Raw genomic sequence first — 57,671 nt, forward strand, 5'->3', positions numbered from 1 at the left:
GGAGGGCATGCCCGGCATGATGGGCGGCCGGGGCATGGGGACCCCGGCGAACCAGCCTCGCGCCCGGGTGAAGCGCGATCTGGGCGGCCAGAATCAGAAGAAGGATGGCAAGGAGGAGGTCGACCCCGAGAAGGTCACCATCTTCGACCCCTACTACAACATCGTCGAGCTGCAGGTCTACGTCCAGGCCCGCTTCTACTATCCGCCCGCCCCGGAGGCCCCCGCCGAATCGCTCAGCCCGGGTGAGGAAGTGGCCAGCGACCCGATGACCGACGCCCCGGCCGAGGACGCTGCCCCGGCCGACCAGCCGCTCGACCCAGCGGACACCGACCCGGCGGCCGCCGACCCGGCAATGCCCCTCGACGACACCGACCCCGCCGAGCCGATCGGGGACGAGCCCACGGCCCCCGAGGCCCCGGTGCTGGAGACTCCCGCCGACCCCTCGGAGGCCGCCGACGCCCCCGATCCGGACGCGGCCGAGGACGACCCGGCCCCTCCGGCCGACGAGCCGGCCCCCGTGCCGGTCGATCCCGAGCCGTCGCGCTTCTGACCCCCTCCCCGACGGCTTGCGGCCGACGACCCCTCGTCTCGGGACGGCCGCAATGGCCGGGCCTGCAGGTCAGACAACCTGCACCCGCCCTCCGCCCCGAGGCTCGCCCCCCGCTCTCATCCCGATCGCGGGGGTTGCAAGCCATCCTCGGAACCGTGCCTCGAACACCTGACCCCAATCGCCCGTACCCGAGTCCGATCGGAATCCGAAGGAGGATGCCCAATGGCCAACCCGACGGTGGACAAACTCAAGACGCTCGCGCTGCGGTTCGCCGACAAGGTGGCCGTGGCCATCACTGCCGTGCTCTGCCTGGTCTTCGTCTTCCTCGCCGTGAGCAAGGAGACGATCGACACGACCCCCGACCGCGTCAGCGAGATCGCCAATCAGGCGCAGCAAAACATCAACCGCCAGCAAGAAGAAAAGGCCATCGTCTCGAAGATCGAAGAGGACGGCATGGTCCTCCAGGACTTCGGGACCCAGGTCGCCAAGCGGGAAACGACCAAGGTCGACGTCCGTCAGTTCGCACTGGCCCGGGCCTTCGTCAAGGCCGAGCCGGGCGCGGGCCTGATCCGAGACGCCGTGAACGATGAACTGCTCGCCCCTTACGAGCTGATCGCCACCGCCGGCCGGGGGGGGATGCCCTTCGCCGTCCGGGACGAGTCCGGGAACCTCGTCCCCCCCGACCCGAACGAGAAGAAATCGTCCATGTCCGGCATGGCCGCCATGTACGGCATGGGCGAGGGGATGATGCCCGGCATGGGCAGCGGCGGCATGGGGGGCGGCACGGCCAAGAAGAACGTCCGAGAGGAACAACTGGCCCAGCGCCAGGAGAACGTGAGCACCAAGAAATCCCAGGCCGCGATCGCCGGCGCCGCCGGCCTGCCCATCCCCGAGGAGGAGGAATCGACGGAGTCGACCGCCCCGGTCGACTTCAAGACCGAGGTCCGCGGCCAGCGCTGGGTGGCCGTCGTCGGGCTGCTCAACAACAAGCAATTCCGCGAGCGGTACGCCAAGGCCCTGAAGATCCCGGTCGAGAGCCCCGAGTCGCACCCCGACTACAAGCGGATCGAACTGAGCCGCCAATCGTACGACCCGGTCGCGGGCGACTGGTCGTCGTGGACGACGGTCGACCCCACTACCCTGGAACAGATCGTCGCCGACGTCGCCTTCGAGGAAGACCCGACCGTCGAGCTGACCCCCGATCCGGTGCGACTCGACCCGATCGTCTCCTTCCTGCCCTACCTGTCGGCCGGCTACTGGGCCGGCGTCCACCACGCCCAGCTCATCCCCCCCGACAAGCTCCGCGAGCTGCTCGCCGAGAAGGAGGAGAAGGACGACGTCCCGATGGGGATGATGGGCATGATGGGCATGATGCCCGGCATGATGGGTAGCGGATCCGGCGAAATGACCCAGGAGGGGATGATGGGCATGATGGGCCCCGGCATGATGATGGGCGGCCGCTCCGACATGGGCATGATGGGCGGCGAGTACGGCATGATGGGCGGCATGGGCATGATGGGCATGGGCCGACCCACCGCCGCCGGGCCGGAGCACATGACCGAGGAAGACATCATCATGGTCCGGGGGCTCGACTACACGGTCGAATCCGGCACGACCTATCGCTACCGCGTCCGGGTCGTCGTGGCCAACCCCAACTTCAACCGGGAGGATGTCGCCCCCGGGGTCGACACCGAGGCCCGCGAGATCAGCGGCCCCTGGAGCGACCCGACCTCGGTGGTCCGCGTCCCGGCCGATGTCTCGATCTTCGCGCTGAACCCCGCCCGGGGCGGCTACAGCGAGGACACGGTCGTCTTCGACGTCGCCGCCTGGGACACGAACACCGGCTCGCTGGTCGTCTCGACCTTCCCGACCGCGCCGGGCCAGTTCGTCGGCCGCCCCGCCCAGCGCGAGGTGGCCGTCGAGGGTGAGGACCGGCCGCAGAACAAGGTGATCAACCTGCAAAGCCGCCAGCTCGTGCTCGACACGATGGGCGGCCAGACGCCGGTGCAGAACCTGGGGCTGCCCAGCACGTTCGAGCTGCCCGCGGTGGTGGCCGTGCTCCGCCCGGACGGGACGATCGCCCTGCACAACCAGTCGTCCGATGCCACCGACGAGCAGCTCCAGTTCATGCGGGAGTCGTATCGGCTCTCGATCTCGAACGAGCTGAACAAGAAGAGCCGCGGCAACGACATCGGCATGATGTACGGCGGCATGATGGGCAGCTTCTGACCCGACACGACACGAAGCACGCTTCCAGGCCCCTCGATACCCGGCAGAGGGGGCCGATTCGGCCTTCCTCTGCCGCGGAAATACGACGGCTCGCCCTCGTGCGAATCACCCCTTCGGGGTGGAGGCACGGGGGCGAGCCGTTTCTCATTCCGGGGGGGCGCCCGGGCAGCCGTCATCCGCGCGAGTAGCGGTGTCAGACCTCGACGACCAGGCGTTCCCACCCGGAGGACGGCGCCAGGTCCGAGCAGGTCTCCGGGTCGATGGCGGCGGCGGCAATCCGCAGGCTGGCCTCGAGCCGCGGCCCCGGCCTGGCGAAGTAGGAGGAACCGTCGGCGAGCGTCACCATCCCCTGGCGGACCGCGGGCAACGACCGCCAGCCGTCGAGCCGGGCGAGGGGTGACACCTCTTGCCGAACCCGTTCCAGCTCGAATCCACACGGGGCGATCAGGAGGACCTCGGGCTGGGCCGCCATGATCGCGTCCCAGCTCGTCCGCCTTGAGGCTTCGCCGTTCTGGGCGAGCAGTTCTCGGCCGCCGGCCAGCTCGATCAGCTCCGGGTTCCAGTGGCCCGAGGTGAAGGGGGGATCGGTCCACTCGACCATGATCGTCCCCGGCCGGGGCCGACCGGCACGCCGCCGGGCGATCTCCCGGGCCGTCGACTCGAAGCGGCCGATCAGATTCTCGGCCTCGACCTCCGCGTCGAGCAGGCGGCCGACGCGCCGGAAGACCTCGAACACGCCGCTCAGATCGGTCGGATTGACGCTCTCGACCCGAGGCTGGTTGGGTAAGGTCGCGGCCACCTTCCGCACGGTCGCCTCGTTGACGGCACACACGTCGCACTGGGTCTGGGTCAGGATCAGGTCGGGCTGGAGCGATTCGAGCAGGTCGCGGTCCAGCTCGTACAGGCTGCCGCCCTGCTCGGCGACCATCGCGTCGATCTGGGCACTGGTGCCGGCCGGGTCGATCTTGCTGCGGGTCAGGTGGGGCAGCCGGGCGATGGGGGGCGGGTAATCGCACTCATGCGTCACGCCGACCAGCCAATCCCCGCGGCCGAGGTCGCAGACGAGTTCCGAGAGCGACGGCAAGAGGCTGGCAATCCGCATCGAGTGTTCCTTTCGCCCGGTTGGACCGACCGCACGAGGCATGCGCTCAGGCCGGCGGCCGGATGTCCGTCTTCGGCCCGACGGCCACGAGGGTCATGGGGAGGAGCGGGAATTCGTCCAGGACGCGCCGAATCTCCTGCAAGGTCACCGCGGAATACGAGAGGATCTCCTGCTCGATCGGCTGATACGTCCGGCGATAGGTCCAGTCGTAGCCGAGCGGCATCAGGCGGCCCATGGGGCGTTCCGATCGCAGTACGAGCCGCGAGAGGATCTTGTTCTTCGCGCGATCCAGTTCCTCGGCGGTCGCCCCTTCGGCCGCGAACGACCGGTAGACCGAGGCGACCCGTTCCAGGTTCTCCTGGGCCGAGGGGGGGTCGCAACTCAGCAGCGAATAATAGGCGCCGGCCCCCTGGTAATCCTGGAAGCTCAGGTCGGCCCCGTCGGCGTGGCCGGGGTCGATCAGCTCCCAGTAGAGCCGCGACCCGGAGTGGTCGCCCAGGATCGTCGCGATCAGCGAGGCGACGTAGCGATCGGGGCTCTCCAGGGCGGGGGCGTCGCCCACGGCGATGACGGTCTCCTGATGGTCGTCCTTGCGGAGCAGTCCCCTGGGCTGGCCGACCCCCCGGTGCGGCGGCAAGGCCCGATCGGCCGGGGGTCCCTCCCAGGAGCTGCACAGCGAGCTTGCCAGGTCGAGGACGTGCGGCCACTCGACGTTCCCGGCCACCGCCAGGACCACGTTCGGCGGGCCGTAACGCCCGGCGAAGTAGCCTCGCATCTGATCGACGGTCAGGGCCCCGATCGTGTCGACCGTCCCCAGGACGCTCTTGCCGAGCGGGTGACGGTCGAAGTGGGCCGCCTTGGCGGCCTCGTAGGCGACCATCATCGGGTTGTCGTCGTACATCTTGATTTCTTCGATGATGACCTGCTTCTCGGTCTCGAAGTCCTCGGCGTCGAGCCTCGGCCGCATGATGTCGGCCAGCACGTCGAGCGCCTGGGGCAGATACTCGGGGAGGCAGGAGACGTGGTAGATCGTGTCTTCCTCGGAGGTCTGCGCGTTGTGCCGGGCGCCGATCCGGTCGAAGTCGCGGTTCACGGCCAGGGCGTCGCGGCGGGCGGTCCCCTTGAAGACCATGTGCTCCAGGAAGTGCGAGACGCCGGCCAGCTCGGGCGATTCGTCTCGGCTCCCGGCCCGGACGAAGAACCCGGCCGCCGCGGATCGGGCCAGTTCGTTCCGCTCCAGGATGACTTGCAGGCCGTTGGGAAGCGTCTCGTGGTAAAACGTCACGGTAAACTCCGAGAGAGTGACAGGAAGCCACCGATCCGGGACCACTGCCGACTTTTGGGAAATGTCCAAGGGGCCGGGAACCCTTCCCGGCCGATCGGGACTCTCGCGAGCCGGGTCGGCTCGCGCCGCGATGGTTCGAAACGTTCTTGCGCACGACGGACGCGGCCGGCTCAGGGCAGGGTCAGCGGATCCGGCCCGAGGGTGAGGACGGTCATCGCGTCCAGCTCCATCCGGGCGGCAAAGGCGCTGACGTCGGCCGGGGTCAGGGCGTCGAGGGCGGCGGAGACCTCGTCGAGCGGGCGGACCCGGCCCAGGTGGAACCAGTCGGCCGCGAGGGACGCGGACCGGCTCATGCTCGACTCCTGCTGCATGATCAGGGCGCTCTTCAGGCCCGCCCGCATCATCTCCAGCTCCTCGGCCTCGACCCCCTCGCTCGCCAGGCGTCGCAGCTCGTCGAGCGTGACGTCGAGCGTCTGCTGGGCACGTTCCGGGGCGGTCCCGGCGTAGCAGATCACCGCGGCGCGGTCCTTGTGGGCCTCGTACGAGGCGAAGACCGAGTAGCAGAGGCCGCGCTTCTCGCGGACCTCGGTGAAGAGCCGGGCCGAGGTGTAGCCGCCGAGGATCGCCGCGGCCGCCCGGGCCCGGTAATAGTCGGGATGGGCGACCGCCACGGTCGGGAAGGCCAGGGCGATCTGGGTCTGCTGCGTTTCCTGGGAAATGTGGTCGCGATGGGGACCGGCCGGGCGTTCCTCGACCTCGATCTCGGCCCCCGGCTCCCAGTCGGCGAAGAGGCGGGCGACCTCGTCGCGGAGCCGGTCCCAATCGAACGCCCCCGCCACGCCGAGGATGGCGCGGTCTGGGCGGTAGGTCCGGCGATAGTGGGCACGCAGATCCTCGGGGGTCGCGGCGGTGATCCCCTCAAGCGTGCCGATGGCCGATCGGCCCCAGGGATCGGCGAAGTGTCGCCGGCGGAGTTCGGTGATCGTCTTCGACCCCGGGTCGTCTTCCAGGCTGCGGAGCGACTGGTAGCAGAGGGCCCGGATCGATTCGACTTCCTCGTCCTCGAAGCGGGGGCGGCGGAGCACGTCGGCGAAGATGTCGAGGGCGGGCAAGAGGTTGCGCCCGAGCGCCGCGGCGGAGACGCTGGCGTGCAGGGTCTGCGCGCCGACGGCGTGGGAGACCCCCAGCTCATCGAGCGCGCCGAGCAGTTCCCGGCTGTCGCGGTCGCCGGCCCCGCGGGTGACCCACTCGCCGAGCATCGCCGCCACGCCGGGCCGATCGGCCGGCTCGAAGGCCGCCCCCGCGGGGATCAGCATGCTGAACGCCGCCGACTGGACGTGCGGCATCGGCTCGGCGAGCAGGATGAGTCCGTTGGGGAACTGGTGCTGATGCAACTCGGGGGTCATCGCGATTCCTCGGACAAGGAGGCACAGGAAGCAAGAGGCGGCGGGGAAGGACAGGGACCAAGGGCCCACCGGCGGGGGGCACGGTCCTCGTCTGCGACCCGATCGCGCCCCGGGACGGCGGTGATGGCGAGGGTGGGCCATCGTCCGATCGGGCGTCGCGGATCGGCCTCACGTGAGACCGGTCGGGGCAGCAAGGTCCCTGGAGCGAGATCAGCCATCGACGGCCTTGTACAGCGTCTTCACCCGGCAAAAGCCGAGCCCGCGATAGAGCCGGACGGCATGGCGATTCTCGGCCGTGACTTCGAGGAACGCCCGCGGGACCCCTTGCTCTCGGAACCCCATCAGCGCCCGGCAGACGAGCCGGGCCCCCAGCCCCCGGCCCCTCCAGGCGGGCAGGACGCCGACGTTCTGGATCGCGCCGAAGCCTTCCCGGTCGATCACCCCCTGGATCGTGGCCACGTAGCCGGCCGGCGCCGCGATGAGCCAGGTCGCCGCGGGCAGGAACCCCGGCTTGCGTCGAATCTCCCTCATCAGTCGACGGCATCCGGGGAGGTTGCTGAGGCACGGGAACACATGGGCGTCGATCTCGTCTCGGAAGCAAAGATACTTCACCTGGGCGTGGGCTTCCAGCAGCGACTCGTCCCAGGGTTTCCATTCGTAAGGCGCGGGCAACGAGGGTGGGGTGATCCCCGCCAGGTCGATCTCCATGCGATACCGTTTGTAGTAAGTAATCAAACGCCATCACCCTCGACTTCCATCGCCCAGGTGCTCGCGAATCGCGGGCCGAGCCGGGCGAGAAGGTGACCTTCGGGGCTCTGGTGATTCGGGCAGGTGATGGCCATGGGGCGCGGGCCGATCCGACCTCGGAGACCAACGAGCATTCGCGAGTTATTCTAGTCCCGATGTCGGAAGGGGGTCAACGCGAGGCGTCGAGGGGGTCGGGCGATCCGATCGCCCGCCTCCGGGCCTGCGTGCCGATCAACGACGAGGAGTCACGCCGCGATGCAACCGCCAAAGATGACGTTCCCCGCCCTGCTCGCCCTGGTGATCGCGGGGGGGCCGGGGGCCCGGCCGGGCGAGGCGCAGGACTCGGCCTCGCTGACGCGATGGCTCGGCCCGGCCTCGCTCGTCTCGAACCCGGGCCCGGGAGAGACCCTGTACCTGATCCGGGCGTCGGTCGCGTGGTCCGAGTCGGCCCCGAGGCAACGATCCCGATACGAGGTCGAGGTCAGGCTGCCCGACGGCGGGGTCGAGCGGCGCCCCTTGCGGCCTTCGGAAGGGCCGGGGGCGTCGGTCGTCACGGTCCAGGTCCCCGCCAGGGCGGTCCGCAATCGCCTGCCGCAGGCGGTCCGGATCGAGGCGACACTGGTCGACGCGGCCAGCGGAACCCCCTTCGGCCGTTCACTTTCCGGCACGATCGACCAGTTCCCGACGACCGGCTCGCCCGATCGCATCCCGCCGATGGGTTCGTTTCGACGGGGCCGGGCGCTCGACCCGATCGCCGCGGGGGCGCAGTCCCTGCCCGACCCAGGGCCGGACGGCTGGCGGTTCGTCCGGATCGCCTCGACACCGGAATCCCCTGGCCTGTTCCTGGCCACGAGCGAGGCCACGAACCGCCAGGTCGCGGCGCAATTGCCCGATCACGACCCCAACGCCGGCCGGTCCGATGAGTTCCTGCTCGACGCCCCCGACCAGCCGGCGGTGAACCTGACCCCCCGGCGAGCGGAAGCGTACCTCGATGCCCTGGGCACGGGCGACCCGTCCGGCATCCCCTACCGATTGCCGACGCTCGACGAGTGGCAGCGGGCCGCCCGGGCCGGCCGATCGACCCGGTTCTGGTGGGGGGACGAGGCCGAGCGTCCCGAGGGAGCCAACCTCCTCGGCCCCGAACCCGGTGAGGCCACCGACACGACCGTCGCCGCCACCGATCCTGGCTACGAAACGAACCCATGGGGCCTCTCACACACGTTCGGGAACGTCGAGGAGTGGGTCAGAACGAATCCGGACGACGGCGCAGGATTCGCCCGAGTCGGCGGGCACTTCCGGTCTGAGCCGGACGAGGCGGCCGCCCCGACGAGGGTCGACGACCCCGACGACCTCGGCCCGGACCCGTTCGTGGGCCTTCGGCCCGCCTTCGACCTCGACGCGGAAACCGGCGCGGCCTTGATCCGGACGGCCCTGGCGGGGGATCCGGGGCTGGCCGACGTGGTCGTGTCGTTCGACCCCGACCGGGCGCAGGCGACGCTCTCGGGCCTGGTGCCCGAGTCGGACGACCGTCGGCGGGCGGTCGAGCGGCTGGATCGGTTCTGGTGGCTGGCGGCGGTCGAGGACGCGATGGTCACCCCCACCATCCCCGAGGGCCAGCTCGTCCGGATCGGGGCGCCGGCCGGGCCTGCGCGACGGACCTCGGTCCTGGGGCGGACGATCCTGGAGATCCCGGTGGCGGTGCGCTGGGTCGGCCCGCAGCCGGTCGCCGGCTCCGACTGGTGGGTGAACGTCTACGGCCCCCGAGGCGAACACTTCGCGCACCAGCTCGACCGGGACTCCGTGGGCCGATCACCGGTCCGCGTCTCGATCCCGGCCTCGCTGCTCGACGCGAGCCGATCCGCCCGGGTCGCCCTGAGCCTGGCTCGCCCCGAGACCTCTCCCGAGGGTCGGGGGATCGTCAGCGACGTCGCGACCCTGTCCGTCCTCCCCTGAGGCCGGGGCCGCGTGCCCGGGGGCGGGCGGCCCCGGACCGGGCGGCAAGCCATCACGGAACTCGGGGGGATCGACCCGCTTTTTGACGCGAGATCGCGGGGATCGGCCCGCGGTTTCGAGCCAGATTGGGCTGTCAGGGGTGGCCCGGGGGGGCATCGCCCGGGTGTCGGGGATGACGACGGGGGGCCCGATTTCGGGGCCGGCCGACCATTTTTCCGGAATGAACTGAAGATTCCGGGCGATTGTCACGATCCCTACAGTCAGAACACCGCCGAAACCTGCGTGCCCGGTTCGCATTCGTCGCGTCGATGCGGGGTACGCAGACAAAGGGAACGTCGCCGAGGGGCAAGGGCCTCGAGGAGCCGGGACCGGCGTCGGTGGGTGATCGGTCCGGGGAGGAGGTCGAGGTTGAGGCGAGGGCGAGGCATGGCGAGAAGCGGCTTGGTTGTCGCGTCGTCGGGGTTGACCGGGCGGGTGCTTTTCGGTAGCACACCGGCTCGTCAGTCCCTGTCTCGGCCATCGCCGGTCGTACCACACCTCGGCAAGACCCATCGCAGCCGGATCGGAGCAGGGTGCAGCCGCCGGGTCCTTCCCGGTCGGGCCGTCCTCGAGAGCGAGGCGGCCCGGTCATGGGACTTCGGCGGTCTTCAAAGCCCCGCGTCGGAGGCCACGCTAAGGACCGCCGCCAGGGAAGTCGGCGGTCGTCTCCGCCCGCGGCGAAAGGAGGTCGCGTTGGGAAGGCTCAGAACTCTCACGATCCTGATGATGAGCATCGGGGCCTGGTCGGCCGCCACGGAAGGGGCCTATCAGGGGGGCGCGCCATCGGCCGCCCCGGTCAATCGTCCACCGGCTCCGGTGCCGCCGGTCCAGTACCTGCGGGCGGGAGCAGACCTGTTCAACCAGGGCAAGTATGACACCGCGGCCCAGTATCTGAAGGCCGCCCACGATTATCGCGACGGGCTCTCGGAGTCCGAACGCAGCCGGCTCGACGAGTACCTCCAGGCCATGGATTCGCTCGTGACCAAGCCGGCCCCGGCCTCGGCACCGGCGGCCTCGCCGGCCCCGGCCCCGGCCATGGCCGCGGCCCCCGGCGTCGGCCAGGAGGCGGAGCCGATCGGCCGCGACTACGCGACCGATTCCAAGTCGATGGCCCACTGGCTGCTGGTCGCGGCCCGCGAGGACATCGCCACGGGCGACTACGAGGCCGCCCAGGCGAAGCTCGACAAGGCCCGCGACATGGACGTCAAGTGGGGCCTCTTCGACGACCTGAGCCCGAACAAGCTCCAGAAGGAGCTGGACAAGGCCCGGCCGGCCGAGGGCGCGGCCACCGTCGCCGACACGACCCGCCCCGTCGACGACCCGAAGGCCGCGAAGGCGGCGGCGAAGGTCAAGCTCGAGGAGGCCCGCGAGGCCCTCAGCCGGGGCGACTACGACCGGGCCCAGGCGATCGCGATGGAGGTCGAGACCTGGGGCCTGAGCTTCGGCATCTTCGAGGATAGCCCCGAGAAGGTCGCCTCCGCCGCCCGGGCCCTCCGGCCCCGCCAGTCGTCCGGCGGCCAGAACGACCAGTCGACCTACGACCTGCTCGTCTCGGAGGCCCGGGCCCTGCTGCAGCGGGGGGAATTCGACCAGGCGGCCCAGAAGGCCCGCAAGGCGTTGACCCTGAACGTCGTCCCGACGCTCGACGCCGACCGCGCCGAGGCCGTCCTGCACGACATCGACCTGGCCCGGGTCCAGGGCGGGCCGGCCGCGAGCGACGCGGACGTCCGGCTGGTCCAGAACGTCGAAGGGGCCGATGAGCTCGGCTTCGACCCGTTCGCCGAGGCCGCCCCGGCCCCGATCGAGGCCCTGCCGACCTTCGACGAGCCGGCCGGCGAGGCGGTCGTGGTGGGAGACGCCCCGGCGTCCGACCCGGTCTCGGCCGCGATGGACCGTGCCAACGCCCTGATGGCCGGCGGCAACTTCGCCGCCGCCCGCGAGGCCGTGGACCAGGCGGTCGCCGCCGGTGCCGGTGCCGAGGCCGAGGACCTTCGGGCCCAGATCGACCTGGCCCAGCAGGCCGCGGCCCTGCAGCTTTACGACGCCGCCCTGGCGGCCGTCCGGAGCCAGGAGTTCGACCGGGCCCGGGCGATGCTCAACGAGATCGCCTCGATGCCCTCGGCCCTCGACAACTCGATCAGCCAGCGGGTCGAGGACCTGCTGATGAAGCTGCCGCAGGACGGCACGGGTCGGGTCGACAACCTCGACGCCCAGATGGACGCCGAGACGATCAACGCCCAGCGGATGAACGCCGAGGTGGGCACCAAGGTGGCCGAGTCGCGCCGCCTGATGGAGGTCGAGCCGGACAAGGCCATCGCCCTGCTCGAGGAGACGAAGGCCTCGGTCATGGCCGCCGACCTGTCCGCCCCGGTCACCCGCACGATGGTCCGACGCCTCGAGGTCGCCCTCGAGCTGGCCAAGAAGGACAAGCTGGCCTTCGACGCCAAGATGAATGACAAGGAGGCGCACGCCGAGGCCCAGCGGACGAAGCTCCGCATCCTCGAGGCCGACTCTGCCAAGCAGCGTCAGGTCACGGAGATGATGGACAAGGCCATGGCCGCCCAGGAAGACGGCGACTACGCCGCCGCCGAGGCCTGGGCCGAGCGGGTCATCGCCCTCGACCCGAATAACGTCTCGGCGACGGCCATGGCCACGGTCATGCGGGTCCGCCGCCACTACGAGGAAGACCAGCGCATCCGGGCCGCCAAGGAAGAGGGCGTGCTCAACGCCCTGCACGACGTGGACCGGTCCTCGGTCATCGACGGCGACGTGCTGCGGGACGGGATCACCTACCCGCGGAACTTCCTTGAGATGACCAAGAACCGCGACCGGTTCGCCGACCCGGTCCCCTACAAGGAGCCGGAGACCCTGGAGGTCGAGAAGAAGCTCAACGAGCCGATCTCGATCAACATGCCCAACGGCACGATCGGCGAGGCGGTGGATTTCCTCCGCAACTACACCGGCATGAACATCACGGTCGACAACGTGGCCCTGCAGGACGAGGCCCTGGCCGAGTCGACCCCCATCAACAACCTGGTCCTGACCAACACGAAGATCAAGACCGTCTTGCGACTGATGCTCGAGCCGCACGGCCTGAGCTACAAGATCGAGGACGGGGTGCTGGTCATCACCACGCCGCAGTCCAAGAGCCGGTCGTTCGCCCGGGTCTATCAGGTGGCCGACCTGGTGGTCGCCCCGCCGCGGAACCCGAAGCCGCCGATGCAGACGATCAACCAGGGGGACCCGAACGCCCAGCTGAACGTCAACCAGGCGAACTACTCCCCGGAGACGCAGGGGGAATCGGGCAACTGGACGGTGGAGAAGAAGGAAGACCGTGACGTCGACTTCAACCCCCTGATCCAGCTCATCACCACCTCGATCGCCCCGGGGACCTGGGAAATCTCGGACCCGAACTCGGGCAGCTCGGTCCGGACCGGCTACGGCCTGGGCGGTGCCGGCTTCGGTGCCGACGCGGGGCTGGGCTTCGGCGAGGAGGAGCCGCCGATCGGCTCGATCACGCCGTTCTTCCTGAACCTGAGCCTCATCATCCGCCACACGTCGGACGTGCACGACCAGGTCATCGACCTGCTCCGGCAGCTCCGGCGGCTCCAGGACCTCCAGGTCTCGGTCGAGGTGCGGTTCATCACCGTCAACGACAGCTTCGCCGAGTTCATCGGCGTCGACTTCGACTTCTCGATCCAGTCCGACCTGTTCGGGCCCAAGAGCAGCTTCGTCGTCCCGAACCCGGCGGCCACCCCGGTCTCGCCCGGCCCCGGTGCCGACGACGATGCGGCGGGGCTCGCCCCCTGGCTGGTCAACCCGCAGCGGGACCACTCGCTGGGCAACCGTCAGCCCCTGACTCTCGGCGTGGGCAACGCCCAGCCGGGCATCGGGTCGCAGCGGTTCACCGGGGACCTGCAAATCCCGGTCCTGCAGGACAGCTACTCGCCGGCGAGCCTGATCTCGAACCTCGGCAACCTGAACGCGGGGACGAACTTCGGCATCGCCTTCCTGAGCGACCTGGAGGTGTACCTGTTCCTCACGGCGGTCCAGCAGAACACGCGGGCCAACGTGGTGCAGGCCCCGAAGGTCACGACCTTCAACGGTGCCTCGGCGACCATCGGCGACCAGACGCAGCGGTTCCTCGTCACCGGCCTGACGCCGGTGGTCAACGCGGGTGCCGTCGCCTTCCAGCCGCAGATTTCGCCGATCCAGGACGGCGTGACCCTGCAGGTGACCCCGGTCGTGACGGCCGACCGCCGCTACGTCCGACTGACCCTCTCGCCGTTCTTCCAGGTGCTCTCCGACGTGCAGACCTTCACCTTCGGTGCGGGTGCGGTTGGCGGTGGCGGCCTGGGCGGCGGTGCGGCCGACCTGCAATCGACCCTCCAGCTGCCGATCGTCTCCAACACCTTCGTCATGACGACGGTGACGGTCCCCGACGGCGGCACGGTCCTCCTCGGCGGCATCAAGCGGCTGACCGAGCAGCGGCTGGAGTTCGGCACGCCGGTCCTCTCGAAGATTCCGACCATCAACCGCCTGTTCCGGAACATCGGCATCGGCCGGACGACGGACAGCCTGATGCTGATGGTCACGCCTCGGATCATCATCCTCGAGGAGGAAGAGGAACGGCTGGGCATCCCGGCCGTCCCGATTCCGGGCCTCTGATCGATCGATCCGTCGCCCGCCGCGGGCCGGGCTGATCGGGCTGCCTCGACCTGAAGCAGCCCGGCCCTCCCGCCAACCTCTTTCTTCCCAAACGCGACGAGGGCCGTCGGGGGTCATTCCCCGGCGGCTCTTTTCATTTGTCGAGTGGGGCGATAGCCTGGATCCGGTCGGATCCACCGTGCAATCACGTTCGATCCGATCCGTCCCCGACATCCGACGGCACCACCGAGATCGAGGAACCGCTCCCATGTTCGCCCCCTGGCTCGTCGGACTCGCCCTGATCGCCGCCCCCGCCCCGGCCCTCACCGGTCCCGTCCAGCTCCCCGTCGATGCCCCCAAGGAAGACTCGTTCCAGGCCCCGGAATCGTATCGCCCGCTGGGGCCGGCCCTCTGGTTCGATCCCGAATCGCGTCGCCTGATCCTCCGGGCCCAGGTAGTGCGCCGGGAAGGGTTCCTGGAGCACCTGCTCTGCCTGCGCCACTCGAAGGAGCACGAGTCGATCCTCGCCACGCCGGCCGCCCCCCGGCTGATTCACGCTGGCCTGATCCTGACGGGAGTCGAGCCCGGCCATCCGGTCCGCTATCGCCCGGAATTCGCCCCGGCGACCGGCCCGGAGATCGCGATCACCGTGGAATGGGTCGAGGACGGCAAGCCCCGATCGGCCGACGCCCGCACCTTCGTCCAGAACGAACAAACGGGCGAATCGCTGAAGCATCACTGGGTCTTCGCCGGGAGCATGGAGATCGACCGCCCGGGCCTGGACGAGCCGCTCTACGCCGCCGACGGGGGGGACCTGATCACCGTCGCCAACTTCCCGGAGGCGATCCTCGACCTGCCCATCGCCAGCACCGCCGACGACCAGGCGTTGAATTACGTGGCCAACACGCCGGTGCTGCCCCCGCTGGGCGATTTCGTGACCCTGATCCTCGCCCCCGCGAAGGCCCCGGCGGCCGACGCCAAGCCCGCCCCGGCCGCCGACGAGCCGTCGGGCCGGTGAGCGCCGGCGGACGGAGGAGGGAAGTCTCCTTGGTCCGTGTTTGCCGGCTGCGGTCAGGATCGAGGGTTCGCCACGGCCCTGTCTTCGAGGTCCTCATGACCGGGGGCCGGTCCCTGGTCGAGGGCAGCCGGTGTTGCCGATGAAAGGGGGACGCGGGCGACCTCGACCCAATCGTCGGGCACCCAGGCCTCGCCGGGGACGATCCGGCCGGCGAGCCGATCGAACCGCGACCGCGACTCGATGACCACCAGGGCCGTCACGAGGAGATAGAGGCCGAGCCAGACCACCGTGAACGCCGTCTCGAAGTCGAGCGGGAACCAGGGGGTCGGGCTGGTGGTCAGGCCGAAGCGGTCCGCGATCAACCAGGCCAGGAACAGGAGGAGCGCCCCGATTCCGAGGATGAGGAGCGTAACCAATGCCAGCCCCGCCCAGGCGGCCAGCCAGGCGCCGATCGTCAGGGCCATGGCCGTCGTCGCGCTGGCTGAGCCGAGCGAGACGCGAACCCCGACCGCGGCCATGAACGTCATGACCGTGAGGGTCGAGGCGAGCTGGATGACGTAGTCCATCGGTTCCATCGCGCCGAGGACGATTGCGAGCGACCAGGCCATCAAGACGGCCAGGATCAGCCATCGCAGGGCGTGCAAGCTGCCGAGGAGTTTTCCGGCCACGATTTCGGGGCCTTCGAGCGGGCTGGTCAGCAGGGCATCCCAGGTCCCTCGCTCGCGCTCCGAGGCGATGGCCACCGCGGCCCGGAGCCCGACGGCCCAAGCTAAGAAGAGGCTGAACCAGGGTGCGGTGTCGACGATCGCCCGCTGGAACCAGACGAGCCGGGCCGACGCGGTGTCGATCGACGATTGCCGGATCAACGCATCGAGATAGAGGCCGGTCAGGGTCAGGCTCGCCAGAATGAGATAGAGCACGGCCAGCACCCCGAGCCATTTCCCGAGGCCGCCGAGGCTGTTCCTCCGCTCGATGAAGATCTCCTTCCAGAGCATCGGCCGGTCGCCCATCGGCCTGACCCGCCGACGGCCGACGCGCCAGCCTTGCCAGGATCGCCCGGCCTCGCCGTCGAGCCACCGGAGGCTATTGGGCCTCAGGCGAAGGATCGCGACCGCCGCGCCGAGCACTCCCATCGTCAGCCAGCAGAGCACGGTCCGGAGCGCCGGGCCGACCTCCTCCTGCCAGACCATCGAGGAAATGGCCCCGAAGGGATTGAGCGGGGCGAGTATTGCCGAACGCCCCGGCCAGACCAGGTCGGCCAGCAAGGGGGAGAGCATCACGAACAGGCCGATGGCATAGGAGCCGAGCAGGGCGTCGCGCCCCCTCCGGGAGAGGACCGCCACCCCGGCCGTCAGGCCCGAGGCCCCGAGCGCCAGGGCCGCCCCGTAGAGCGTCATCACGCCGAGCACCTCGGGGCGGATGGCCGCGAGGAAGGCGAGCAGGAGCATCGGCGGCAGCATGGCCAGCAAGACCGACCCGACCTGGGCCAGCCGGCCCGCCAGACGGCCGGCCACGATCTCCCGAGCCGAGACGCGGGTCGTGAGCAAGAGGCCCATCGAGCCCCGCTCTTGTTCTCCGCTGAAGCTCCCCGCGACGACGGCCGGCCCGAAGACCAGGGCAGTCGTCGCCGCGAGGCCGAGGAGGATCGCCAGGCCGCCCCGCAAGGCCCCGAAGGGGGAGAAGTCGGGGTCGGCCTCCTCATTCCAGTTGATCCACCACCACCAGAGGATCGACACGGCGATTGCGGCCGAGAGCAGGCCCGCCGCCCCCCGGGCGAGGAAGAGCCAGCCCTTGCCGATCGCCCGGCGGCACTCGGGGCCGACCAGAGGGCCGAGCCAGGCTTCGCGTGCCCACCTCATCGCCCTCGCCCCGCCTCGTGCATGAGCTGTTTGGCCCGAATGGCGGCCGGCACGCTGGCGGCCTTCACGCCGGGACGGTTCAGGACCACGAGCGTCACGATCGGATAGATCGCCCCCAGGACCAGCATGCCGATCCCCATGACCGTGTAGGTGGCGGCATAAAGCTGAGTCATGTTGGGCATTCCGGCGGGGATGCCGCCGCCTTGCGTGGCGATGCTTTCCTGCACGGCCTCGCCCAGGTTCCTCGAAAATGAGGGGACGACGAAGACCACGAAGACCGTCTGCAGGATCAGGAGCCGCGCCAGTTTGACCCCGGCGACCCAGAGGCTGAGCCGTCGCCCCCACTCGACCCGCTGCAGGAGCACGGCCCCGGCGACGATCATCATTAGATTGACGATCAGCGAAGTGGCCGAACTGACGACCGACCAGGTGCCGAACGACTGCATCTGGCTGCCCATCATCACCAGATCGGAGCCGGGCGGCAGTTGCGGCCCACGCGCGGCTCGCTGCTCGATGGCTTCACGAAAGACCTGTTTGGCGGCCTCGGACTGCGCCGAGGCTTCACGAGCCTCCAGGGTCGCCAGGGCTTCGCGGTGGGATCGCTCTGCCTGCAGCATGAGGGCCCGCTCCAAGCCTTCATACGGCTCCGCCGTCATGCCGTTGAAGGCCATCCCGCCGAGCATGGTCCAGGCGACCGCCACCAGGCCCGCTCCGAAGAGGAGGTTCAAGGCCCCGATGACCGAGAATGGCTTCGGCCGAGGCCGAACGGGGGGCGTGTTCCGTGGTCCGCTCATCGTTCCTCGTGCCTCGTGCTGGTCGCTTCGGGGGAAATGGATCGATGGGAATCCGACCGTTGCTCATGTGCTTCGGGAGCCAATCGCCCCGCGACGGCGAGCCGAACTCCGGGTCGGGACGCAACCACGAGTACGATCACGGGGTAGACGGCGAGCAGGCCCTGACTGCCCACCATCACGGCCACGAAGAGGCGGCTCATTCCCTGTTCGTACTGGGCCAGCTCCGCGTCGATGGCGGCCGTCTCGTCGTCGTCGGGCATGGGGGGAAAGAGGGAATCGCGCAGCTCGACGGTCCAGCGCTCGGCCATTCCGGGAGCCAGTGGAACGGAGGCCACGGCGAATCCGAGCATGGCGGGAACCATCGCAAGCGCCGCCAGCCGGGCGGTCGAACGGCCCCATCGCCTCAGGCGAATCAAGCCAAAGCCCGACGCGATCAGCAGCCCGTTCAAGACCGACATGACCCCGAGTTTCACCGTGGCTCCGGTTCGAAGCGTCGGATCATCAAGAAAACTCATGCTGAAGCCGAACCAGGCGGGATTGCTGACCTCGCCCATCGAGACGACCGTTTGCTCCGCCGCGATGACCTCACGCTCCTCGTCCGATTCGGCCGCCGCCAGCCGCGCTTGAAACTGCTCGCGGCGGGCAGACCACTGGGCATCACGCTGCTCTTGCTGCTGACTCTGCGCCCAGGTCATCAGGCGACCGAAGGTGGGCATCGCCAGGACCACGCCGGCCTCGTAGAGGACGGCCAGCAAGAAGAGCGAGCCGAAGACGAGATTGAGGTAGCCGAGCGATTTCGCCGTGATCGGCTCGGCCTGAGGGGCGTTGAGGGGGTCGTCGATCATGGGGAAGTCATCCTTCTTTGCTCCAGAAGTCCCGCCGGATTGCAGGGGTGTTCGTCGCCTGGCTTGAAACATTGTGAGAGGAGTTCCAGAAGGGCCATCGGTGGCTTCGGGTGATGGGCCAGGGCGCGATTTCGGTAGAATCGAGCGAAAATGACCGGGGGCACGATCGCAAGCACCGACCTGTCGAGCCTCCCGATTGGTCGAGATCGGTTTCAGGAAAGGACGCTCACGTCTTGAACGGCTCGAACCCCTATGAAGCCCCGAGGAGTGGCCGGAGCGATGGCGACCGCCTCCGGCCCCGAATGGGGCGTCGGCTTCTTGCCGCGGTGGGGGTCTTCCTGCTGAACCTGCCGCTTGCGGCCTCGGTGACGGCGCGAGAATCAGGAGGTGATGCCTGGATCGGGGTGCTGCCGGCCCTGGTGGTGCTGGGACTGCTTGGGGTGGGTCTCTGTGCGATTTCGGAACAGGTGGGCATGACGCTGCTCTTGGGCGGGACCGGGATCGCCCTGTTTCAAGTAGTGCCCATTCTGCATGGGATCGCAGGGTGGATTGCGCTTTGGGTCACCTTCGCGGCAGGGATCACCCCACGCCCCGGCCAGGTGACGACCTGGCCGGCCGGCTTCTGCATCAGCCTGGTGGCGGGTATCCTCTTGATCAAGCTGGCGATCGGGCTGGGGGTGCTGCTTCAGGTGCTGACCCCTCCCCGTTGGCAAGGGATCATGACCCGAGTGATCCGATGACGGCGGTTCTTCCTACCGCTCCGAATCTCTCTTTCCAAATGTTTCCCGGTGCGGAGCCGACCCCTTTGTCTGACCCTTCGAACCCTTACCTGGCGCCGGAAAGCCCCTTGGGTTTTCGACAGAACGAACTGGCTGGACCGCGACGGGGAACCCCCGCGATGCTGGCCGCCTGGGTGGTGGTCTTCCTGGTCAACCTGCCGGTCCCGGTCATGTTCGGTAACTTGCTGACCGAGGGGAACGCCCGGCTCGGGATGATGATGGGGACGATTTTGCTGGGGCTGATCGGGGGTATCATCTGCCAACGATCCTACCGGATCTGCCTGGCGCTGAACTCTGGAGGGTTGGTGGTCGCTCTGACCCAGTTCGTCGCGATCCCGCAGTTCATCGCCGGCTCGATCGGCCTGCTGGTTTCGACGACCCTCGGTCTGGCTGATGTGAATTTTGATGCCGGGCGAGATGAGATGACCCTATGGGGCGGTGGCTTTGTGACCACGATCGTCACCGGAGCCTTGCTGATGGGGCTCGCCCTGGGGATCGGCCTCGTCTTTCAGTTGCTGGGGCTGGGCCGGGATCGCCTCAATCGCATCGAGAAACCCAGCATTCCCGAGTAAAGTCAATCGGTCATCCGACTCCTGAACCGGGCTCCCACTTGCGGTAATCGTCGGGCGTGTCGAGATCCTCGGTCGTCCCGGGTTCGGGCACGTCGAGCAGGACCACGCGATCGGCGAAACGCTCGCGGAGGGCGTTGATGCCGACATCGGGCGGCAGGTCCCGGATGGCACTTGCAACCGGCCAGGGCAAGCCGAGCGGATGCCCCCGTCTCGTGTCGAAAACGGGGACGACGATCGCCCCGGGATCAGTGCGCATCCGATCGATCACGCTGGCGACCAGAGTAGGGGTCAGGCCGACGCTGTCTCCCGGACAGATCAAGACGGAGGAGGGCAGGGGGCCTCGCTCCAGGAGATCGAGACCGGCCTCGACCGTGGAGCGCATGTCGGGGGTGGCGGCGGGCAGTTCCAGGGTTTCTGCCCCGGATTGGGCCGCCTGGTCGAGCAACTCGGCCGAGCCGGGCTCACTGCGGGGCGGTGCGATCACCAGGACTCGATCGGCCCCACCGGAGCGCAGGGCCGAGACGACCCGGGCGATCACGACCTCGCCCCCGGCCAGGGGGAGGGTCAGCTTGGGTCGGCCCATCCGGCGGCTCTGGCCGGCCGAGGGGACCAGGGCGGCGATCACGAGCCGACCGCCTCGGGGGCGTCGGTCGCCTGGATGCGGGCGAAGGCATTCGTCTCGACCGCCTGCGGCCCCAGGTTGCGCCGGGCGATGAGCTGCGCGACCACGCTGATGGCGATTTCCGGGACCGTTTGCGAACCGATCGACACCCCGATCGGGGCGGTGACGCGGGCCAGGTGCTCCTCGGCGACCCCCTGTTCTCGCAGGCCGTCGAAGATCAGGCGGATCTTGCGTTTGCTGCCGATCAGCCCCACGTACGAGGCCGAGGTCGGGGCCAGGTGGAAGAGTGCCTCCTCGTCATGCCCGTGCCCTCGCGTGACGATCAAGGCATACGTATGAGGCGTGGTCTTGAGCGCGGGGAGGACCTCGTCGATCGGGCCGACGACGATCTGATCGGCCATCGGGAACCGATCGGGGTTGGCATACTGCTCCCGGTCGTCGACGACGGTCACGTCGAAATCGGCCTCGGCGGCGAGCTTCGCCACGGCCTGGCCGACGTGCCCGGCGCCGACGACGACCAGGCGAATCCGGGGCAAGACCGGCAGGATGGCCACCCCTCGGGTGGAGGCGAGCCGAGGGCGGCGGTCGATCGGCTCGACCAGGGTGGCGACGGCCGCGGGGGGATCGCGCCGCGGCAGGCCGGCGACGAGTTCCGCCTCCGGGCCGAAGAGCCAGCGCTCGCCGATCGCCTCGGCCCCGCAGCGTTCGGGGTCGATCGCCACGGCCTCGACCAGCCCGAGCCCGGCGTCGAGACGATCGCGGTAGGCGCGGAAGTAGGCGGCGGCCTCGGGGCCCCGGAAGGCCTCGGCCAGGATCACCATCTTGCCGCCGCAAATCAGGCCGTCGGCCCAGGCGTAATCGTGATCGAGCACGAAGGTATGGCGATCGGCCCCGGTTTGGCCGAGGCGTCGCAGGGCCTTCTGCTTCACCTCGTTCTCGACGCATCCCCCGCCAAGCGTGCCGACCTGGCCGCCGTCGGGATTGACCAGCATCAGGGCGCCGGCCTTCTGGGGGGTCGAGCCTTTGGTCTCGACCACCTGGCAGAGCAGGGCTTCCCGGCCGAGGTCGAGCAGGTCGGTCAGTCGAACAAGGACGTCTCGCATGGCAAAAGGGCCGCGGGGTTGTGGGGCCGGGGCGTCGTCTGAGGGTCGATCCCCTCCAGGCTAGTCGCGCCGGCTCCCGATGGGCAAGCCGGTCGCACCGCTGGAGCCCGAGGGCCGATCGGGTTACGATGCGGAAGCGTCGGATCGACCGACGCGATTGCTCGTCATGAACGAACGCCGATTCCAAAGTACCCGATGAGCCTCCGCCGAGCCGAACATGCTCCCCTGATCTCTCCTCCCCGAACGAACGGAGCCCGAGCCATGACCGAGTCGAACCGCCGCGCCTTCCTCGGACAGTCCGGGGCCGCGATCGCCGCCGGCCTGACCCTCCTGCCGGGCCGATCGGGCAAGGCCGCCCCCTCCGATCGCGTCAACCTGGCCGTCATGGGCATCCGGGGCCGGGGAGGCGGGCTCGCCCAGAGCTTCGCCGCCCTGCCGGGGTCGCGGGTCACGCACCTGGTCGACGTGGACAGCAATCTGTTCGGCCAGGCGGTCCCGGCCATCGCCGAGCGGCAAGGGTCCGAGCCGGAGGCGGTGACCGACTTCCGAAGGGTGCTCGACGATCCCGATGTCGATGCCCTGGTCATCGGCGCCCCCGACCACTGGCACGCCCCGGCGACGGTCATGGCCTGCCAGGCGGGCAAGCATGTTTATGTGGAAAAACCCGCCTCCCATACGCTCTGGGAAGGCCGGAAGATGATCGAGGCCGCCCGGAAGTACGACCGCGTGGTGCAGGTCGGCACGCAGAGCCGCAGCACGCCGCATTATCGGCATGTGATCGAGGAGGTCTTGCGGTCCGGCCGGATCGGCACGGTGCTCCAGGCCAAGGCCTGGAACAGCCAGTATCGGCCCGACCTGCCCGAGGCCGAGGACGGCGAGCCGCCCGAGGGTGTCGATTACAACCTCTGGCTCGGCCCCGCCCCCGAGCGTCCGTTCAACCCGAACCGGTTCCACTATAGCTGGCACTGGCAGTGGGACTATGGGACCGGGGACGTGGGCAACGACGGCGTGCACGACCTCGACATCGCCCGATGGGGCCTCGGGGTGGGGATGCCCAGCACCGTCTCCAGCACCGCCTTCAAGGCCGTCAACTCGCACTGGGAGACCCCGGATACCGCCTTCGCCACCTTCACCTTCCCGGACACCCCGGCCATCCTCGTCTTCGAGCAACGCGACTGGTCCCCCTACGTTCAGAATGGTTTCGAGAACGGCGTGATCTTCTACGGCACGGAGGGCCGCATCGAGATCGGCCGATCCGGATGGCGGCTGTTCGAGGGGAACGAGGAGATCCCGGTCGAGTCGGAACCGTTCTCCGACCGCCCCCACTTCGAGGACTTCCTCGACGCGATCGCGACCGGCCGACGGCCCCACGCCGACATCGAGGAAGGGCACCACTCGGCCGCCCTGGCCCACCTCATCAACATCACGGCCCGGACCGGCCGAGGGTTCCTGACGCTCGACCCGACGACCGAGGAAATCCTCAACGATTCCGAGGCCCAGAGCCTGACGCGCCGATCGTACCGCGAACCGTTCGGTATCCCGGATCAGGTCTGATCCAGTTCCTTTTGCACTCCTCGAACCCCGGAGCCGACCCCGAGCCATGCGATTGATCCTCGCCAGCGCATCCCCCCGGCGTCGGCAACTGCTGACCGAGGCCGGGTACTCGATCGAGGTCGATCCCTCCGGGGTCGAGGAGCTTGAACCCGAGGGGCCGGTCGACCCGGCCGCTTACGTTGCCGAGCTGGCCTGGCGCAAGGCCCACGCGGTCGCCTCGCGGCGGGGGTCGGGTCTGGTTCTCGCGGCCGACACGACCTGTGCGCTGGATGGTCGCCTGCTCAACAAGCCGACCGATCGCCGGGACGCCGATCGGATGATTCGCGCCCAGGAAGGGCGCGAGGTGGCCATCCTGACCGGCCTCTGCCTCTACCGCGCCGATCGCCGCGAATGGATCGGCGCGGTCGAGACGAGCGTGGTGCTTGTCCGCGAGATGACCGAAGACGAGCGGATCGCGCACCTCGACTCCGGCAACTGGGAGGGGAAGGCCGGGGCCTATGGCGTGCAGGATGACGACCCGATCGTCTCCGTAACGTCCGGGAGCTGGTCGAATGTGGTCGGCCTGCCGCTGGAACGCCTCGAACAGTTGATGCGTGACCACCCGTCGATCCTCGCCGATCGCTGACCCCGGAGCCGACTCGATGAACGATCACGTCCGAGGCAAGGCCCTGCCGGTGGTCATCGCGCTGGCTGCCCTGACGGCCGCGGGGCCGGGCACGGCCGACGATTCGCCGAGGCGGCCGAACGTGCTGATCATCCTCACCGATGACCAGGGATGGGGGGACGTCCGCTGCCACGGGAACCCCGCGATCGACACGCCCACGCTGGACGTGCTGGCGGGTCAGGGGGTGCGGTTCGATCGGTTCTTCGTCAGCCCCGTCTGCGCGCCGACCCGGGCGAGCCTGCTCACCGGGCGGGATCACCTGCGCACCGGGACCGCCTGGGTCACGCATCGCCTGGAGTCGATGCGAAGCGAGGAGGTCACCCTCGCCGAGGCCCTGCGAGACGCCGGCTATGCCACCGGGTGTTTCGGCAAGTGGCACAACGGCGGGCATTATCCGATGCACCCCAACGGCCAGGGGTTCGACGAATTCCTCGGATTCTGCGGCGGTCATCTGAACAATTATTTCAATCCGCTCCTGGAGCGGGACGGCCGGCCGATCCAGCCCGAGGGGTACGTCAGCGACATCCTCACCGACGCGGCGATCGACTTCATCGGCCGGAACCGCGATCGGCCCTTCTTCTGCTACGTCCCGTATAACGTCCCGCACAGTCCCGACCAGGTCCCCGACGCCTTCTATCGGAAGTACGCGGACCGAGGGCTCGACCCCAAGCTCGCCTCCGTCTATGCCATGACCGAGCAGGTGGATGCCAACATCGCTCGCATCCTCCACACGCTCGATTCGCTGGGACTGGCCGAGGAAACGATTGTCGTCTTCTTCTCCGACAACGGCCCGAACTCCGACCGCTACAACGGCGGGATGCGGGGCCGGAAGGGGAGCGTCCATGAGGGGGGGACGCGCGTCCCGATGTTCCTCCGATGGCCCGGACGGCTCGGACCGGGGACGACCGTGGGGCAGATTGCCGCCCACATCGACCTGATGCCGACCCTGCTGGAACTGTGCGGGGTCGAACCGCCCGAAGGGGTCGACTTCGACGGGCTGAGCCTCGTCCCCTTGCTCGACGGCTTCGAGCCCGACTGGCCCGATCGGATGCTCTTCACCAATCAATGCCGCCCGATCCCCGAGGACGGCTCGCCGCTGCCCGGTTCGGTCCGGACCCGGCGATTTCGCTACGTCCGCGAGCGTAACGCCGAGCAGCTTTACGACATGGTCGCCGACCCCGGCCAACGGCGCAACATCGCCGCCGAGGATCCCGAGCGGACCCGGGCCCTGGCGCTCGCCTACGACGCCTGGTTCGCCGATGTGACCGAGGGCTGGGACGGCACGATCCCGGTGCCGGTCGGCCATCCCGATCGGCCGATCGTCACCCTGCTCGGCCCCGACGCCACCTTCGACGGGGGCATCCGCTGGTGGGCCACGCACGGCTACGCGAACGACTGGCTCACCGATTGGACTCGGACGGATCAACGCATCCGGTTCGATCTCGACGTGCTCCGGCCGGGGGATTACCGGGTGACGCTCCGCTACACCGCCCCCGAGGCCAATCTGGGTGCCCGGGTGCGGGTCGAGGCGGGCGGGGCAGCGGTCGAAGGGGTGCTGGCCGAGGCGCACGACCCCGCACCGATCCCCAGCCCCGACCGGGTCCCGCGCGGCTCCCCGAACGATCAGGGGCACTGGCGAGGGGAAGCCTTCGAGAAACTCTGGGGCGATTTTTCGCCGGGCGTGATCCCGCTCGATGCCGGTCGGCAAGCGCTCACGATCCGAGCCGTCGAGGTCCCCGGGGCCGGGGTGATGGACCTGAAAGGGGTTGTCCTGGAGCGCGTCGGACCATGAGCCCGTCCGCGTATGCCGACCGCTTCGACGGCGATCGGGCCATGTCCGACCTGATCCGACTCTGCGACCTGGGGCCGAGGCCGGCGGGGTCGGAGGCGATGGACCGTCAGCGGGGGATCGTGGCCGAGGCGTTCCGGGCGCGGGGGGCCGAGGTGACGCTCCAGGAGTTTCGAGGGGTCCACCCCCTCTCGGGGCGAGAGGTCGGGCTGGCGAACGTCGTCGGCTCGTGGCGGCCGGGACGGTCCGATCGCGTCGTGATCGGCGCGCACGGCGATACCCGACCGCGGGCAGACCGGGAGCGAGACCCGGCCCGCCGCCTCGGCCCCTTCCTGGGGGCGAACGACGGGGCCTCGGGGGTCTCGGCGCTGCTGGAACTGGCGAGGCACCTGGACGAGCTGCCCGGGTCGCCGGGCGTCGACCTGGTGATGTTCGACGCCGAGGAGCTGGTGTTCGACGAGGTCGGGGAGTATTGCCTCGGCTCCCGCGAGTTTGCGCTCCGGGCCCGCCAGCAGGAGCAGGCGGGCGGCCCATGCTATGAGGCGGCCATCGTGCTCGACATGATTGCAGGCCGAGGGATGAGCCTCTGTCGGGAGGGGTTCGGGCGAGACTATGCAACCTGGCTGACGGAGGAACTTTGGGAGATTGCCCGGGCGCGCGGCTCGTCGCGATTCTCGGACGACTGGGGGCATTATGTCGAGGACGATCACCTGCCGCTGCTCGGGATCGGCGTGCCGGCGATCGCGCTGGTGGATCTCGATTACCCCCAGTGGCATACGCTCGATGACCTGCCCGGAGCCTGCGATGCCGGGGCGATCGCGGACGTGGGCCGGGTCGTGCTGGAGTGGCTCGCCCGGTGGGGGTCGGGCCCCGAGTGGGCGGGAAAAACTGGCCTTCTCGATCCGGAGGGCCGAGAGTAACGTTGCGACTCGCGACGTTTCCGGAAACGTCCCGGAAGGCCCAGCACGTCCTGAACGATCACGCGGAATTCGCGTCCCGGCCCCAGGACGGACCGGACCAGCCGCCGAGCGTCTTCGCCGAGGCTGTCCCTGGGCCATGCTCGCCGTCCCCGGAGGATCGGGGGATCGGGGCGAAGACCGACCGACTTCAACGGCAGGGAGGCCCGGAGTCATGAGCGATTCCCTCGGGAGCGATTCGCGGCAGGCACTCCCGGTCGGTGGCGATCGGCCGAGTATCGTCGGGGCCGCCGCGCGACTCGGGCTGCGTCTGACGCTCCTGCTGACGCTGGTCGCGGCGGGAGCCCCGGAATCGAGCGGCCAGACGTTCGAGGTCCCCGAGCCTCCCAGCCTGGAATTGCCGGATCTCCCGGTCCCCGCCCCGACGATCGAAGGCGACCCCGGCGGGCGTCCGGCGGCGGCCCCGATGCCGACCCCGACGCAGCGTCGCGCCCCGGTCGCGCCGGAATCCTCGCGGGTCGATCCCCCGGAGCCGATCGAGGAGCCGCCGAGCCAGACCATCGGGACGCTGGCCGAGGATTTCGAGGACGATCGCGTCGCCTTCCGGCAGGAGGCGGCCGACGCCCCCCTTCAGATGCGTGTTCACGACCGGACGGCCGAAGGGGCGTTCGAGGGATCGAGCGAGCGATTCCAGTTCGTCGCCGGCCCCGGCAGCGGCGTTTACGCGAGTTATCCGCTGCCGAAGCTGCCGATCACCGAGGAATTGCGGGCCTCGATCTACGTCAGGTCGAACCGCCCGGGGGTCCAGATCATCGGCCGGGTGGTCCTGCCGAGCGACCTCGACCCGGAAACCGGCCAGCCGTTCTACGTCAACGTGGGGGGCACGCTGTACGAGGAGTCGGGCCGTTGGCGACGCCTGGAACTGCGCGAGCTGCCCTCGAACGTCGAACGCCAGGCCCGCATCCTCCGGCTCAAGACCAACCAGAAGGTCCGGATGGAAGGGGCCTACCTCGATCGGATTGTCCTGAACCTGTACGGCGGGGCGGGAGAGTCGGAGGTGTTGGTTGATGCCCTGCGCATCGCCCCCGTCGACCCCGAGGCGATGGCAGGCCGGCCCGGGCCCCCGCCCGGGCCGGCCTCCGAGGGCCCGGATGGCGCGGCGGAACTCGGCCCCGACCTTTCCTCACCGGGAGCCGACGCGAGCCTCGCCGGGGGACGACTGCGGTTCAATCGCAATCGCCTGGATTTGCTCGACGAGCCGCTGCGCTCCTATTTCCCGTGGATGCCGACGATCATCGACGCCCCCGGGGCCTCACCCGAGGAGCTCCGGCGCTTCGGGTTCGACGTGTACGCGGTCCGGCCGGGGACGTCCGTCGAGCAGGTGAACCGCGCCGTCGATGCGGGGATGCTCCTGATGCCGATGCTCGGCGATTCGCTCCTCGGCGCGGCCGAGGCGGCCGCGCTGTCGACGGCGATCGGCTCCTATCCCCGGAGGGAGGCGGTCGCCTTCTGGCATCTCGGCGAAAATCTGGGGGGCCAGGACCTCTGGAGCGATCGCCAGGCCACCCTGAAACGCGTGCGGGCGGCGGTCGATTCGGTGCAGGAACCCGGCTCGGACTCGGCCGTTTCGAATCTGACGACGGGCGACGTGGCGGGCGAGCACGCGCTCTACACGAGCCGCCCGGGGCGGATGGATCTGGTCGGTGCCCACGGGACTCCCTGGGGGACGATGACCCACCCGATCCACTACCTGAATTACCTGTCCCTGCGCCGCGACCTGACGGGCCTGACGAACGTCGAGGCCCTGTTCTGGACCTGGATTCCCGTGTCGGCCCCGCCCGAGGTCCAGCGGGCCATCTACGGGTCCGACCCGCCGCCCTCGTGGGGGCGGCCGCAGATCTTGCCCGAGCAGATCCGGATCGCCACGGCGGCGGCGATCTCGGCCGGATACCGGGGGATCGGCTTCCGGGGCGATGCCGAGTTGACCCGGACCTCGGGCCGCGCCCGGCTGATCGAGCTGCAACTGCTCAATGCCGAGATCGACCTGTTCCAGGAGATCCTCGCCCGGAACGTCGGGACGATCCACTCCTACCCGGTCTATCCCCCGCTGGGGATCGAGTCGGGCCGGCCCATCGAGGAGAATTACAACCGGCGCGATGCCCCGCAGAAGGATGAAGTCGGGGCGATCGGCCATATCCAGGCCGTCGGCTTCACCACACCCGACCGCCGAGGGACCTTGCTCCTGGTCAGCAACCTGGACTGGGATGCCCAGTGGGTCCCGGGCCAGCTTGCCCAGAAGGAATTGCGATTCACGGTCCCCGGGCACACGAACGTCTCCGCCTGGGAGATCACCCTGGGGGGGATCCGGAACCTCGACCGGAAGCGCGTGGCCGGCGGGATCGAGATCACGCTGACCGACTTCGGGGCGACCTCCTGGATCCTCCTGACGCCCAACACGGACATGATCCGTCAGTTGGAGCAGACGATCACCTCGTGGGCCCCCATCGCGGCGGAGCTGGCGATCGAACAGGCCGAGCTGCAACGGCAGGCCATCGTCGAGACCCACTCGCAACTGGTCCTCGACGGTTTCGACGTGGAGGGGAGCGAGACCCTCCTGGCGATCGCGGAGGAGCAACTCCGGGCCGCCCGGGCCGGGCTCTCGCGAGGCGAGGCCGAGACCGCGTTCGCCAACGCCCGGCGCGTCGTCCGCCCCTTGCAGATCTTGATGAAGCAGCATCACGTCCGGGCCTTGAAGGACCTGAAGGACGCGACGGTCTTCCCTCACGACCCGGGGGTGAAGCTCGAACTCACGCCGATCTCGGCCCCCCCCTTGATGTGCTTCAACACCCTGCCCCAGCTGGAGTTGTTCTGGACCAGCACGATCCGGACGTACCCCTTCGGGCGGAATCTCCTGCCCAGCGGCGAGTTCGAGGAGGCCGACCCCGAGCTCTACGTTCGGGAGGGATGGACCAGCGTCGGGTACGAGGTCCCCGGCCTGGAAGGGGCGATCGACATCGAGGCCGACCCCGGCAGCAACGCCCGGGACAGCGAGCGGCTCCTCCGCCTGCGCATCCAGCCCGCCGAGGGGGAGTCGATCGATTCCTTCCCGCCGGTGCAGGACAAGCCGACGGTGGCCATCCAGACGCCTCCGGTCGCCGTGCGGCAGCACGAGTTCCTCCGGATCTCGGTCCTGGTGAAGATGCCCGTCTTCCAGGCCCCCGGGAGCGGGGGCGGGGTGATCGTCCGAGACTCGATCGGCGGGGAATTGATGCAATATCGCCAGTTCTCGGCCCTGCCCGAGTGGCGCCGGATCGTGCTGTATCGCAGGGCCCCCGAGGATGGCGAGGTGACCGTGACGCTCGGGCTGGCGGCGACCAGCGGAGAGGTCTTCTTCGACGATCTCCGGATCGAGCGGGCCGAGCAGCCCGGGGCGACGGTCTCGCCGTCCACCGGCCCGGCGCTCGGGGCCTTGCCGGGAGCGACCGAGTCGATCGAGGCCGCCCCCGATCCGTTCGAGGGGACCCCTCCCGTCGAGCCGGATCGGCCCCCCACGGGGCCGGTGGGCAGCGCACCTCGTCCGACTCGCCGCGACTGAGGCGCGGTTGGCGAGTCCCGTTCCCCCGACCGTTGTGCTGGAGTTGAGACCGGAGGAGCCTCCTCTGATCGGCTTCGCGCCGGAGGCATCGGGGCGCTTTCGGCCGGGCGTTCCAGGCTAGACTCGCAAGCTCTGTCGGCATAGGATTTTCAGAGGATTGCGGACGGGGGCGTCTTCGTCCCGTTCCTGAGCCCGGGACGCGTCAGGGCGATCCCGTTGATGAGCACCGTCGTCTCGACGCGAGCGGCATTCAGCTCAGGGAGGGGCACGCCCGTTTTCCGTCCCGATCCGCCTGGCGGGGGGGCAGCCCGGAGCCGTGGTGCTCGGCTCAAGCCGCCATCGTGTCAACCCTCGGGGATGAGTCCACCAAACAATTCCCCTCGTCCCGGCGTTCCCGCGGAGTCTTATCGACGATGGAGACGGCCCTGATCGTCGAGGATGACCCGGACCAGGCCGAGATGGCGGCGTCGTTCCTCAGGCTTCACCAGATCGAGCCGAGGATGGCGTTCGATGGTCGATCCGGGGTCGATTCGGTCCGGACCGATCGGCCCGACTTCGTCCTGCTCGACCTGATGCTGCCCGACATCGACGGCTTCGAGGTCTGCCGGCAGATTCGATCGATCCCCGAGGCCATGAGCCTGCCGATCATCATGGTGACGGCCCTGCACGGCGACTCGCACCGAAGGCTCGGATTCCGGGTGGGCGCCAACTCGTACCTGACGAAGCCCTACGGGCCGAGCGACCTGTACCAGGCCATCGACTCGGCCCGGTCGTGGCGGGGCATGGCCGACCGGGAACGGATCCGGGGGGAGATCCTGATCGAGCTGGATAGCGCCCCGAAATTCCTCCGCCAGGTGAACGATTTCCTAGTCGGGCTCTACCGGGCGACCCCCTTGACGATCGAACAGGTCCAGCATCTGCAGCAGGCGGTGCTGGAGATCGGCCAGAACGCCATCGAGTGGGGCAACCGCATGCAGGTTGATCTGCCCGTCGAAATCAGTTATCGGGTGTTCGAGGACCGGGTCGAGATCTGCATCCGCGACCAGGGCTCCGGGTTCGATCGGGCGATGCTGCCGCACGCCGCGGACCGGGACAACCCGCTGGCCCACCTGGAGGTCCGTCGGCGGATGGGATTGCGTGAGGGGGGCTTCGGCTTGCTCATCTCCCGTGGTATGCTCGATGAACTGCGGCACAACGAGGCCGGCAACGAGGTGACCTTGACCAAGCGATTCCCCCCCGACGCGGTCCCCGACCACCGCGCCGGCCAGGAGGCGTGAAAGCCGTGGCCGAGGCCGTCACCCAGCGTCGCATCCCCGCCTCCGGACGAAGCCGCCCGGTGCTCCTGGTCGTCGACGACGAACCGGAGGTGCTCCGCTCGCTCTACGACCTGTTCCGGCTCGATTACCGGGTCCTGACCGCCAGCCGGGGGGCCGAGGCGCTGGAAATCCTGGGCCGAGAGCCGGTCAGCGTGATCATGTCCGATCAGCGGATGCCGGAGATGACCGGGGTCGAGTTCCTGAGCCAGGCTCGGGTCATCCGACCCGAGGCCACCCGACTGCTGATCACCGGCTATGCCGACCTGAAGGCCGTGATCGACGCCATCAACGAGGGGCACGTCTTCCGATACATCGCCAAGCCCTGGGACCCGGAAGAGCTGGCCACGGTCATCCGCCAGGCGATCGAGCATCGCAACCTGATCGTCGAGAAGCAGCGATTGATCGAGGAACTCCGCGCCGCGAACCTCCGCTTGCAGGAGGCGAACCGGCTGAAGTCGAATTTCATCGAGGTGGCGAGCCACGAGCTGAACACCCCGGTGACGATCGTCCTCGGCATGGCCGAGCTCTGGAAGCTCACCCAGGGCAGCGCGGCCGAGTCGGACGACCTGACGAGCGGGTGGGTCGAGCGCATCCTCGCCGCGGGACGCCGGCTGGCATCGACGGTCGAGCGGATGATCAAGCTGCTGCATGCCGATCGCCTGGCGCCGATGCTCGACGCCGAGCCGGTCGAGCTGGCGCCCTTGGTCTCTCGGGTGATCGAGGACGTCCACCCGTATCTCGATGCCCGGCAGCAACAGATCGAGCTGGACCTGGCCCCCGATCTGGGAGTGGCCGAGATCGATCGGGGGAAGGTGGCCGACGCCCTGTCCAACCTGGTCATCAACGCCATCAAATTCACCCCGGATCAAGGGGTGATCCGGGTCTGGGCCGGCCCGGCGGGAGACGATGCCGTGGCCTTCGAGGTCTGCGACGAGGGGGTTGGTATCGACCCGAACGAGCAAGACCTGGTCTTCGAGCCGTTCTTCACCGGGTTCGACACCATGCACCACTCGTCCGGCGACTTCCAGTTCGGAAAGCGCGGGATTGGCCTGGGGCTCAGCCTCGTCCGCACCTTCGCCGAGATGCACGGCGGCTCTGCGTCCTTTGAAAGCACGCCGGGGAAGGGATCTCGCTTCCGGATCCAACTGCCTCGCCACCCACAACCTTCCTCCCTTTCAGACGAGGCAGACGAGCCCCCGGGGCCGATGTCTTCCGACTGAGGGACGGAGGACTCGGGACTGACCGGAGTATCGGCCCGGCGTTGACCGCACGCCACGCCACGCCGGATCGAGGAGAATGAGCCGAAGCCCTCTTGGCGTCGTGAGGCCCTCTTGGCGTCGTCGGGTCAGCCCCGATCGTCAGGAATCGCCGGTCCGGGGTCTTCGAGCTTGGTTTCCTCGTTCTGAATGTAATGCTTCAGGTAGCTGAGGAACGTGGGCAATCCTGCTGCTTCCCAGGCGGATTCGATCTGTTCTTTGTACTGCTGGTTGGCCGCCTGCAAGGCTCGAAAGGCTTCTGCCTCGGGAGATGCCGGATCCGGCGGGGCGACCTGATCGTGCGAGTTCACCGAGAGCAAGAACCCGGCCTCCGAGGGCCAGGGCTGCACCTGCAGCTTCATGTGCGGATACTTCGCATTCCCCAGGCGGACCGCATAGATCGGCGATCCCTCGGGTCCGGAACTCGACGCTTCAAAAATCTGACGGTCGTGCAGCGGGATCGGTCCAGGGGCCTCTCGCCAGACCAGGCGTCGGCGCACCGCCTCGGGGAACGTCCCGTCAGGGTAGGCACGTTCGAGATAAATCGAGATGGCCCGCTCCAGGTCCGCTCGGGCGATGCCATCGGTCGGGTCCGGGGTCGTCTCCGGATTGAGCCCCATCGCTGTTCCCCTTCCGTCTCCGATCGGCATCGCCAAGGAGACTCTTGCCTCGTCGACAACCAGTAGGACGCTCCTATTCTACGACGCGAACGGAGCACGTCGCTACGCCACGTTTCCCTTTGATCGGAGAGAACCCGGCGACGGAGCAGATCATGCCCTGGCCGACGCTCACGCCCCCATTGTCTCCGCATGACTCAGGAGCGATCGGGAGTGGCGACCGCCAGCGGGTCGCGATGCTCGGAGTCCTGATCGAGGAACCATCGAACCGTTTGCGCAATGCTTTCCGCGTTGCCGACGACGGGGGTCCAGCCGAGCCGCGATCGAGCCTTCTCGGTGCTGTACCAGATGCGCCGGGCCATCAGCCAGGTCGCGTACCGGGTGATGATCGGCGCCTTCGGCCATTGCCTGAGCCGAGCATAGGCTTCGATCACCAACGCTCCGCCAAAGACCATGGGGTAGAAGTGCGGCAGCCGACGATACCAGCGAGGGGGACCGGCCCCTGCGGCCTCGGCGAAGTACTGGATGAACTCGCGCTGGGTCATCGGCCCCTGGTCGGTGATGTTGTACGCCTCGCCGACCGACGCGGGGTCCTCGGCCGCGAGGATGGACGCGTCGGCGACATTCCCGGCGTAGATCGCGCTCAAGGGGTTGTCTCCGGGGCCGATCACGGGGATGCCGGCCCCTCGCATGCGATGGATCATGCGGGCGACCGTCGTCCGATCGCGCTCGCCGTAGAGCCAGCTCGGCCGGATGACGGTGAGCGGAAGCCCTTCCTCCTTCGCCAGCCGCCAGAGGATGCGTTCGGACTCGACCTTGCTGATCGTGTAGTAATCCCAGGGCCACCAGAGGCCGACGCCGAGCGGGTGGTCCTCGGTGATCGCCTTGCCGGTCCGGGGGGGATGGCCATACGCACTGGTCGAGCTGATGTGCAGGAAGCGATCGACCCCGGCGGCGATCGCCGCGCGGGCGAGTGACTCGGTCGCATCCAGGCAGGCCGACTGGAACTCGTCCCAGGTCCCCCAGTCGCCCACCTTCGCGGCGGCGTGATACACGACCCGGGTGCCCTTGAGGGACTCGGCGCACGATTCCGGGTCGGTCAGGTCGCCGACGACCAGCTCGACGCCGAGCGATTCGAGGAAGCTCGTGTCGCTGGTCGATCGGACGAGGGCACGGACCGGCTCTCCGCGCGCGACGAGCCGCTCGGCAATGTGGCTGCCGAGCAGGCCGGTGGCGCCGGTGACGAGGCAGGGGCGATCGCTCGAGCCGCCGGAGGGATTCATCGTGGTCAATGCAGGAGGGTCCAGAAGAAGGTCCAGAAGTTGGTGAAGGCGACGACGATCCAGAGCCATCCCCAGAATCTTCCAAGGCGATCGATCCAGTCGAGCGATCGGCCCCGGAGGCCGAGCAATTTGCAGCCAATGGCGATGGAACCGGCGGCCGCGCCGAGCAGCATCGGCAGCAACAGCACGAGGAAGAGCATCTGTATAGAACCGGGCCTGCCGGGTAGACGCATGACGAGCCAGAGTGAGAAGCCGCCCACGGGGATCAGGGCCGACAGGACCGCGAGGTTCAGTGCCCCTCGGGAATGCCAGAGCCGTTTCCCGTCACGCCTCGGCCGGAAGAGCCTGAGGACCAGCAGACCCGGGGTCATCGTGAGGAGCACCGGGGTCGCCAGGGCGATCCCGTAGCGTATCGCGTTCCAGACTAATTCGAACGGACCGCTCCGGAGGAAGGAGTTCCTCGGGAGTTCTTCCTGCATCACCCGGGCCAGCGCGAGGCCGGGGGCGATCGTCGCGACGAGAATCATCACGTCGAGCAACGAGAACCGTCGCCGGGGGGGAGGCTGCGGGACCTCGGGTTGCATCGGCTCGGGCCTCGGAGGCGGGGAGGTCGGGAGATCGTCGGAGGATACCGGCGGATGAGGCCGGGGTGCAAGCAGATCTGAGCGGACCTCACGCAGAGGCGCAAAGACGCAGAGCGAAGAACAGAGAACAGAGAAAAGAGAGCAGAGAGCAGAGAGAAGCGAGCGAGGAAATGCGTCGCGCATCCCCGTCTTCTCTGCGTCTTTGCGCCTCTGCGTGAGGCCTGATCCGTGGCTTTGCAGGGCGGCGAGCGGTTCGATCCGGCCGGGGTTCGGAGTCGGCTCCAGGATTTTCGGGACGATCCGGAAAAAAGTTCCGGGAAGGGTGAAGGCGGAGGCGTCCCGTTGCTGTAGCCGGGTCTACCCCCTTTGCAAAACGGGTAGTGCTTCGGCGTGACGGCCCCCCTTGTCGGGAAACGCCTGGGACCGAGACCACGAGCGCGGGTCGGCCGGACTTCGAGAGCGAACGCCTAACTCCTCGGGGCTGCCAAATGGCCGAAGACACGACCAAGACGCAAGAGCCGCAGCAACAGCCGATCGATCCCGGCCTGCTCGAGCAGACCAAGAACCAGATCCGGACGCTCGTCGCCGAGATCGCCGATCTGGCTGATTCCGACATCCAGCCGCAGGAATTCTCTCAGGAGTTCCTGACCCGGGCCGTCGCCGCGGTGGCCGCCTCGGGCGGCGCGCTCTGGATGCTCGACAATCGGGGCACGCTGAAGCTCCAGAACCATGTTGAGTTCCACCTGACCGGCCTGCTCGACGGCCGGGTGCGCACCCAGCCGCACGACATCCTGCTCGGCACGATCTTCCAGGCCGCGCAGGCCCAGATCATTCCTCCGGGGGCCACGATCGAAGGGGTGCCCGGGGCGGGCAATCCGACGGCCTTCGCCCTGATCCTCGCCCCCCTGGTCGTGGACAAGCAGGTGGTGGGCCTGGTCGAGATCCTGATGGATCCGACCCGACGCGCGGCCACTCAGAAGAGCACGCTCCGGTTCGTCGGCGACCTCTGCGACCTGGCGGCGCAGTACCTGAAGAATCGCCAGATGCGGCAGATGATGTCGCAGCAGAAGCTGTGGAACCAGCTCGAAGGCTTCACCCACGCGATTCACGGCTCGCTCGACCTGCAAGAAACCGCCTTCGCCGTGGCCAACGACGGCAAACGCCTGATCGGCTGCGACCGCCTGAGCGTCGCATTGAAGATCGGTGGCCGGACGATGGTCGAGGCCGTCAGCGGGCAGGAGGTGGTCGAGCAGCGCTCGAACCTGATCCGAGAGCTGACGAAGCTCTGCAAGCTCGTGATCAAGTCGGGCGAAGACCTCGTCTACACGGGTGACACCGAAGGGTTCCCGCCCGACATCCGAGACGCGCTGGAAATCTACGTCGATGAGTCGGGCTCGAAGGCCGTCATCATCACCTTGCTGCACCGCCCCGAAGAGCCGACCAAGGACGGCAAGGTCCCCGACAAGGTCCCCTTCGGCTGCGTCGTGGCCGAGCAGATCGGCGACGAGCTGATCGTGACCGACGTTCACGCCCGGAGCGAGGTCGTCTCCCGGCACGCTTCGACGGCGCTCTACAACGCCCAGGAACATCACCGGATTTTCCTGAAGCCGTTGCTCAAGGTCATGGGGTCTCCCTGGCGAGTCCTCCGGGGTCGGACCCTGGCGAAGATCGCGGCGGTTCTGGGCGTCATCGCCGGCGTGGTGCTCGTGATGGCGTTTGTTCCCTGGAAACTGACGATCGAGGGCAAAGGCTCCATCCTTCCGGAAGAACGCCGGAACACGTATGCACCCCTGTCCGCCCGGGTGGCCGAGGTTCACGTCGAGCACGGCGACCTCGTGCAGCCTGGCGACCCGATGGTGACCCTCTACAGCGAGGAGCTGCTCAAGCAGCTCGAACAGGTGCAGGCCGACCGCTCCTTCTACGGGGCCCAGGCCGCCACGCTCGAACGGCGGATCAACCAGACGACCGACTACAACGAGCGGCCCATTCTTGCCGGCCAGCAGGAAGAGGCCCGCATCCGCTACGAGAGCGCGACCGAACAACTGGAAATCATCCGAGAACAACTGCAACAGCTCAACGTGACCGCCCCGCACGAGGGCATGGTCGTGAGCTGGGAGGTCCGGAAGAACCTGCTGGGCCGTCCGGTCGAGATCGGCCAGGAACTCGTCTCGGTCGCCTCGACCAGCGGCGACTGGATCCTGGAAGTCAACGTCACCGACGACGACATGGCGCCGATCCTCGCCGCCGAGCAGAAGCTGAAGGAACGGATCGCCCGGGGCGACGCCCCTCCCGAGGAAACCCTGAAGGCCTACTTCGTGCTGGCGACCGACCCCGAAAAGCGCTATCCGGGCTATGTCCGCCGGATCGCGTCGAGGGCGGAGACGATCGAAGGGGATCACGTGGTCAAGATCACGGTCGGCTTCAGCGACGAGGTGCGTGATCAGATCATCGCCCGGAGCCAGAATACCGACCGCGGGTTGCGATCGGGCGCCGAGGTCCGGGCCCGGATCGAATGCGGCGACGAGCGGATGGCCTACGTCGTCTTCCGGAAGGTCCTCAATGCCTTCCACGAAACGGTCCTGTTCCGCTGGCCGTTCATGAGTTGATCAGGCACGTTCCGGCATTTGTTCTCTCCTCGACCCTCATCGAACGCTTGGCCCCTTCCAGCGGAGACACGAGCCATGCAGATGCAGACGATCGTGAAAACCACGTTGACCGCCGCCCTCCTGACGGGCCTCTCGGCGCCGATGGTGACCCACGCCCGGGCGCAGCAGCCGGGCATCGCCTCGAACGGCCAGGTGCAGACCCTGGTCGTGCCGGGCAACATCGAGTGGATCGAGCGGGCCGCCCTGGCCGCCCGGCGAGAGGGGATCTTGCGGCACATCGAGAAGTCGATCGGCCAGGAGATCAAGCGGGGCGACCTGGTCGCCTACCTCGACTCGACGATGGCCGAGCTGGCCCAGACGAAGGCCGAGATGTTCGCCAAGGACACCTCCGCCATCGAGATGGCCGAGGCCGAGCGGGAAGTCGCCGCCACGAACGCCGCCCGCGCGTATCGGCTCCGCGACATCAACTCGAAGGAAGAATACGAGCTGCGCCAGGCCCAGTTCAAGGTGGCCGACGCCAAGCTCAAGGAAGAGAAATCCAAGTTCCAGCAGGCCGCCCAGGAGCTGAAGATGGCCGAGGAGGCCGTCGCCGAGCACCAGATCCTCGCGCCGTTCGACGGCGAGGTCCTGCAGCAGATCAAGTACCCCGGCGAGGCCGTGCAGGCGATGGAGCCGGTCGTCCACGTCGCCCGGACCGACCGCGTCCGGTTCCAGGGCTACGTCCCTTTGGAGATGGCCTATCAGCTCCGCAAGGGGATGGTGGTGGACGTCCAGCCGGTGATCGAAGGGGAGCAGATCCCGATCGCCCAGAAGCGATTCCGCGGCCGGATCGTCTACATCAGCCCCGAACTCGCCTTCGCCAAGACCAGCGCCGAGGTCGAGATCAAGGCGGACATCATCAATAACATCGCCAAGGAGCTGCGGGTCGGCCACAAGGCCAACATGACGGTCTACCTGACCGACGATGCGAACCTCATCCCCGCCCCTCCGGAAGACATGCTGCCGGTGACCCCCGATCCGACGCCCGCCCCGCCCGTGCTCGGCCGCCGGGCGAACCCCGAAGCCAACCTGGCGCAGTAAGCCGCCCGCTCGACGCCGGGCGACGCCATCCGTCGCAGCTGTTCATGGCAGTTCCTCCCCGGGCGACCGCCGGGAGAGGGACACCGCTCGCCGGGTGGGGGGCCGACGACCGAAGGCCAGGCCCCCCTGGCACCTGAGCACCCTCTCCGCCGACGTTGCAGGGGAGGGGATTGGCACTGGACCCCGCTCGAACCGCGATTGCCGAGACAAAGGGCCGCTCACCGATGCTCCGAGATCCCAGCCAATCCGCTTCGGTGCCCGCCGGTCAGGCGGCCGAATACCTCACGGCCCGCCTGCGGCCCGACCTCGTCGTGCAGCCGGTCCCCTACGAAGGCGTGACCCACTACGTCATCAAGGACCCGATCGCCCTGAAGTACTTCCGGTTCAAGTCCGAGGAGTACTTCCTGCTCCAGGAGCTCGACGGCAAGAAGACCCTCCAGGACATCAAGCGGGCCTTCGAGCGCAAGTTCCGCCCCCAGACCATCACCGTCGAGGATCTGCTCCGGTTCGTCGCCCAGCTGCACGAGGCGAGCCTCGTGCTGGTCGACACGCCCGACCAGGCCAAGGCGCTGGTCAAGCGCAAGAAGAAGAACCGCTGGAAGAAGATCAAGCAGACCGCCGCGAACATCCTCTACATCAAGATCCCGATCATCGACCCGGAGAAGTTGCTGACGTGGATGTACCCCTATTTCCGGTGGCTCTTCACGTCGTACTTCGTGGTCTTCAGCCTCGGGATGATGCTGGCGGCGTTGACGCTCGTCTTCGCCCAGTGGGACATGTTCACCACCAAGCTGCCCACGTTTGAGAGCTTCTTCAACTGGCGGACGCTCCCGTCGCTCTGGCTGAGCCTGGCCATCGTGAAGGTCATCCACGAATTCGGCCACGGGCTGACGGCCAAGCACTACGGGTCGGAAGTCCACGAGATGGGCATCCTCTTCCTCGTGCTCACGCCGGCGCTCTACTGCGACGTGACCGACAGCTGGCTCCTGCCGAACAAGTGGAAACGCATCTGGATCGCCGGGGCGGGGATCTACGTCGAGTGCTTCCTCGCTGCCCTCGCCACCTTCGTCTGGTGGAACACGCAGCCGGGCCTGTTCAACAGCCTGATGCTCTCGACCATGTTCATCTGCTCGGTGAACACGATCCTCTTCAACGCGAACCCCTTGCTGCGGTACGACGGCTACTACGTCGCCTCCGACTACCTGGAGATCCCGAACCTCCGGATCAAGTCGACCCAGTTCTTCACCTATGCGTTCCAGGAGAAGGTGCTCGGCCTGGAGGTCCCCGTCCAGAGCTACATGCCGCGATCGCGTCGCGCGTTGTTCGTGACGTACGCGATCGCGTCGTACCTCTACCGGTGGTTCATCACCTTCAGCATCATCTTCTTCCTCTACCACTTCTTGCCGCCGAAGCTCCGGGTCATCAGCGCAATGCTGGCGATGGGGGCCCTGGTGCCGCTCCTGTTCATGCCGATGTGGCAGATCGTCAAGTTCGTCCGCCAACCCGGGAGGATGCGCAAAGTGAAGAAGGTCCGAGCGGCGGCTTGCTTCGCCGTGGCGGCGGCCGTGATCGCCCTGATCCTGCTGATCCCGACGCCGCTGCGGATCAAGGGGACGCTCGTCCTGACGCCCGCCAAGCCCGACCGCATCTACGTCGAGGTGCCCGGCCGGCTCGTCTCGATCGACGTCCGCGACAATCAGCCGGTCGAGGGCCCTCGCGAAGACGGCACCCCCGGCACCGTCATCGCCCGCCTGAGCAACCTCGACCTGCTCCGCGAGGTCAGCGAGCTGAACGAGGAGATCCAGGTCAACGAGGTCAAGGCGCGGGTCTACGACCAGACCAGCGGCAACAACCCGCTGAACCGTGTTCTGCACCTCGAAACGGTCAACATGATCGAGCAGGACCTGCAGCCGAAGCTCAACGTGGCGATCGACCAGCAAGGTAAGCTCGTCCTGACCGCCGGCCAGGACGGGGTGGTCATGGGCATCCCCAACCGGGAGGTGACCGGCTCGTTCATGAGGCCCGGCGACCTCTTCTGCGAGGTCGGCGACCCGAAGCAGCTCGAGGCCCACCTGCTGATCGACCAATCGGATATCGACCTGATCAAGCAGGACTCCGAGGATGCCAAGGCGACCGCCTGGGTCAAGATCTACGGCAAGTCGCACGAGACGATCATCAGCCACGTCGAGGAGATCGCCCGCCGCAACCGCGAGGAGATCCCCCCGGAGCTCTCGAACCTCGCCGGCGGCGAGATCGCCACGCAGCCCGACCAGGAGACGGGGGGCGCCCGCCCGCTGACGACGGTCTACGAGATCATCATCCCGATCGACAACTCCGAGCTTGCCCTCCACCCCGGCCAGCGGGGCATGGCCAAGATCGACGGCGGGACCGCCACCCTCGGCTGGTGGCTCTGGCGGACGATCACCAAGACCTTCCGATTCGTCCTCTGAGCAGGTTGCATCCGGAGACGAGACCCGTTCACGACCAACCGCCGGAGGCCGGTCGGTTCCCCCCGGGAGCCTGCCGGCCTTCGGCGGTTTTCGCCGCGCCTCGGCCCCGGGAGCGTGACGCATCGCGGTCGCCTTGTGAGGACCCTTCCCGCGCGATCGCGGCCGGGAAATTCCGAGGCAAGTCGGATTGCCAGGATCGACGGAGGGTGGTACACCTTGCACGACCCCAGCCCCGACCGCGCGTGGGGAACTGCGCATCGAATGCGGTCGGGGTCGGCAAGGACGCCCGAGGGTTTCACGTCGACGGTCTGGCGCACTCATGAAGAATTTCGCCCGTCTCGTACGGTTTGCCTGGCCCTATCGGGGCCGGTTCATGTTGTCGATCGGCTGCGCGATGATGGTCGCCTTGCTCTGGTTCACGGAGCTGGGGGCGGTCTTCCCGCTGCTGAAGATCCTGCTCGGCGGCGAGAACGTCCAGACCTGGGTCGCCGATCAGATCGAACATTACGAGATCGACGCGGAGACCGTGCGCGCACGCCTCGCCGAGCTGGAGGTCGTCCGCCGGGCCGGGCCGGCGGGGGTGGACGACGCGTACGTCGACGACATCAAGGCCGGCTATCAGGCCGCCTGGAACCTCTACTTCAACGAGGTCCCCGAGGAATTCCACGCGACCTCCGTCGGCCCCAAGCCGACCCTGCCCGAGGCGCAACGCGAACGCTATGCGGAGCTGACCCGGGCCTACCGACTCGCCGAGGCCCGATACGACGAGCTCGGCCACGCCTCTCGCCTGATGGAAGAAGGGGGGCCGTCGGCGCTCGAACGCCGAGAACGCTCCTGGCAGAAAGACATGGCCAGGGCCGAAGGCTGGCAAGCCCGGTTCGAGGCGGCGGCCCCCTGGGTCGATCGCTGGTTGCCCGAGGACAACTTCCGGACCCTGACCGTCCTGCTGGCGCTCGTCATGGTCGGGGTGGCGGTCAAGGGCGTGTTCATGTTCGGCCAGGAATTCCTGGTGGCGAACATCATGCAGCTCTCGATCTTCGACATTCGCAAGCGCTTCTTCCGCCGCACCCTGGCGCTCGACCTGGCCAGCTTCAATCAGCAAGGATCGGCCGACCTGATGGCCCGGTTCACGAGCGACCTCGACTCGGTCAGCCAGGGGCTCGTGGTCCTCCTGAGCAAGGTCGTGCGCGAGCCCTTGCGCATCATCGCCTGCCTGGGCGGGGCGCTCTGGCTCAACTGGCGGCTCACGCTCCTGGCGCTCGTCCTGGTCCCCGTCTCGGCGATCACGACGGTGAAGGTCGGCAAGCTGATGAAGCGGGCGATCCGCCGGTCGCTCGAGAGCATGTCGAACATCTACAAGATCCTCCAGGAGACCTTCCAGGGGATCAAGCTCGTCAAGGCCTACACGATGGAACGCCGCGAGCGGCGGCGGTTCTATCTCGAATCGAAGGCGCTCTACAAGAAGCGCGTCCGGGTGGCGACGATCGAGGCGATGAGCGACCCGGTCCTGGAACTGCTCGCGCTCACGACCGTCTCGATCGCGTTGATGTCCGGGGCCTATCTCGTCCTGCGCGAGTCGCGGTTCCTCGACCTCGGCCTCTTCCGGCTCCAACTGGCATCGGAGCCGATGACGATCGAGCAATTGCTCACCCTTTACGTCATGCTCGCCGGGGTGTCCGACCCCTTGCGGAAACTCTCGAACGTGCATTCGAAGATCCAGCGGGCCGCGGCGGCCTCCGACCGGATCTGCGCCCTGATGGACCGCGAGCCGACGGTCGTCGAACGGCCGGGGGCCACTCGGATCAGGCCCCACCGCTTGCAGATCGAGTTCGATGACGTCCACTTCTCCTACGATGACCGGGCCCGGGTCCTCCGGGGGCTGACCCTGAGCGTCCGCCACGGCGAGACGATCGCCCTAGTCGGCCCGAATGGCTGCGGCAAGTCGACCCTGATGAATCTCCTGCCCAGGTTCTGGGACGTCGAATCCGGGGCGATCCGGATCGACGGCCACGACCTGCGCGAGGTTTCCTTGAAGAGTCTCCGGTCGCAGATCGGCATGGTGATCCAGGAGACGATCCTGTTCGAGGACTCGATCGCCGCGAACATCGGCTACGGCAGCCCGTTCGCCACGAGGGAGCAGATCGAGGCCGCCGCGCGTCGCGCCTACGCCCATCAGTTCATTTCCGGCATGCCCGGCGGTTACGACACGATCATCGGCGAGCGCGGCGCCGGCCTCTCCGGCGGCCAGCGGCAGCGCATCGCCCTGGCCCGGGCGATGCTCCGGGACCCGGCGATCCTGATCCTCGACGAGGCCACCAGCGCCGTCGACATCCAGGACGAGGCCCTCATCCGCCGCGCCATCGAGGAGTTCTCCCGGGGGCGCACGACCTTCCTGATCACCCACAACCTCGGCTCGCTCCAGTTCGCCGATCGGATCGTCCTGATGAACGAGGGGCGGATCGAATCCGTGGGGACCGAGGACGAACTGCGACGGACCTCCTCGCTCTATCGTCGCCTGCTCGATTTGCAGTATCACCGGGAAAGTGCCTGACGCCGGGTCGGCGAGCGGTACCCATCCTCGGAGCCGACCGCCGCGGTCGGCCGACCCGGCGATTGCACGGGCGATCGGATGGAAGACCCCTGTCACACGGGTCTTTCCTTTGCGTACAATTTGATTGAGGGTCTCGGTTGCACCCGGTCACGATGACCTCGGCCGCTTCAGGCCGTACGACCCATCGTGCGTGGACCGCATCACATGCCATTCTGCTGCAACCCCACTGCGCCCGCCCCTTGGTTCTGACACCGCCTCCTCGCCGAACTCTCGGCGTGGGAGTGTGAGAGGAGTGCCACGCATGACGACGAGCCGACGGGAACGATCAAGGGTCCGTGCGGGCCTCTGTCTGTCCGGAGTGGCAGCGGCGTTCGTGCTCTGCGTGGCTCCTGCCCTCGCCGACGACGAGACTCGGCTCGATCGATCCACGACCGAGGCCATCGACTCCTGGATTCGGGCCGGGTGGGATGATGCCGGGGTCAAGCCGTCTGCACGGGCAACCGACGGCGAATTTCTCCGGCGGGCCTATCTCGACATCCTGGGACGCATCCCGAGCCTGAAGGAAACCTCGGATTTCCTCCAGAGCAGGGACGCCAACAAGCGAGCGAAGCTGGTCTCGTACCTGCTCGACCATCCGGACTACGCCCAGAACTTCGGCAATTTCTGGTCGGTGGTCCTGATCGGTCGGGGAGACGCCGGCAATCAGGTCAACCGCAACGCCCTGCGGGCCTGGCTCCGCACCCGGTTCGCCGCCAACGACCCCTGGAACGAGATCGCCCGCGAGCTGGTGACCGCCTCCGGGCCGAACACCCCCGAGAACGGCGCGACGAATTTCGCCCTGGCCCACCTCGACTTCGACGCGGTCCCCCTGACCTCGATCACGACCCGGGTCTTCCTCGGCCAGCAGATCCAGTGCACCCAGTGCCACGACCACCCGTCGAACGACTGGAAGCAGGCCGACTTCTGGGGGATCAACGCCTTCTTCCGCGGCGTCCGATCCCGCGAAGTCTCTCGGACCGCTGCGAGCGGGGCCGAGGAGACCGCCTATTACGAACTCTATGACGACCCGACCGACGCCTTCGCCCGCTACGACCGCCGCGACGGCACCATCCGGATCGCCTTCCCGACCTACCTCGATGGCCGCAAGATCAGCCAGGAAACCGATGTCGACCGGCGCCAGGAACTCGGTTCCTTCATCACCGAACCCGAGAACGACCAGTTCGCCCGGGCCTTCGTGAATCGGATGTGGGGCCACTTCCTCGGCCGGGGGATCGTCCACCCGATCGACGACTTCGGCGACCACAATCCGCCGAGCCATCCCGAATTGCTGGAACGCCTGGCCGAAGACTTCAAGGCGTCCGGCTACGACATCAAGCAGTTGATCCGGTGGATCACCGCCTCGGAGCCCTATCACCTCTCCAGCGTCCGGACCCGGGCGAACGAGCGCGACGAGACCTACTTCAGCCACATGACGCTCAAGCCCCTGACGCCCGAGCAGCTCTTCGAGTCGCTCCTGACCGCCACGCGCGCCCATCAGGCCGGGGGCGGCAGCAATTCCGACGCGCGCCGCGACCGCTGGCTCCGGCAGTTCACCTTCGCCTTCGGCAACGACGAGACGAGCGAAGGGACGAGCTTCCAGGGGACGATCCCCCAGGCCCTCATGATGATGAACGGCGACCTGATCGACGAGGCCACCAGCAGCAAGCCGGGCAGCTTCCTGCGGGAGTTGCTCGACGAGGCCATGCGCAGGAAGGCTTCCGCCGAGTTCGTCGTCGAGAAGCTCTACCTGGCCGCGCTGAGCCGCCCTCCCAGCTCGAAGGAGGCCGGCGCCGCGCAGGCCATGCTCCGCAGCGGCCCCAACCCGAACGCCGTCATGGAGGACATCTTCTGGGCCTTGCTCAATTCCAACGAATTCATCCTCAACCATTGATCATCTCCCGATGGCCCCGAACCGACCCGACGAGGGGAGGAACCGACCGATGCTCGATCGCCTGCGAACTCCTCAAGGCATGTCTCGGCGGCATTTCCTCGGGCACCTGGCCGCCACCTCGATGGCGGTCCCGGCGGCGAGCTTCCTCGGGGCCCTCCGCGCCAACGCTCAGGAGATGCGCCGCAACCAGAAGCACTGCATCCTGCTCTGGATGGGCGGCGGCCCGAGCCAGCTCGACACCTGGGACCTGAAGCCCGAGAGCCCTCGCAACGGGGGCGAGTTCAGGCCGATCGACACCAGCGTGCCCGGCATCCGGATCAGCGAGCACCTGCCCACCGTCGCCCAGCAGATGCGGCATCTGAGCCTCATCCGGTCCCTCAGCACGAGCGAGGGGAACCACGACCGCGGCACCTACCTGATGCACACCGGCTGGCAGCCGAACCCGACGGTCGTGCATCCGAGCTTCGGGTCCGTCTGCTCGTTCGAGCTGGGCACCCGGCTCGGGGATGATTTCCCGTTGCCCCACTTCGTCTCGATCAACCGGCCGGGAGAGTCGGCCGGGTTCCTCGGCATGTCCCACGCGCCGTTCGTGGTGGGCAACCCGAACGGGCAGATCGAGAACCTCAAGCCGAGGGTCGACACCGCCCGCCTGAACCGCCGCGTCCAGATGCTCGGCCTCGTCGAGGATCGCTTCATCGCCCAGAACCGCGGCGCGGCGGCCGTCGGGCACCGTGACGTGTACGGCAAGACGATGAAGATGATGAACTCGGCCTACACCCGGGCCTTCGACCTCTCCGACGAGCCCGACGCGATCCGAGACGCCTACGGCCGCTCCGGCTTCGGCTCCGGCTGCCTCATGGCGCGCCGACTGGTCCAGGCCGGCGTGACCTTCGTCGAGGTCGGCCTCGGCGGCTGGGATAATCACGACGACATCTTCCGCATCCTCCGCGAGCAGCGCCTGCCCGAACTGGACAAGGGCATGGGGGCCCTGATCGCCGACCTGAACCGCCTCGGCATGCTGCAGAACACCCTGATCGTCTGGATGGGCGAGTTCGGCCGCACCCCCCGCATCAATCAGAACGGCGGCCGCGACCACTGGCCGAGGAGCTGGTCGGTCGCCCTCGGCGGCGGCGGCATCAAGGGGGGGCAGGTCGTCGGCGCGACCGACTCCGACGGCATCGACGTCGTCGATCGCCAGGTCGGCGTCATGGACCTCATCGCCACCATGTGCACGGCCCTCGGCATCCACGTCGATACCGAGTACACCACCCCCCTCGGACGCCCGATGAAGGTTGTCGACGGCGGCTCGCCGATCACGGAACTGATCTGATCTCTGTCCGAATCCGGGCCGCCGACCAAGATTCCGGACGCGGCCTGGAGGTGCGGAGACGCAGGGATGACCTCTCGGACTCATGGTGCTCGGCCGACCGAGTGCAGTCACAGATCGCGACGCTTGAGCCTCCGGGGCATGGTCATCCTGGTTGCGCTCCTGGCAACCATCCTCGCCTACGCGACCGATTATCACCGGCTGTCCCGCCGGGGGATGCGTGAGGCCGCGGACTACGGCATGGAGGGCTTCCTCTATGTCCCGGTCGCGGAAGCCGCCGCCACCGAAGATCTTTCGCATCACTTCGTGCTGATGGTCTTCTACGCCCCGGCAAACCGGATCGATCGCGTCGTCTTCGGCGGCCCGGTCCCGTTGCGGGGCGTCCTCTGGCGACTCAGCGGATGAGTCGGGCGCTCGCCAGGATCGGACGCCCAGCCCCCGGGCGAAACCATCTTCCTGCTCAATCTCGATCGCCAAGCTCAATCCGTCTCGCCGGGAGTCCAGTCGAACGAGACGACCCGGCCCGCTTCCGTCTCGGAGCGGAAGTGGCGGGGCAGGCCGGGAGAGAGCGGTGACAGGAAGTCCGTCGGGGGACCGGGATCGGCGGAGGTGGGGGTCGTCTCGGTCAGGTCGGCGAGCCCGGCGGCGATCAGTGCGCGATCGAGCCCTTCCCGGGTGGTGACGATCCGCCGCAGGGGGCCTTGCTGGCGGACCACCTCGCTGGTGTCGGGCAACATCAGCGCGGCCCAATAGGCCGAGCGCTCGGCCTGACGTTGCAGCGTCAGGAAACGAGCGACCTCGGCCGAGATCGAGTCGCGGTCGGCGCCGGTGACCGTCGGGCCGAGGCGATTGAGCCGCGATCGGAGCCGATCGGCCGATCGCTCGAGGCGTTCCACCAGCGCCCCCGCGGCGGGGATCGGCAGCGTCGCGCCCCCGGACGCGCTGACGGCGTCACCCTCGGCGGCCCGGATCGTGGTCAACACGGTCGCCCCCTCGTGCAAGGGCTGGGGGATGCTCAGGCGGCGGCCCCGGCCAGAATCGGACGCGGGCATCGGATCGATCCAGACCAGCTCGACGCGGCGAGCCGGACCGTCGCCGAGCGGGATGATCCAACGCCCTCCAGGACCGAGCCGAGGACGCACGGGGCGGCCATCGACCACCGCGGCCGGCGCCTCCGCGTCGGGGGGCGCGGTCAAGGTCAGGAACGGCCCCGGCTGGGGCTCGAGTTCCAGGATGCCGTGCCCCCGCACCGTCCCATCCGGGGCGATCAAGCAGGTCAGGTCCAGCAGGTCGACCCGGGTGGTTTCCAGGTCGTTCGAAGCACCTCGCGAGGTCGATGGCGGCTGGACCACCAGCGACCACCCCCCCGGCTGCACCCGGTAGACCTTCCGACTGGCGTCGGGGGGAAGGGGCGATGAGAACAAGGTCGCAAACTGCTCTTCCGTGGCGGAATCGGCCAGGACGAGGCCCGTGACGTCGAGGCCCGGCGGCCGATCGGTCGGGACGACCAGGGCAATGGTGTGTCCCGTGGCCGTGCCGAGGCCCCAGGCCACCAGGTCGGGGAAGGCCAGGGGCTGGTTCTCCTCCAGCGGCAGGACCGACCGGATGCGGAGGTCGGTCGACCCCCAGATGGGGCGGCCGGGGTCGATCTCGATCCGGTCGCCGAGGTCGCGAACCGCCACCGGCGGCATGCCGTCCAGCTCGTACTCGGCCCCCTCGGCCCAAGATTCCGGCAGGATCAGCTCGATCCGGTCCGCGGGCCCGCCCGACACCCGATAGCGGACCAACGCCTCCCAGCGGGCCGATTGGCTGCTCAGGACGAGCTGGCTCCAGAGCTCGACCGTGACCGCGGGGAACGACTCGACCCGGAGGAAGCCCGGCTGATCGATGGGGATGGGCCGATAGCGTCGGCGATTGTTCGAGGTCGCCAGGCGATCGATCGGTTGCGAGCGGCCGTCGGCCCCCCGGTAATCGACCAGGGCCGTCGTCGGGGTGGAGAGCAAAAGCGTGCCCGGCTCGACCGACAGGCCAGGCCACTCGGGCCAGGGCAAGGGACGATCCGCGAGCAGCGGGCCAGGCTCCATCGGCCTGGCCAGTTCGGGGAGCCATCCCGTCAGGCTGATCGGGCGAACCGCGCTGGCGAGACCGTCGAACCGGAGCCGAAGCTGGTCGGGGAGCGGCCGATCCCAGGCAGTCAGGCCAGGGGCCTCCAGGTCGACGAGCTCCAGATCCGCCGGGATCGTCAACCTGACCCTGCGGATGGCCCGGCCGTCGAGGTCGGAGATCCGGGCGGCGAGCCTCCAATCCCAACGGCCGCCGTCGAGGTCCAGTCGCAAGGTCGGCTCGACCCGGCGTCGAGGGCTCGTCGGCCCCAGCGGGACGGAGATCTGAGGAACGCCCGAGAATCGCGAGGCGCCGGCCACGTCGAGCGCCCCTCCTCGCGGCAGTGGTCCCCAGCTTTGCTCAAACTCCTGATCGCTGATGGGCGTCGCGCCCGGGCTCGATTCGAGCCGGCCTCCCCAGGTCTTCGGTCGCATCAGGGCGATCTGACCATCGAAGCCGGAAACGCCGATCGGTTCCAGGCGGGGGGGCGTGCGACGCGTCGGGCCGTCGCGCGGCCCACCGGCCGGGATCGGCGACTCGGCCCGGAGCGAGCGCCGGAGTTCGAGCTGGAGCACCGCCCCTTCGGGCAAGGGGGGGTCGATCCGGGCAATCCAGCGGTCGCCGTCGTCGGCGACGATCCGAGAGCTCTCGACGATGGCCCCGGCAGCTCGGACCGAACGCACGGCAACACCCGGGTCGACGGCAAACCAGAGTTCCCGGACGGGGCTGGGCCCCCGGATCGTCAGCCGGGCATCGAGCAGGTCGCTCGTCGGCAGGGCTTGCCAGAGGAGGAGCCCCTCGAGTCCGGGGGCCTCGGTCGCATCCCCCTCCTGGTCGATTCGGTCCCAGCGCACCTCGATCCGGTCGCTCGGGCCGATCGCGGCTCGGAGCTCGCCATCGGCGCCGATCGCGATCGGGCCGAACGATCGGGAGAGGGTCAGCCCCGAGGCCGCCGGCGGCTCGGCCACCCGGAGCGAGGCCGAGGCCACCGGGTTGATCGGCAGGACCAGGCGGACGCCCGAGGTCTCGGCCTCGGGGTGGACCCGCTGGCGAACGATCAGTTCGTGCAAGCCGGCCTCCCCGTCGATGGCGACGGTGGCCCGGTCCGCCGACTCGCCGATCAAGACCGGCCGCGGCCGACCATCGACGATCGCGTGCAGGTCGGTCGGCCGACCGATCGGCAACGACCAGATCGCCGGCCCTTCCTCCTCGAACCGCAGGGTCAGGCGGGATTCCAGACGCCAACCGTCCTCCCCGTCGGGCCGGAGCTCGTGATCGGCATGGACCACTCCCACGGTGGGCCAGTCCGGGCCCGGCTCGCCGCCGACCGGCGGGGCAGCAGCGGCGTCCGCCAGGCGCCCGGCATCCGACTCCCGGAGCCAGACCACCGCCCCTTCAGAGCCCGGGACGCGATCGGCCCCCGGTTCCAGGACGAACGCGATCACCGGGGGATCCCCGGGGGAATCGGCCGGCGGGGCGGTCTGCGCACCGGCCATCGCGGCAATCAGGAGGAACACCCCCGACGCCCCCAGGCCCACCCGGGAGGCCGATCCTCGTGCCTGAATCAGGGTCGAGGCATTGGACTCATCGGGCGTCGGCCGGGGACGGCTCCGGACCAGGGCAACGATCAGGCTCACCAATCCCGCGTAGAAAGGCCCGATCACGAAGGCCGAGCGGCGAGGTTCCCCCTGTTCCCCCAGCATGACCGTGGCGAGGACGACGATCAGCAGGAGGCTGAGCCGGACCGCATTCCAGCCGCGGCCCGGCAACCGGATCGAGGCCCCCAGCACCAGCAGCACGCCCACGCCCAGGCCGGCCATCAGCCACGGCCACCGATTCAGCGATCGTATCCCGGCATCTTCGACCGGCCATCCGCTCGCCACGAAGCGACGAACGACCCGGGAGTCGGTCTTCGAGCTGCGAAGCGGCGCGATGGCTTCGTTTCGGATCCTCCCGGAAACCGATCGCCAACGCTCCAGGGTCCGGAAGCGATCCGATCGGTCGGCCCCCCAGGCGACGGCCTCGCGGAGCGACCGGACCCAGTCGTCTCGGGTCGGTCCCGAGGCCAGCCGCGTCGGCGAGATGCGGGGGGCCTCGGCCGGAGACGTGATCAGGAAGACCGTGTCGATCGGCACGGCAAGCAACCCCAGCGACGCCAGGGCGCGGCGAGAGGCCCCCGCCTGCCCCTCCTGGTCGGATCGGGACGCGAGGGGGACGATTGTGCCCGGACCGTGGCCGAGGGCCTCGAGCGCCGACCGATCAATCACCAGCGGCCACCGCCCCACGTCCCACGAGGCCAGGGCGTCGCCCAGCCGGAGCCCGCCGATCGGATGGCGGGTCGCCCGTTCGTCGAGCTGTTCGAGCATCGTGCGTTCCAGCGCCGTCAACCGGGGGAGACGCCGGAGGGAGACGCCCGGCAGCCATCCGGGGCGATCCGGCCCCGGGTCGGCGGGAGTCAACGCCCGCCCGACCTCCGCCAGAGTCCGTGCCGTCGGCCAGGCCAGATTCCACGAGAACGACAGGCAGGGCATCGAGAACCGGGGGCGATCCGGCTCCAGCGCCCCCGAGCCGACCGTCTGGACGAACTCGACCACGACGGATCGCGGCTGCCCCGGGGCCGACCGCTCGGCCTCGGGGGGCTGCGTCAGGGGGATCCAGATCATCTCCCCTTGCGCGAACGGCTCGACCTGCCTCCCATTCGAGGAGACCGCCGCGAGGATCGCGCCTTCCGGCAATGCGATGCCCAGCGACGCGGCCTCCTCGGCCGCGACCTCGAGCGTCAATCGATGCCGGGTCAGGCCGTCGGTCGACGGGGTCGAGGCGAGCTGGGCCCGGAGGATCACGCCATCGAACCGCGAGGCGGGGAGCAGGGTGGTCCGCACCATCAGCAGGCCGGGCTGCCCCTCGTAGAGGAATCGATCCGCCAGGCGGGTCGTCGGATCGGGGGAGCGATCGGCCTCGGGGCCCGCGGCCGAGGTGCCCAGCTCTCGGAACGACAGATCCCCCCGGGTCTCGCAGCGCAGGGCCGGATCGACGCGGAGCGAGACGTTCCCCCGCGTCTCGAACCAGCGGGGCAGGTCGAGCATCGGCAAGGGGCCTTCGCCGTCCCAGGGGAGTTCCAGCCTCCCCCGGATCGACAGGGGGCCTGCGAGATCCGAGGGCAGCCGAAGCTCGGACTCGTCACCCACCGAGGGGGAGACCGCGAGGGGCCGCGCGTGCTGGCCCTCGGCGGGGACCAGCGACCAGCTCGGCCCGGTCGCGTCGGCTCCCACGGGGCGAATTCGGACGGGCAGGGTGCGCAAGGATTCCCCTCGCGGATCGACCTGGAGGTCCCAATCGACGGTCAGCCGCCCATCTCGGATCGTCACCCGCTGGCTGACGAGGGCGATCGGCCGCCTGGGAATCGGCTCGCGAACCACCCGGCCCCGGGCATCCGGAGCCACCCATCGCCAGGACAGCATGGGGCGGGGCGTCTGCAGGGAGGCCCCCGAAGGGCCCGAGGCCGGGTCGAGCCAGGCAAGCCCCTCGGCCTCGACGGGGCGCAGGAGGGCTTCCAGGTCGGAGATGATCGACCAGCGCTCTTCCGCGACGGCAAGATCGACGGGCTGGAGCCGGGGAAGCTCCAGCGATCGGGGCTCCTCGCGGACCAGCGACGCCGAGACGATCAACTCGGGGCGACGACGGTCGGGGGCCGCCACCTCGCCGGGACGGGTGCCGGGCAAGACGACCCGAATCAGGCGGCGTCCGTCGGGCCGTTGTTCCTGCTCCCATCGCGAGGCGAGCTGCCCATCCGCGGTCCGGATCGCGTCGGGCGACCATCCGGCCGAGAGGAGGACGCTGACGAGGGTCGGCGAGGTGGGCGGCGGCTCGACATCGATCTCGGCCTCCAGGACGTCCGCCCCGTTACGCAGCCGGACGGTCCCCTGGACGGACACGGAGGTGATGGTGCGGGCCGGAGCCAGGTGCAGCTCGGCGACGGGCTCGGGGTGGTCGGCGAAGAAGGCCAGCGGCAATCCGCTGCGATCCGGGTCGGACGCGAGGCCGGGGAGTTCGTCCTGCTCCGATCGACGGCCCACCTCGTCCCTGGCCCGTTCCAGCTCCTGCCAGGTTTCGACGGGAATCTCGTCGAGGTCGAGCCGTCGGCCGGCGCGTTCCCGACAATCGCGCAACGACCACGATTGGTCGAGCCAGACGATCACCGGCCCCCCAGTCCACTGGACCTCCAGGGGCTCGGGCACCGGGACGAGCCACCGGCCCGGTGCGTCGATCGGGGCCAATCCGGAGAGCGTCAGGCGGGTCGGCCCGATCAACCCGTCTCGCCATCGGACGGTCAGACGAGTCCCCTCGGGGCTGGGGCTCAGCTCGACCCCGGAGACCGCCCCCTCCGGGCCGATGACCTCTTCCCAGGTCACCCCGGGGGGCAGGGAGATCACCAGCGGCCGGTGCCCTTCGGACCCCGGGTCGATGGACCAGGCGGTGGTCCACCGGGCCACCCCGGCGGCATCCCCCTCCAGCTCGACCAGGGTTGCCCCCCCGATCCAGGGGCCCGAGGGTCGGTCGGGGTCGGGGGCCGATCGGAGCCGAAGGACGACCGAACCGCCCGGCCCGTCGAATCGCCAGCGTCGCCGGCCCGGCTCTCCGGTCGGTTCCGGCCCCTCGCGGTAGCCGGGAGGGCCGGAGGGGGTGATCCCCTCCGGGAGGTCGAGGATCAGCGCCGTGGCGGATCCCTCGATCAGTTCCAGGTCGAAGATCCGGCCCTCCGCCTCGACCCGGGGCCGGAGCCGCCACGAAATCGTCACCGATCGGACCGCCTCCGGAGCCTCCCCGGGCCCGATCCGGAGGAAGGCCCGACCGTCTCCGTCCCGATGGACCAGGGTGCAGGACGTCGGCGACACCTGCTCGACCGCCGGCGACCAGGGCCAGAGGGGGGCCCATCGCACCGAGGAACCCGGGTCGGGGAACCGGAGCAAGGTCCGGCCGACCAGCTCCCCCCCCTCGAGCCGGACCCGGTGCTCGATCCGCCTCGGCTCGATCGGCCGGGACGCCTCGGCCGCCGAGGCCGACCGCCGGGCCTCCTTCACCAGCGTCTCGAACCGATCGGCCGGCATCGCAGTCAGGCCGACCCGGCCGGGAAACCACCGCTCCAGCATCGCCTCGGACACCCGGAGCTGAACGACCTCGGGCGGCGCGTCCGGGGCGGCCTGGAGCCGACGAGGCCCGATCGATCCGGCGAGCCCCGCCGAGGCGACCGCGGCCATCAGGAAGATTCGGAAAGGCAAAGCGGTCATGTCGAGTCGCATCCGCCGATCAACCGTTTGAGGACGTGCCAGGAGGACAGGGCGACGATTGGATCACGACGCCGGGGAGTGGTCGGACCGCGTCGGCGGAGCCAGGTCGATGACCTCGTCCCGCAGCTCGGAGTCGGGCCGGGGCGACGGCTGAGGGGCCGCCCCGACCCGGGACGGCCGGGGACGGATCGCAGTCGAGTCGTCCGAACCGACCAGCGGTGTCGAGCCTCCCGAGAGTCCCGTCCCCGAGGCATGCTCGCTCCCCGAGGCGGTGGGGCCGAGCCCGCTCTGCTCGCCGAACCGGGGGCCGGGCCGTCGGAGCTCGACCGCCCGACGGGTCAGGACGGCCACCGCGATCAGGAGCCAGCCGACGGCCGACGACTGCACGACCACGACCGACGTGCTCGGGCCCATCAGGATCAGGGCGAGGAAGACCGCCGCCCCGACGACCGGCAAGACGCGGGCCCGGATCGGCTTCCGGACCAGGACGAGCAGCCCGAACAGCAGGACCACCCCCGAACAGCACCCCACCAGCGTGGCCCGCGAGACGACCATCGCGTTGAGCGACCCCGGATTCCCGGGGCGGCTGAACAGATAGCCGTGGTCGCCGCTCCTGCCTCCGGTCAGGGGCGGGGCCAGCGTCTCGGCCGAGCTGCCCGGCCCGGCGATCCAGACGGCCAGCTCGGACGGCGACATCCCCGGCTGACGCTTCCAGACGTATCCGGCCCAGTACCAGATGTTCTCATCCGTGAATCCGCGAGGGACCCCGATCAACGCCTGGTTCCAGGGGACCCGGACTTCCCAGAGCGTCTCGAACACCCGGCCGCCGTCGAGCAACCTCGGCGGCTGCCACCGGCTGCCGGCCTCCTCCTGAGGAAGCCGGTAGCTCATGCCGACCAGCACCCCTCGGGCGGTCTCCGCCGGCAGATGCAGCAAGAACATCCCCGGGCGCTCCAGCGCGTCGAGGTCATCGGAGGGGACCGGCTCGCCATCGAGGTAGACGCGATCCAGCTCCGCGCCATACGGCAACCGGAACCCGAGCGACGGGCCATGGTCATCGAAGCGGAACCAGGCGGCGATCCTGACCTCGCCGTCCGAGCCTTGCTCCGACCTGAGCCAGAGCCGGGAGGCGAGCGACTTCGGCAACTCCGCCGGCGCGGCGGCCGTGGCCAGGAATCGGGGACGAACCGCCGATGCCGCCCCGGCCGGCCGGACCCAGACCTGTCGGATCGGCAGCGGTGCGCCCCCGTCGGGATTGGTCACCCACTGGTTCTCGGACGGGCGTCGCCACCCTTCTCCCTCGGGCCTCAGCCCGATCCCGGGGTCGGCGGCGATCTCGACCCGAGGGGGCGAGGCCGGGCGAGGGTCCAGCACCTCGATCCGGGGGATCTCCATCGAGACCGGTTCCCCCGGCACCAGTCGACCCGCCTCCTGGAGCCGATAGCGGAGCCGGAGCTTGACCGGCCCCCCGCTGGCCGGCTGTGCCAGCGTCAGCCGGCGGACCGGCAAGCCGTCCGGCCCCGGCGGGATCGGTTCCTCCTGCTCGATGACCCCCCGATCGACCAGCTCCCAGGCACGCTCCAGGTCGGCCGGGATGGCCAGGTCGACCCACTTCAACTCGCCGTCGGGGGCGTAGAGGGTCAGGTCCTGCTGCACGTCGATCCCGTCCCGGGAGACCCGGACCAACTGGTCGATCATCGAGGAGACCGTCATGGCCCGCTCGGTCAGGGACAGGGGGACCGTCGCCGCCGGCGCCTCGAACCGCAGCCAGAGGACCCGGCGCGGCAACTCTCCCGAGGCGCTCGACCAGGGACCGGCCTCCAGGACGGCCGACGACTCGACCGGGATCACCTCCGCGGAGGCCTGGGCTTCCAGCCCGTCGGCGGGGGCCACGTCGAGATCTGCGGGGACCGCCACCGCGAGCCGACCGCCGTCGAACCCCGCATCGATCGGGCGGAAGATCGGCAACTGCCCCGGCCGATCGGGGTCGAACCGGGCCGCCCCCTCCAGCTCGATCCGGAGCGGGGCCTGCTGGCCGTCCCGGAGCGCGGAGGCCAGCGTCAGCTCCAGCAGGGCAGGGCCCGGGGACTCCTCCGCCCCATCCGGCCGGATCAGATCCCAGGAGGAAACCACCTCGGCAGGGCCGACCCGCTCGATTTCGAGGCCATCGGGCACTTCGACCCGCAGGCTGAAGCACTGGCCGCGGACCGATCGGTAGTCGAGCCACGACTCCACGCTCGCGGCGGTCCCGCCGGGTTCGACCCGCGCGAAGGACCGCTGGGCGACCCGCACCAGGGGAGGCATCGGGCCCACGCGCAGTTGCAGCCCGAACGGCTGATCGGCGAATCGGAAGGCCGAGAGGATCGTGGGCCTGATCCGGGCGATTTCCTCGCGGAGATCACGCGGGTCGATGCGCCGCAGGCCGTCATCCGGGTCGGCCAGGATGCGCAGGCCATCGGTCCGGCCGATCGAGAGGGTGCCGGTCTGTTCGATGACCCCCTCGAACGGATGGCCGACGAACCGGACCGAGGCCAGGCCGGTCGCAGGATCGAGGGCGGGGACCGCCCGGCGGGTGGTGATCGCCACCCGGATCGACTCTCCCTTCCGCACCGTCCTCGGGAGCGAGAGCAGGCGCCCCCGGCCATCGAGGGTCGAGGCCGGGGGGAGAGGGCGCCCTTCCGTCTCGATCTCCAGGATTTCCTCGTCCGGATCGGGCAGGAAGACCAGGGTCGAGACGTCTCCGCGACGGACCTGGATCTCCCAGATCGACTGCGCCGTCAACGCCCCCTCGCTCAGATCCAGCGAGATGTGGCCGCCCCCGGTCAGCAGCGGGGGGACCGGCGCGGCCTCGTCGCGGTGGGGGAGCCAGCGAATTTCCAGCTCGCTGCGGGCGTCGAGCATCGCCTCGATCCGGGAGAGGCGGCCATCGTCGATGGCTTCGACCGGGAGCGGGGCGCCGTCCCCCAGCGAGGCCTCGGCGATCGGCCCCTCCAGGTCCAGTTGCAAGCGGGTCCGGACCGCCCGGGGGATTGCCAGGGTCAGCCCTCGCCGGTCGTCGATCGATCGGACGGGGGCGACCACATCGACCCGGACCGTCCGCAACTGCTCCTCGTCCCCCTGGCCGGGCAGGATCACATACCAGCCGTCCGGCGGCGCGGCCTCCCAGCCCAGCGGCACCCCGTCCGACTCCGCCTCTCGCGGATAAAGCCCG

The 57,671-nt window shown here is 69.0% G+C and carries 34 protein-coding genes and 1 pseudogene (1 of these 35 running past the window's edge); 21 read left to right on the forward strand and 14 right to left on the reverse strand.

Annotated elements, in window-relative coordinates:
- Positions 1 to 550, forward strand: a pseudogene (locus tag AB1L88_RS09260) (hypothetical protein); the annotation flags it as partial.
- Positions 551 to 772: 222 nt separating this feature from the next.
- Positions 773 to 2,779, forward strand: a complete 2,007-nt coding sequence (locus tag AB1L88_RS09265; RefSeq protein ID WP_367096366.1) for a hypothetical protein — start codon at positions 773 to 775, stop codon at positions 2,777 to 2,779.
- 193 nt (positions 2,780 to 2,972) lie between these two features.
- On the opposite strand, the gene AB1L88_RS09270 is transcribed toward AB1L88_RS09265, so the two are convergent.
- The 4 genes from AB1L88_RS09270 to AB1L88_RS09285 form a co-directional block, all read right to left on the reverse strand.
- Positions 2,973 to 3,881, reverse strand: a complete 909-nt coding sequence (locus AB1L88_RS09270) for an ABC transporter substrate-binding protein (protein ID WP_367096367.1) — start codon at positions 3,879 to 3,881, stop codon at positions 2,973 to 2,975.
- Between the two features lie 46 nt (positions 3,882 to 3,927).
- A complete protein-coding gene (locus AB1L88_RS09275) occupies positions 3,928 to 5,166 on the reverse strand; it encodes a pitrilysin family protein (protein WP_367096368.1) in 1,239 nt (412 codons plus the stop codon).
- 170 nt (positions 5,167 to 5,336) lie between these two features.
- Positions 5,337 to 6,572, reverse strand: a complete 1,236-nt coding sequence (locus tag AB1L88_RS09280) for a pitrilysin family protein (protein WP_367096369.1) — start codon at positions 6,570 to 6,572, stop codon at positions 5,337 to 5,339.
- Positions 6,573 to 6,782: 210 nt separating this feature from the next.
- Positions 6,783 to 7,307: an N-acetyltransferase gene (locus tag AB1L88_RS09285; RefSeq protein ID WP_367096370.1), complete on the reverse strand. Its 525-nt coding sequence runs from the start codon at positions 7,305 to 7,307 to the stop codon at positions 6,783 to 6,785.
- A gap of 267 nt (positions 7,308 to 7,574) precedes the next feature.
- On the opposite strand from AB1L88_RS09285, the gene AB1L88_RS09290 reads away from it, so the two are divergent.
- The 3 genes from AB1L88_RS09290 (at position 7,575) to AB1L88_RS09300 (ending at position 14,976) form a co-directional block, all read left to right on the forward strand.
- The gene (locus tag AB1L88_RS09290; protein WP_367096371.1) at positions 7,575 to 9,272 is read left to right on the forward strand and encodes an SUMF1/EgtB/PvdO family nonheme iron enzyme; all 1,698 of its coding nucleotides are present in this window, start codon (positions 7,575 to 7,577) and stop codon (positions 9,270 to 9,272) included.
- Between the two features lie 762 nt (positions 9,273 to 10,034).
- Positions 10,035 to 13,979 carry a type II secretory pathway, component PulD gene (locus tag AB1L88_RS09295; RefSeq protein WP_367096372.1) on the forward strand — a complete coding sequence of 1,315 codons (3,945 nt, stop codon included), beginning with the start codon at positions 10,035 to 10,037 and terminating at the stop codon, positions 13,977 to 13,979.
- A gap of 247 nt (positions 13,980 to 14,226) precedes the next feature.
- Positions 14,227 to 14,976: a YdjY domain-containing protein gene (locus AB1L88_RS09300; protein WP_367096373.1), complete on the forward strand. Its 750-nt coding sequence runs from the start codon at positions 14,227 to 14,229 to the stop codon at positions 14,974 to 14,976.
- 53 nt (positions 14,977 to 15,029) lie between these two features.
- Here the strand turns inward: AB1L88_RS09300 and AB1L88_RS09305 are convergent, their stop codons facing one another.
- Genes AB1L88_RS09305 through AB1L88_RS09315 form a run of 3 tightly spaced genes read right to left on the reverse strand, consistent with a single transcriptional unit; the run spans position 15,030 to position 18,474 of the window.
- Positions 15,030 to 16,835, reverse strand: coding sequence for an ABC transporter permease subunit (locus AB1L88_RS09305; protein WP_367096374.1), 1,806 nt, complete (start codon positions 16,833 to 16,835; stop codon positions 15,030 to 15,032).
- Complete coding sequence (locus tag AB1L88_RS09310) at positions 16,832 to 17,629, reverse strand: hypothetical protein (protein WP_367096375.1); 798 nt, start codon at positions 17,627 to 17,629, stop codon at positions 16,832 to 16,834. The genes AB1L88_RS09305 and AB1L88_RS09310 overlap by 4 nt, the downstream gene beginning before the upstream one ends.
- Positions 17,626 to 18,474, reverse strand: coding sequence for a hypothetical protein (locus tag AB1L88_RS09315; RefSeq protein ID WP_367096376.1), 849 nt, complete (start codon positions 18,472 to 18,474; stop codon positions 17,626 to 17,628). Before AB1L88_RS09315 ends, AB1L88_RS09310 begins: the two co-directional genes overlap by 4 nt.
- A gap of 233 nt (positions 18,475 to 18,707) precedes the next feature.
- On the opposite strand from AB1L88_RS09315, the gene AB1L88_RS09320 reads away from it, so the two are divergent.
- On the forward strand, positions 18,708 to 19,214 hold the full coding sequence (locus AB1L88_RS09320; protein ID WP_367096377.1) for a hypothetical protein: 507 nt from the start codon (positions 18,708 to 18,710) through the stop codon (positions 19,212 to 19,214).
- 158 nt (positions 19,215 to 19,372) lie between these two features.
- Entirely contained in the window at positions 19,373 to 19,825 is a 453-nt protein-coding gene (locus tag AB1L88_RS09325; RefSeq protein ID WP_367096378.1) for a hypothetical protein, read from the forward strand.
- 10 nt (positions 19,826 to 19,835) lie between these two features.
- Here the strand turns inward: AB1L88_RS09325 and AB1L88_RS09330 are convergent, their stop codons facing one another.
- Positions 19,836 to 20,450, reverse strand: a complete 615-nt coding sequence (locus AB1L88_RS09330; RefSeq protein ID WP_367096379.1) for an NTP transferase domain-containing protein — start codon at positions 20,448 to 20,450, stop codon at positions 19,836 to 19,838.
- Positions 20,447 to 21,550 carry an XdhC family protein gene (locus AB1L88_RS09335; RefSeq protein WP_367096380.1) on the reverse strand — a complete coding sequence of 368 codons (1,104 nt, stop codon included), beginning with the start codon at positions 21,548 to 21,550 and terminating at the stop codon, positions 20,447 to 20,449. The genes AB1L88_RS09330 and AB1L88_RS09335 overlap by 4 nt, the downstream gene beginning before the upstream one ends.
- A gap of 261 nt (positions 21,551 to 21,811) precedes the next feature.
- Between AB1L88_RS09335 and AB1L88_RS09340 the strand changes: the two genes are divergently transcribed.
- The 7 genes from AB1L88_RS09340 to AB1L88_RS09370 all read left to right on the forward strand — a co-directional run bounded on the left by AB1L88_RS09340 (position 21,812) and on the right by AB1L88_RS09370 (position 32,605).
- Positions 21,812 to 23,104, forward strand: a complete 1,293-nt coding sequence (locus AB1L88_RS09340) for a Gfo/Idh/MocA family oxidoreductase (RefSeq protein ID WP_367096381.1) — start codon at positions 21,812 to 21,814, stop codon at positions 23,102 to 23,104.
- Between the two features lie 46 nt (positions 23,105 to 23,150).
- Positions 23,151 to 23,729 carry a nucleoside triphosphate pyrophosphatase gene (locus AB1L88_RS09345; protein ID WP_367096382.1) on the forward strand — a complete coding sequence of 193 codons (579 nt, stop codon included), beginning with the start codon at positions 23,151 to 23,153 and terminating at the stop codon, positions 23,727 to 23,729.
- Positions 23,730 to 23,745: 16 nt separating this feature from the next.
- A complete protein-coding gene (locus tag AB1L88_RS09350; RefSeq protein ID WP_367096383.1) occupies positions 23,746 to 25,560 on the forward strand; it encodes an arylsulfatase in 1,815 nt (604 codons plus the stop codon).
- Positions 25,557 to 26,477, forward strand: coding sequence for a M28 family peptidase (locus AB1L88_RS09355; RefSeq protein ID WP_367096384.1), 921 nt, complete (start codon positions 25,557 to 25,559; stop codon positions 26,475 to 26,477). The genes AB1L88_RS09350 and AB1L88_RS09355 overlap by 4 nt, the downstream gene beginning before the upstream one ends.
- 211 nt (positions 26,478 to 26,688) lie before the next feature.
- On the forward strand, positions 26,689 to 30,069 hold the full coding sequence (locus AB1L88_RS09360) for a hypothetical protein (protein WP_367096385.1): 3,381 nt from the start codon (positions 26,689 to 26,691) through the stop codon (positions 30,067 to 30,069).
- A gap of 413 nt (positions 30,070 to 30,482) precedes the next feature.
- Positions 30,483 to 31,346 carry a response regulator gene (locus AB1L88_RS09365; RefSeq protein ID WP_367096386.1) on the forward strand — a complete coding sequence of 288 codons (864 nt, stop codon included), beginning with the start codon at positions 30,483 to 30,485 and terminating at the stop codon, positions 31,344 to 31,346.
- 5 nt (positions 31,347 to 31,351) lie between these two features.
- On the forward strand, positions 31,352 to 32,605 hold the full coding sequence (locus tag AB1L88_RS09370; RefSeq protein WP_367096387.1) for a hybrid sensor histidine kinase/response regulator: 1,254 nt from the start codon (positions 31,352 to 31,354) through the stop codon (positions 32,603 to 32,605).
- 125 nt (positions 32,606 to 32,730) lie between these two features.
- Here AB1L88_RS09370 and AB1L88_RS09375 read toward each other — a convergent pair whose 3' ends face one another.
- The 3 genes from AB1L88_RS09375 to AB1L88_RS09385 form a co-directional block, all read right to left on the reverse strand.
- Positions 32,731 to 33,261, reverse strand: coding sequence for a hypothetical protein (locus AB1L88_RS09375; protein WP_367096388.1), 531 nt, complete (start codon positions 33,259 to 33,261; stop codon positions 32,731 to 32,733).
- A 194-nt stretch (positions 33,262 to 33,455) separates the two neighbouring features.
- Entirely contained in the window at positions 33,456 to 34,541 is a 1,086-nt protein-coding gene (locus AB1L88_RS09380; RefSeq protein WP_367096557.1) for an NAD-dependent epimerase/dehydratase family protein, read from the reverse strand.
- Between the two features lie 5 nt (positions 34,542 to 34,546).
- A complete protein-coding gene (locus tag AB1L88_RS09385; RefSeq protein ID WP_367096389.1) occupies positions 34,547 to 35,125 on the reverse strand; it encodes a hypothetical protein in 579 nt (192 codons plus the stop codon).
- A gap of 488 nt (positions 35,126 to 35,613) precedes the next feature.
- On the opposite strand from AB1L88_RS09385, the gene AB1L88_RS09390 reads away from it, so the two are divergent.
- The 7 genes from AB1L88_RS09390 (at position 35,614) to AB1L88_RS09420 (ending at position 47,474) form a co-directional block, all read left to right on the forward strand.
- A complete protein-coding gene (locus tag AB1L88_RS09390; protein WP_367096390.1) occupies positions 35,614 to 37,731 on the forward strand; it encodes a biotin/lipoyl-binding protein in 2,118 nt (705 codons plus the stop codon).
- A gap of 81 nt (positions 37,732 to 37,812) precedes the next feature.
- Positions 37,813 to 38,811 carry an efflux RND transporter periplasmic adaptor subunit gene (locus AB1L88_RS09395; protein WP_367096391.1) on the forward strand — a complete coding sequence of 333 codons (999 nt, stop codon included), beginning with the start codon at positions 37,813 to 37,815 and terminating at the stop codon, positions 38,809 to 38,811.
- A 224-nt stretch (positions 38,812 to 39,035) separates the two neighbouring features.
- Positions 39,036 to 41,261 carry a site-2 protease family protein gene (locus AB1L88_RS09400; RefSeq protein ID WP_367096392.1) on the forward strand — a complete coding sequence of 742 codons (2,226 nt, stop codon included), beginning with the start codon at positions 39,036 to 39,038 and terminating at the stop codon, positions 41,259 to 41,261.
- A gap of 394 nt (positions 41,262 to 41,655) precedes the next feature.
- Positions 41,656 to 43,812, forward strand: a complete 2,157-nt coding sequence (locus AB1L88_RS09405) for an ABC transporter ATP-binding protein (protein WP_367096393.1) — start codon at positions 41,656 to 41,658, stop codon at positions 43,810 to 43,812.
- Between the two features lie 301 nt (positions 43,813 to 44,113).
- Entirely contained in the window at positions 44,114 to 45,742 is a 1,629-nt protein-coding gene (locus AB1L88_RS09410) for a DUF1549 and DUF1553 domain-containing protein (RefSeq protein WP_367096394.1), read from the forward strand.
- A gap of 49 nt (positions 45,743 to 45,791) precedes the next feature.
- A complete protein-coding gene (locus AB1L88_RS09415; RefSeq protein WP_367096395.1) occupies positions 45,792 to 47,072 on the forward strand; it encodes a DUF1501 domain-containing protein in 1,281 nt (426 codons plus the stop codon).
- A gap of 138 nt (positions 47,073 to 47,210) precedes the next feature.
- Positions 47,211 to 47,474: a hypothetical protein gene (locus AB1L88_RS09420; protein WP_367096396.1), complete on the forward strand. Its 264-nt coding sequence runs from the start codon at positions 47,211 to 47,213 to the stop codon at positions 47,472 to 47,474.
- Between the two features lie 74 nt (positions 47,475 to 47,548).
- On the opposite strand, the gene AB1L88_RS09425 is transcribed toward AB1L88_RS09420, so the two are convergent.
- Positions 47,549 to 54,460: a hypothetical protein gene (locus AB1L88_RS09425; protein WP_367096397.1), complete on the reverse strand. Its 6,912-nt coding sequence runs from the start codon at positions 54,458 to 54,460 to the stop codon at positions 47,549 to 47,551.
- Positions 54,461 to 54,523: 63 nt separating this feature from the next.
- On the reverse strand, positions 54,524 to 57,671 hold the 3' portion of the coding sequence (locus tag AB1L88_RS09430) for a hypothetical protein (protein WP_367096398.1). The gene runs 353 nt beyond the window's last position; the window shows 3,148 of its 3,501 coding nt (coding positions 354-3,501); its start codon lies beyond the right edge, outside the window; it ends in the stop codon at positions 54,524 to 54,526.

The organism is Tautonia sp. JC769 (genome assembly GCF_040717455.1).
Taxonomy (GTDB): domain Bacteria; phylum Planctomycetota; class Planctomycetia; order Isosphaerales; family Isosphaeraceae; genus Tautonia.

Coding starts and splice junctions, on each gene's coding strand:
- AB1L88_RS09265 (WP_367096366.1), top strand. CDS start 773: ATGGCCAACCCGACGGTGGACAAACTCAAGACGCTCGCGCTGCGGTTC.
- AB1L88_RS09270 (WP_367096367.1), bottom strand. CDS start 3,881: ATGCGGATTGCCAGCCTCTTGCCGTCGCTCTCGGAACTCGTCTGCGAC.
- AB1L88_RS09280 (WP_367096369.1), bottom strand. CDS start 6,572: ATGACCCCCGAGTTGCATCAGCACCAGTTCCCCAACGGACTCATCCTG.
- AB1L88_RS09290 (WP_367096371.1), top strand. CDS start 7,575: ATGCAACCGCCAAAGATGACGTTCCCCGCCCTGCTCGCCCTGGTGATC.
- AB1L88_RS09295 (WP_367096372.1), top strand. CDS start 10,035: ATGATGAGCATCGGGGCCTGGTCGGCCGCCACGGAAGGGGCCTATCAG.
- AB1L88_RS09300 (WP_367096373.1), top strand. CDS start 14,227: ATGTTCGCCCCCTGGCTCGTCGGACTCGCCCTGATCGCCGCCCCCGCC.
- AB1L88_RS09305 (WP_367096374.1), bottom strand. CDS start 16,835: ATGAGGTGGGCACGCGAAGCCTGGCTCGGCCCTCTGGTCGGCCCCGAG.
- AB1L88_RS09310 (WP_367096375.1), bottom strand. CDS start 17,629: ATGAGCGGACCACGGAACACGCCCCCCGTTCGGCCTCGGCCGAAGCCA.
- AB1L88_RS09315 (WP_367096376.1), bottom strand. CDS start 18,474: ATGATCGACGACCCCCTCAACGCCCCTCAGGCCGAGCCGATCACGGCG.
- AB1L88_RS09325 (WP_367096378.1), top strand. CDS start 19,373: ATGCTGGCCGCCTGGGTGGTGGTCTTCCTGGTCAACCTGCCGGTCCCG.
- AB1L88_RS09335 (WP_367096380.1), bottom strand. CDS start 21,550: ATGCGAGACGTCCTTGTTCGACTGACCGACCTGCTCGACCTCGGCCGG.
- AB1L88_RS09340 (WP_367096381.1), top strand. CDS start 21,812: ATGACCGAGTCGAACCGCCGCGCCTTCCTCGGACAGTCCGGGGCCGCG.
- AB1L88_RS09345 (WP_367096382.1), top strand. CDS start 23,151: ATGCGATTGATCCTCGCCAGCGCATCCCCCCGGCGTCGGCAACTGCTG.
- AB1L88_RS09350 (WP_367096383.1), top strand. CDS start 23,746: ATGAACGATCACGTCCGAGGCAAGGCCCTGCCGGTGGTCATCGCGCTG.
- AB1L88_RS09355 (WP_367096384.1), top strand. CDS start 25,557: ATGAGCCCGTCCGCGTATGCCGACCGCTTCGACGGCGATCGGGCCATG.
- AB1L88_RS09360 (WP_367096385.1), top strand. CDS start 26,689: ATGAGCGATTCCCTCGGGAGCGATTCGCGGCAGGCACTCCCGGTCGGT.
- AB1L88_RS09365 (WP_367096386.1), top strand. CDS start 30,483: ATGGAGACGGCCCTGATCGTCGAGGATGACCCGGACCAGGCCGAGATG.
- AB1L88_RS09375 (WP_367096388.1), bottom strand. CDS start 33,261: ATGGGGCTCAATCCGGAGACGACCCCGGACCCGACCGATGGCATCGCC.
- AB1L88_RS09380 (WP_367096557.1), bottom strand. CDS start 34,541: ATGAATCCCTCCGGCGGCTCGAGCGATCGCCCCTGCCTCGTCACCGGC.
- AB1L88_RS09385 (WP_367096389.1), bottom strand. CDS start 35,125: ATGCAACCCGAGGTCCCGCAGCCTCCCCCCCGGCGACGGTTCTCGTTG.
- AB1L88_RS09390 (WP_367096390.1), top strand. CDS start 35,614: ATGGCCGAAGACACGACCAAGACGCAAGAGCCGCAGCAACAGCCGATC.
- AB1L88_RS09395 (WP_367096391.1), top strand. CDS start 37,813: ATGCAGACGATCGTGAAAACCACGTTGACCGCCGCCCTCCTGACGGGC.
- AB1L88_RS09400 (WP_367096392.1), top strand. CDS start 39,036: ATGCTCCGAGATCCCAGCCAATCCGCTTCGGTGCCCGCCGGTCAGGCG.
- AB1L88_RS09405 (WP_367096393.1), top strand. CDS start 41,656: ATGATGGTCGCCTTGCTCTGGTTCACGGAGCTGGGGGCGGTCTTCCCG.
- AB1L88_RS09410 (WP_367096394.1), top strand. CDS start 44,114: ATGACGACGAGCCGACGGGAACGATCAAGGGTCCGTGCGGGCCTCTGT.
- AB1L88_RS09415 (WP_367096395.1), top strand. CDS start 45,792: ATGCTCGATCGCCTGCGAACTCCTCAAGGCATGTCTCGGCGGCATTTC.
- AB1L88_RS09420 (WP_367096396.1), top strand. CDS start 47,211: ATGGTCATCCTGGTTGCGCTCCTGGCAACCATCCTCGCCTACGCGACC.
- AB1L88_RS09425 (WP_367096397.1), bottom strand. CDS start 54,460: ATGACCGCTTTGCCTTTCCGAATCTTCCTGATGGCCGCGGTCGCCTCG.